Consider the following 57,671-nt stretch of genomic DNA (forward strand, 5'->3'; position numbering starts at 1 on the left):
TAATTTGAAAGTATCTGGTGATATTAAGCCACCAACATGTTCTATCAATAATCAGAATGAAGTAGATATTGTATATAATTACACGATATCGCCAGAAATGCTTAACCGTTCAGAAAAAACACCTTTAGATAAACAAAAGAAAAGAATCGAAATAGTGTGTGATGCTACAACTTACTTAAGCTTTGAAGCCAAAGATAACCGTATTGATAGCGTTTCTTCAGAACAAGGTCATATTTTATTTGGATTAGGTACATATGGTACTGATAATAAAGAAAATATTGGTGCTTATACCATTACAATGTCAAATGCGACTGTTAAAGCGAATAGTGAAGAAGCCGACAAAAACGTTTTAATATCGACAGGAAATACCGTTAAGTCAGAAATTTCGGTAGAGCAATCGAAAAAAATAGCTTGGGCTGAAACATCGAAAAAATTAGCAGCAGGAAAAATTTTTGCTGCTGATTTTGAGGTTTATGCGGTATTAAATATAATCAGAACAAATAATATTGAGGATATATCTCTAGATGGCAGTGCGACATTATCATTTGGTTTTGGTATTTAATTTTATTTTAAATAGGTTAGGTAATTGACCTATTTAACTTATTGAGATTGTTAATTCATGATGAAAAACACAATAACATGTTTGGGCTTATTGCCGTTATTGGTAGCAGGTTTAAGTTATGCAGATATCAGTGCTAATTTGAAAGTATCTGGCGATATTAAACCACCAACCTGCTCTATCAATAATCAGAATGAAGTAGATATTGTATATAATTACACGATATCGCCAGAAATGCTTAATCGTTCAGGAAGAACATCTTTAGATAAACAAAAGAAAAGAATCGAAATCGTATGTGATGCAACGACTTACTTAAGTTTTGTGGCTCATGATAATCGCATTAGTCCTAGCGACGCAGCATTATTATTTGGATTAGGTACATATGGTGCTGATAATAATGAAATTGGTGTTTATAGCATTACAATGTCAAATGCGACTGTTAAAGCGAATAGTGAAGAGGATGCTAAACGTGTTTTAGTGTTACCAGAAGGAAGCAAAGCCGTAGCAGAAACCTCGATAGCGAAAATGGAAAAAACAGCTTGGGCTGAAACATCGACAAAATTAGCTCCGGGGAAAATTTTTGCGGCTGATTTTGAAATCTATGCGGTATTAAATAAAATAAAAGAAGATGATATTGAGAATCTATCCCTAGATGGCAGTGCGACATTATCATTTGGTTTTGGTATTTAATTTTATTTTAAATAGGTTAGATAATTGACCTATTTAACCTATTGAGATTGTTAATTTACGATGAAAAGCACAATAACATGTTTGGGCTTATTGCCGTTATTGGTAGCAGGTTTAAGTTATGCAGATATCAGTGCTAATTTGAAAGTATCTGGCGATATTAAACCACCAACATGCTCTATCAATAATCAGAATGAAGTGGATATTGAATATCGATTTGATATCGCTCCAGAAATGTTTCCTAGTTCAGATATCTTATATTTAGATGGTGAAACGAAAAGAATTGAAATAGTGTGTGATGCTGCCACTTATTTAAATTTTATAGCCAAAGATAATCGTAGTGATAGTGTCATAAATCCAGGCGATATCTTCTTTGGTTTAGGTAAATATGGTGCTGATAATAGCCAAAATATTGGTGTTTACACTATTACAATGTCAAATGCGACTGTTAAAGGAAATAGTGATGAAGGCGCTAAAAAAGTCTCTGTGTTGGCTGCGGGAGGGAGCGCTGTGCCAGAACTTTTAATAAGCCAATCGAAAAAAACAGCTTGGGCTGAACATCGACAAAGTTAGCATCAGGACAAATTTTCGCGGCTGATTTTGAAGTTAAGCCAATGTTTTATGGTGAGGTAAAAGAGAGTGCTGGTGATGTATCCCTAGATGGCAGTGCGACATTATCATTTGGTTTTGGTATTTAATTTTATTTTATTCTAATCGGGTTAGGTTGTTGACCTATTTAAATTATTAGGGGCGTTAATTTAATATGAAAAATACAGTAAAATGTTTAGGTGTATTACCATTATTAGCCGCTGGTTTAAGCTATGCAGATACAAATGCTAATTTAAAAATATCTGGTGATATTAAGCCACCAACCTGTATGGTTAATGGAGAAGAGCAAACCAATATCATATATGACATGGGAAAACTCTCTGTTGATGTTATACCTATGTCGAATAGATATATTTTCCCAGAAAACTCAAAAATAAAAAATACGGTTACAGTGACATGTGACGCAGAGACTTATTTACTATTCATGGCGACGGATCTTTATGAAAGCTTAAATTTACCTTCGACGCCAGTAAGTCCTGATATTGCACATAAATATTTTCATATTAATGGGGGTAAACCGGCCGCACTTGGTGGTGTCTCATTTTTAGTAAAAGATGCTAAGGTCGATAATAATTCTGGATATGTTCGCCGTTTATATAACTCAATACATTCAACAGCGGGTCTTGGGCAATATGTGTTAACTAAGGGGGAATATTATGGATGGTCTAAGGCAAATGGTGAATCAATAAGTAAGAATGAATTTATGAGGTCATTAATACCAGGGAAAGTATTTTCAGCAAATTTTGAACAAGAGAGTATGTTTATTAACTCACGAAATGATTTGGCTAAAGCAAATATTGAGCTTAATGATGAAGTTAATTATAATGCAGAAGCTATAATTACTTTTAATTTTAGTATTTAATAATAAAAAATGGGATTTGTATTTTATGCGGGGAATCTAATGTTAACTTATGCCTGTATAAATTTTTGATTATCTAAATGATTTTGTACAGATAAAATATAATTAAAATATTGTGAAATCATTTTTCCAAGCAGTATAATTTATCAAAATTCACAGTTACATATCCATTGTTATTAAGTAATATAAATAAAAATCAGGCACTCGATATCTCATGGCATAGTGTATTGGGGACAGCTTAATTTTTGATTAGGTAGCCAGTCTGTACGACTCGTGCTACCTTTGTACGAATTTAGCAGTAGTATATGGCTATATATAATTTGCTATCTCAATAAGATTTAAATCAGGATCTCGAATATAAATAGATAATATCTCTCCCATTGCGCCTGTACGTTTGACAGGGCCTTCTATAATCTCGACACCTTGCTGTTGAATAAACGTCATAATTTGGTTTATTGGTGTATTACTGATAAAACATAAATCGAGTGAGCCAGGTACGGGTAAATGAGCTTTTGGCTCAAATTCTTTACCATATTGGTGGATATTTATTTTTTGCTCCCCAAATTGCAACGCATAGCGCTGCTCACCGAAGGTTATCAACTTCATTTTGAGTACATGGGTGTAGAAATCAATGCACGCGTTTTGATCGGTTGTGGTTAACACCAGATGGTCTAAATGGTTAATCATCAGACACTCCTATCCTTCTTCTTTATGTCGTGTTATGCGATGACGCTTACTTTGTTCTGCTATTAGCCGTTTGTCGTTTTTGCAGAACAAAAGTTCATCAATGCTCCCCATATCATAGTGAGCTTTCTTTTTATCTCATGTTTTAGCGAACAATAATACTGAACTAGAGGTATAATTATAACGAATGACGTCTGGTGTGAGGTGGATTATGGAATACCAATTTTTTCAGGATATAACTGGAGAGATATCGGCAAAATTTTCGATGGATCATGAAGCGGTTGGTTATTGGCTTAATGAGGAAATTAAAGGCGATTTTAGTCTGTTAGATGAAATAGAAGCCGGATACGAATCGATTAAAGGTAGCGAGAAGCAATGGGAATTAATCGGTCATGAATACACATTGGTATTAGACGATGAAGAAGTGATGATCCGAGCGAATCAACTTGCTTTCGAGACGGAGGGTTTAGAAGAGGGAATGAGTTACTATGATAATGAAAGTGTCGCATTTTGCGGCATTGATGATTTTATGAGTATGCTTAACGATTACAGACAATTCGTTTTAGAAAATAAAGTAAAATAAATTTTTGTTTTAAAATGTTGTCAGATTTTAGATATTGTAGTTATTATTTAATTGCAATATCACATGGTTAGTTTGAATAAGAACTAAATTGTTGGGAGCATGTGATAATTTCATTTACCGAGTAATTCCATTTAAAAATTAGAGGACTGTATGAATACTGATGATGTTACCGGAGCGTTGAATGACGCAACGAATTGGTTTGCGGCAAATCAGGATCTGTTAGTTCAGTATGCGGTGAATATCGTTTCTGCTATCGTCATTCTTATTGTCGGTATGATGATTGCTAAGTGGGTTGGACGTGGCTTACATCGTGTGATGACAGCACGCGGCATCGACCCTACCGTGAGTGAATTTTTATCCGCGATTGTCCGTTATACTGTTGTTGCGTTTACGTTTATTGCTGTACTTGGCAAAATTGGTGTTCAAACAGCATCTGTGATTGCTGTATTGGGTGCTGCGGGCTTAGCTGTTGGTTTAGCATTACAAAACTCATTAGGCAACTTTGCCGCTGGTGTATTATTAGTCGTGTTTAGACCTCTGCGAGCTGGTGAGTATGTCCAAATTGGGGCTGTAGAAGGAACGGTTCAAAACGTTCAAATTTTCTCTACCACACTTAGAACAGCAGATGATCGCATTATCGTCATTCCGAATGGTAAAATTATTGCAGATAACATTATCAATATCACTCGTGAACCTGATCGCCGAACTGATATTATTGTTGGAGTGGCGTATGATTCAGATATTGATTTAGTCAAAAAAGTATTAGGTGACATTGTTGCTGCTGATGAGCGTATTTTACACGATAAAGGTGTGACTATCCGTTTACACGAAATGGCGCCATCTTCATTAAATTATTTAGTCCGTTTTTGGGCTAAAAATGGTGACACATGGCCTGTATATTGGGATTTAATGGAAAATTTCAAACGTGCACTCGATAAGCACGATATTGGTATACCATTCCCTCAAATGGATGTCCATTTACATCAACAGGCTGCTGTTGCAGTGAAAAAAGATATGACAGAATAAGCGTATTTATTGAATGATAAAACTGGGTCAGTTTATTGTACTGTACCCAGTTTTTTTATTTGCTGATTTTCCTTTCCTATCGTTTAGATAGCGAATGTCACAATAAGTTATTCTAATCTTCTATAAGAAATAATAATTTTCCCTAATAATTTTTTCTAATTAGAATCTCATTGAATAAAATGAATAATTATTAGGAATTTATGCATGTTTACGATTTATATTCAGGGTGCTTTACTTGGTGCTGCAATGATACTTCCATTAGGCCCGCAAAATGCATTTATTTTGCAGCAGGGAAGTCGAAAGCAATATCATGTGATGAGTGCATTTTTATGCTCCTTAAGTGATACCGTATTAATTATTGCTGGTGTTTTTGGAGGAAGTGCATTACTAAGCCAGTCTGAAATTCTGTTGCAATTGATTACATGGGCTGGGGTAGCGTTTCTAGCTTGGTATGGTTACGGCGCATGTCGTAGCGCTTTTCGTCGCGATGAAGTTAGGGTGCAAGCAGAGAATAAGGTTGCCAATCGTTGGCGAGTGATCGTGACTCTATTTGCGGTAACGTGGCTAAACCCTCATGTGTATTTAGATACTTTTGTGGTATTAGGCAGTGTGGGAGGGCAGTTAGAAAGCTCATTACGGCCGTGGTTTACGGCAGGGGCACTGACCGCATCTTTTGCTTGGTTTTTTGCTTTAGCGATATTAGCGGCTTGGTTTTCCCCCATACTAAATAAGCCACGTTCACAACGCGTAATTAATCTCTTTGTTGGAATGGTGATGTGGTTTATTGCCTTTCAATTAGCGAAGCAAGGGTTAGGGTATTGATAATTTCTTATTAATCCGAAACGAATTTCACATAGGATGTGTTAATGTTTAAGTAAGGTTGTGGGATAAATAAGTTATGTCACCACAACTTTCTTATTATTGATTATTAGGAGGTCCTGTGAAGTTAAAGTCTCTTGTTCTTGCTGCCATGATGGCTGGTGTTGCGGTTCCTGCTATTGCACAAGCTAATCCGCTTCCTGAAGGGCCACATATTACAACGTCAGGTAATGCAATAATTAAAGCATCACCGGATATGGCGACATTAAATATCAATGTTGAAGTGACTGAAAAAGATGCAGCAGCGGCTAAAACAGGCGTTGATAAACGTGTTGCTGAATATTTTGAGTTCTTGAAACAAAATGGTATCGAAAAGAAAGATATCAATGCTGCTAATGTGCGTACTCAACCAAAATATGAGTATGATAAAGAATCTCAGAAATCATCCATTGTAGGTTATACAGCAATTCGTTCTGTTGAAGTTAAAGTCACTAAATTAGATCAACTCAATACCTTGCTTGATGGTGCATTAAAAGCAGGGCTTAATGAAATTAATTCAGTTCAGTTCGGTGTGAATAACCCTCAACAATATCGCGATGAGGCTCGAGAAAAAGCGATTAAAAATGCGATTGAACAAGCGAATGCCTTGGCAAAAGGGTTTAATGTTCAGTTAGGGCCTGTGTACAGTGTAAATTATCGTGCACCAGATGCGACCCCATACCCTGCGCCAGTCATGAATTACAGAGCGAAAATGGCACTCTCTGCTGCCCCTGAGCGCGATGTCAACGAAACTTATGAGCAGCAGAGTATTGATTTTAACGACCAAGTTGATGTGGTTTTTGAATTAAAACGTTAAGTTTCATCTTCTTGTTTTAACATCTGGCGCCCTGTTTTGAGTAGGGCGTCAGTGACTTTCTTCATCGTACGGCTTTCCGGGGCAAAACGGTGCCAATATAGCATCCGACGTTGGCATAGCCCTGGCGTCAAATCAATTAATTCACCTGTACTAAGCTCATTAGCGATTTGTAAATGTGGGATCATACAGCAAGTTGACCCCTGTTTTGCCAATTGTACAAATGCCTCTGATGAATTAACGATGTGACATGGCACACTACCGGGCGATAGACCAAAATTCTGTTGTACAAAAGCTTGGTGCATATCATCAAGGTGGTCAAAGGCTACTGCTGGCGCTTTAAGAAGCGATGAACGTGTGACGCCCTCGGGGAAATATTTTGCTGCAAAATCGGGTGATGCAACAAAAATATAATCCAATGCTCCGAGTTTATCGACTAAACACCCCGGCAATGCTTGAGGTTGAATACTGATTGCGCCAACCACTTCGCCACGTCTTAACTGTTCTTGCGTTCGTGTTTCATCTTCCACTTGGATATTCAAACGAATTGGGCTATTGCCTAAAACAGGATTAAGTGCAGGTAATAACCAAGTTGCTAGACTGTCGGCGTTGACTGCAAGTGAAAGTAGTAATGGCGTTGACCCCCCGTTTTCATCACCGAGCCATTGTTCTTCGAGTAATTCTACTTGATGAAGAAGTGCTAATAGCTTCTGCCCTTGCTCTGTGGGGTGTGGCGGTACTGTCCGAACGAGTAGCGGCTGACCAAATAGGTTCTCTAATTGTTTGATCCGCTGTGAGACGGCAGATTGTGTAATACATAATTTTTGAGCTGCCCGCTCAAATCCTCTTTCACGAATGACAGCATCCAGTGCTTGCAACGCGCGGTAATCAGGGCGCTTCATTGGGGGTATTCTCCTTGTTGTTATTCTACGACTCACTATGCCATATTTTGCCTCAGAACACCTGCAATATTGATGACAATGTGTGAATCACAGAATATTACGAACAAAGCTGAACTTGTTAGGTGTCCGTTATATAATATTATTAGCAGATAAAAACCTCATTCACTCTTAAAAATAGTAGAAGGCATCGCATGACTCAGGATGAATTAAAAAAAGCAGTAGGTTGGGCAGCATTAGATTACGTGAAACCGGGCACGATTGTTGGTGTCGGCACTGGCTCTACCGCCTCTCATTTTATTGATGCTTTGGCAACAATGAAGGGGCAGATAGAGGGGGCAGTTTCAAGTTCAGAAGCATCGACAGCGAAACTTAAATCACTGGGCATTCCTGTGTTAGATTGTAATGATGTTGATTCGCTGGATGTTTATGTTGATGGTGCAGATGAAATTGATCACCATAAAAACATGATCAAAGGTGGCGGGGCAGCCTTAACACGTGAAAAAATTGTGGCAGCGATTGCCAAAACATTTGTTTGCATCGTAGATGAGTCTAAACAAGTGGATGTATTGGGTAAATTCCCTCTCCCTGTTGAAGTGATCCCAATGGCACGCAGCTATGTCGCGCGTGAACTTGTTAAATTAGGTGGTGTACCAGAGTACCGCCAAAATGTCGTTACTGATAACGGTAATGTGATTCTTGATGTGCATAATTTAAGCATTGTGGATCCTGTTGCTCTCGAAAACAAAATTAACGCCATTGCAGGCGTTGTTACGGTTGGTTTGTTTGCAAATCGTGGCGCTGACATTGTTTTAATGGGGACTTCTGAAGGCGTAAAAACGATTAAATAGTTTGTTCTGAATATCGATTTAATACTGCTGTTTGTTAGAAATCGGTTATTATTTGAATATCCCCCTTAGCCAGTTAGATTGACTTAGCTATGCTGATAACAGCATAGCTAGGAACGACTGACTTTAGCCTTTCTCAAATGATCATTTCATGATACTAGGGATGTATTGACATGGTAGATCACATCAAAGTCAAACTCGAACGCAACGAATATGTCCGTTTCAATAATTACTGTTATAAAAATGACTATTTTTCCGAGAATAGTGCATGGGATAAATCGTTGATTGCGATGGCGGTTGTTTTTTTCATCGCATTTATTGTGGCCTTTCAGCTTTTAAATATCACCCTTTTTCAGTTAACCATTGCGTTTATTATCGCCTCATTTTTATTTTTGTTTATTGCCGTTCGATTATTGAAAACGTTTAATCGAGCAATTCCTGATGAAGGCGGCTACCTGTTTTGTGAAAAGGAATATCGTTTTGATGAGATTGGGCTTCATGAGGTAAGTAAATATGGCAACGCATTGATTAAATGGGAGTCATTTAAATTTGTACGGACGGATGGTGATTTATTGTATCTTTTTATAGACCGTGTTTTCGCCATTATCATTCCAGCACGCTGTTTTGCGTCGACAGAAGAGAGCCAACAATTTGTGCGAATGGTAAAAGAAAAAGCGATTAATTTAGTTAAGTAAATTTTTGCTGTAAAAACAATTGGTCTATTGGTTTGGAAGATAGATGCCTGTCTAAGTCATCTATTTTACTAATATCATCTAGCAATAAAAAAAATAGCAATTTTTATTTCCCCCTTATTTTGGTGATATATCTCACACTAATGCTTATTGCACAGGCAAAATCCTTATTTTGTGTTACCGCCCCTGATTTTCTGCCACATAACTTCTTTTTCTTCGCACTTAACCAGATAAATGAGGCAAACGATTGTATTGATACTGCGCCGTTTTTTGCTATGTTGGTACACGGAAAGTTCATCTGTTATGAATCTTAAGCTGATAGGGTAGGGTAAATGGTTAAGGTATCTTTGGAAAAAGACAAAATTAAATTTTTACTATTGGAAGGAGTTCACCAAAGCGCGGTTGATAATTTAAAAGCAGCAGGCTATACCAACATTGAATATCACAAAAGTGCGTTGTCGGACGAAGAGTTAAAAGAAGCAATTAAAGATGCGCGTTTTGTCGGTATTCGCTCCCGTACTCATCTGACTGAAGAGATCTTTGCGGCAGCAGAAAAATTAGTGGCTGTCGGCTGTTTCTGTATTGGTACAAACCAAGTGGATTTAGATGCTGCGGCGAAACGCGGTATCCCTGTTTTTAATGCGCCTTTCTCAAATACCCGTTCCGTTGCTGAGATGGTTTTAGGTCAATTGTTACTGCTGTTACGTCGTATTCCGGAAGCGAATATGAAAGCGCATCGCGGCATCTGGGAAAAACAGGCGAAAGGTTGCTTTGAAGCTCGCGGTAAACGCTTAGGGATTGTTGGTTACGGTCATATCGGTACTCAGCTAGGTATTTTGGCTGAAGGGATTGGTATGGATGTTTATTTTTATGATATTGAAAATAAATTACCGCTGGGTAATGCGACACAAGTTCGCTCAATGGCTGAACTATTAAACATGAGCGACGTTGTGAGCTTGCATGTGCCAGAAACAGCAAGCACCAAAAATATGTTTGCAAAAGAGCAGTTTGAACTGATGAAACCGGGGGCCATTTTCATCAATGCGTCACGCGGTACAGTTGTTGATATCCCTGCTTTGGCTGATGCACTGGAAAGCAAACATCTGTCAGGTGCGGCAGTTGACGTATTTCCGACAGAGCCTGCGGCGAACAATGACCCTAATGACCCATTCATTAGTGAGCTAATCAAGTTCGACAACGTGATTTTGACGCCTCATATTGGTGGCTCAACAGAAGAAGCACAAGAAAATATCGGGTTAGAGGTTGCAAGTAAATTAGCGAAATATTCAGATAATGGTTCGACGCTTTCCGCGGTTAATTTCCCTGAAGTTTCTCTGCCAGTACATACTGAAGATACTAACCGTCTATTGCATATTCATGAAAACCGCCCTGGAATGATGAATAGCATTAACCAAGTGTTTACTGAAAACAATATCAACGTTGTTGGCCAGTATTTACGTACTGCTGGAAATGTTGGTTACGTTGTAATTGATATTATCACGCAACAGCCCGATCACGCTGATGATATTCTGGTTAAATTGAAACAATTGCCGGGCACTATCCGCGCTCGACTACTGTATTAATCATTTAACCAAGCGTATCGAATGGATATTATGGCACTGGGTTACCAGTGCCATATTTTTTGTGGGGTAATAATTTCAGGAAGAGGAATATCCCAATGTGCCACGGGGAGAGCAGTGACCCGTTGGCAATCATGGGCAAGCCCTATTGGGTAAAATCCTTTCTGCTGCCAATTAGCTAAAGTCCTATCATAAAAACCGCCTCCCATACCCAAACGTTGACCCTGTTCATCAAAGGCAACCAGTGGGATCATCATGACATCTAACTGATTTATGGGTCGCACTTCGGTTACGTCTAATGGGGGTTCATCGATGTTAAATCGATTTTTAACTAACTGAGTTGTCGGCGCATAGTTTAAAAACAGCAGATGATGAGGGCTAAAGGGATGTAATACGGGCAGGTAAACTTTTTTCCCTTGCTGCCATAGTGCATCAATTAATGGTTGAGTGTGGATCTCGCCATCAAAAGAAAGAAACAACGCAATGTGTTGTGCTTGAGCAATCTTAGGGTGAGATAAGGTATGTTGTACGATTTTTTTTGCAGCCAGTTGTTGTTGCTCTGGACTCAGCTGCTGGCGTAACTGACGAACCGATTGGCGAATTTGCTGACGCATGACTGATAAGTTATCTTCCATAAGATCCGCAACCTTAGAGGCTATTATTAACTCTATTATTATTAGTGGTTTGATAAATATGTAAGTAATGGTTGGAAGTATAGCCTAATGAGCGTGAGATAATAGTATTAGAAGCAAGCTTATGGGAAAAATTGAGGGTCTCCAAGATGCCGTTGTAGGCTGTAACCCTTGAACCCTTGGTTCAAGGTGAACGTAGTTTAGCAACCTTTAGGCTTCCTGAGCGAATCAGGCGTGCTCACCAGCGCAATAACCACATTCTGTTTTTTTGAAATATCGGCTCAGGGGACTGACCCACTCACGAGCATCTCAGAGAAATTTGGTTTGAGTGCGTAACGTCACTCTATGTACTTCATTGTATGAAATTGGATTTAAAAAGCAACCCTATTTTCGTTTATTTTTTTATACTAGTGTATGATTATTAAGCAAATTTAGCCGATAGGCATAACCTGCCTCTCAGTGATTTTTACCTGATCGTGTAATGCTTGCTCGATTGTTTGTTGCAGCATTTTTATCTTCTCTTCCATATTATATGCATAATCGCGTGTTTTTGTCTTTTCTTGTGTTAATTCGTGACACACGTTCAATGCAACGATAAAAATAAGCTGTTCTGTATTAGTAACACCACTTCTATCTTTGAGATCTTGAAGGCGTTGCTCAAGTTCTTGGGCGGATGCCAGTAGGGCTTCTTTTTGTTCGACAGGGCAGTTGACTCTCATTGAGCGCCCGAATATTTGAATGTCAACAGGTTGTGCGGACATGATACCTCCATACGAATAGGACTCGCCGCAAATACAATGTTCGGCGTAAAATAATAGATGGTTTATTCACTAATTTTAGCTGCTTTATTAAAAATACAGATCAAAAGCTTACTGGTATAGCGACCATCCTTGATGGTAGCATATCATGAATCATTAGCTAACATGACGAATTCAGATGTCTATACAAAAATCTTTACCAAATTATGAAACGTTGGACAACCTTCTCCAACAGCATTCTATCGCACTGACTGCCGCAGAAATTCACGGTTTAATTACAGGACTGATTTGTGGAGGAAGTCGCGATAGTGGCTGGCAGACATTAGTCCACGATCTGGCTAATGATGGTTTAGCGTTCCCTCAAGCTATTGCTCAACCACTACGTGAATTATATGACACGACTTTCCAAGTGTTGGACGACAGTGAATTTGCGTTCTCAATGCTATTTCCCGATGAAAATGCGTCCGTCTTTGATCACGCAGATGCACTGGCAGGATGGGTAAACCATTTCTTATTAGGTATTGGCGTGGCTCAACCTAAACTTGCAGATAAAAAAGAAGTCAGTGAAGTGATTAACGACTTACGTAATATTGGCATGCTTGGTTATGATGAAGATGAAGACCAAGAAGAGCTTGAGCAGGCGTTAGAAGAAGTCGTCGAATATGTCAGAGTCGCTGTTCAGCTTTGTTATATTACTTTCACCGAAGGGAAAAAAGAGCAGTCGACAACTGGCAATAATAAACCCATTCTTCATTAAAACAGTTTGTGCCTGTGCACCATCTTTGCTTATTTGAGCTAAATAGCCATTTGTAAAGTGAAACAGGTACAGATTAACTGCTTGCCGTTGTACTCTACCTAATTCGAGTTGCATCTAGGCGGCAAGCAAAGATATCCCCTCGAAAGAGTAAAGAATTGATGTTACTTGGGTGATTGAGCCTGTGCAAATAACAAGGTAATTTGAAGTGTGGTAAGTATATTCGCTTAATAAATAAGCGTAACCCTCTACTCAACAATCTAGATAATAAGGCAGAAACGGTATGAATAAACAGGAATTTATTTCTCGTCGTAACGCATTATTGGCTCAGATGAAGCCAGCAAGCGCCGCTATTATTTTTTCAGCGCCTGTGGCTCAACGCAATGCAGATTGCGAATACCCGTATCGTCAGCACAGCGACTTTCTTTACCTGACAGGGTTTAGTGAGCCTGAAGCCGTTTTACTGCTAATCAAAAGTGATGAAAAACATAGCCATACGGTGCTTTTTAACCGTGTTCGTGATTTAACGGCTGAAATCTGGTTTGGTCGTCGATTAGGGCAAGAAGCAGCGCCTGAAAAACTGGGCGTTAGTAAAGCATTACCATTTGATGAAATTGAAGAACAACTCTATCAACTCCTTAATGGACTTGATGTGATTTATCACGCGCAAGGCGAATTCGAATATGCAGACAAACTAGTTTTCGGTGCGCTAGATATTCTTCGTAAAGGTAGTCGCCGCAATTTGCGCGCACCAAATACTATGATTGATTGGCGTCCTTTAGTGCATGAGATGCGTTTATTTAAATCGGAAGCTGAAATTGCGGTGATGCGCAAAGCAGGTGAGATCTCTGCATTAGCGCATATCAGAGCAATGAAGACCTGTAAACCAGGCATGTATGAATATCAGCTTTGTGGGGAGTTGGAGCACGAATTCACTCGCCATGGGGCACGCTACCCCTCGTATAACTCGATCGTTGGCAGCGGCGAAAATGCCTGCATTCTGCATTACACTGAAAATGAAAGTGAAATGAAAGATGGAGAGTTGGTGTTAATTGATGCGGGGGCTGAATTTGATGGCTATGCTGGTGATATTACACGTACTTTCCCCGTCAATGGTAAATTTACGCAGCCGCAACGCGCTATTTACGATATCGTACTGAAAGCATTGAATACGGCTTTAGAATTATATCGTCCGGGCACCAGCATTCATGAAGTGACGCAAAAAATCATTCGAATCAAAGTTGAAGGACTTGTGGAACTGGGTATTTTGCATGGCGATGTCGATCAATTGATCGAAAACAAAGCACATTTCCCATTCTTTATGCATGGTTTAAGCCATTGGCTGGGGTTAGATGTTCATGATGTCGGATGCTATGGGGTTGAGCGTGATAGGATCTTAGAGCCGGGCATGGTTCTGACCGTAGAGCCGGGGCTGTATATTGCGCCTGATGCAGATGTGCCACCAGAGTATCGCGGGATCGGTATCCGCATAGAAGATGACATTGTGATTACCGAAAATGGTAATGAAAACTTGACCGATTTAGTGGTGAAGGACCCTGATGAAATCGAGGCATTAATGGCTGAAGCTAAAAATGCTTAAAATAAGTAGTAAAAGGTAATTAATACAACATGAACGTGATTATTGTTGGTGGTGGAATGGCAGGGGCAACATTGGCTCTGGCTATTTCATCATTAAGCCAAGGAAAATTGTCAGTATCACTGATAGAAGCTTCCTTACCGGAAGGCACACATCCAGGGTTTGATGCTCGAGCGATAGCGCTTGCCCATGGAACATGTCAGCGATTGTCTAAAATTGGTATTTGGGAAGCACTGGCGGATTGTGTCACACCAATAACTCATGTTCATGTTTCCGATAGAGGGCATGCCGGGTTTGTCAATATCAACGCGCAGGATTATCACATCCCTGAGCTTGGTAATGTGATTGAACTCCATGATGCAGGGGAGCGCTTATTTGCCTTATTGCGTAAAGCTCCCGGCGTTACTCTGTATTGCCCTGCGAAAGTTGAAAATATCCAGCGGCACAGTGAATGTGTGTCAGTCACGCTAGATAACGGCGAAACTCTTTCAGGCTCCTTATTGGTGGCCGCAGATGGTAGCCATTCTGCCGTGGGCCATGCCTGCCATATGCAGTGGCAGCAGGACGATTATGGGCAAGTTGCAATAATTGCCAATGTAAAAACGGCGATAAACCCACACGGGCAAGCATTCGAGCGTTTTACTGAGTTTGGCCCTTTAGCCTTGTTGCCGATGTCGCAAGGGCGCAGCTCATTAGTTTGGTGCCATCATCAAGAGCAAGCCGAAACGATTAAAATGTGGGATGATGAAACATTCATTCAGCAACTTCAGCAAGCTTTTGGCTGGCGGCTTGGTAAAATCACTCAAGTGGGAACACGGTTTTGTTATCCGTTATCCCTTCGAAAAGCGTTAAATCCAATTAGCCATCGAACTGTGTTAGTGGGAAATGCAGCGCAAACGCTACACCCTATTGCAGGGCAAGGTTTTAATCTTGGGATCCGTGATGTCATGCAGTTAGCGGAATTGGTGGTTGCCGCACATCAACAAGGTCAGGATATTGGCGCTTATGCACTGTTAAATACGTATCAGCAAGCGCGTGCTATTGATAGAGAACGAACGGTCACCATGACAGATGGTTTGGTTCGTATTTTTGCAAATCGCTGTTTGCCGTTAGTGGTTGGACGTAATTTAGGTTTAATGGCAATGGAAATGTTACCGTCAGTACGTGATGTATTAGCTCGTCAAACACTTGGCTGGGTGGCGGAACAATAACCACAGAACTAAGAGGAATAAAAATATGCAATCGTTTGATGTGGTTATCGCCGGTGGTGGTATGGTTGGCCTAGCACTTGCCTGTGGTTTAGAAGGCACAGGGCTACGTGTTGCCGTAATTGAAAGTCATCCAGCGAAAAAGCCTTTTTCGGACAGTGACCCTTATGCACTGCGAGTGTCTGCGATTAATGCAGCGAGCGAAAAATTACTAAGCTATTTAGATGTTTGGTCAACAATAAAATCAATGAGGGCTTCAGCCTACAACGGCATGGAAGTTTGGGATAATGACAGCTTTGGTCGTATCCAGTTTTCTGCAAAAGAGCAGAACCTCTCCCATTTAGGGCATATTGTTGAAAATAACGTGATTCGTGATGCGTTATGGCAAAAAGCATCCACCTTGCGAGAGGTGACTATACTGGCACCGGCGACTATTCAAAAAGTCGTTTGGGGGGAAAATGATGTTTTTATTACCCTCACTGATGATTCGATGTTAACCGCAAGGCTTATTGTCGGGGCGGATGGTGCCAATTCTTGGTTACGTGGTCATGCCGATATCCCCCTGACATTTTGGGATTATGAGCACACGGCCTTAGTTGCGACGATCCGCACAGAGCAGCCCCATGAGGCGGTAGCACGCCAATCCTTTGATGGTAAAGGGATATTGGCATTTCTGCCGTTGAGTGACCCTCATCTATGTTCAATTGTTTGGTCTCAACCTGCCACAGAAGCAGCAAGACGTCAGCAAATGGATAAAGCAGATTTTGAAAAAGAGTTAGCGGTCGCATTTGATACGCGTTTAGGGCTATGTCAACTGGAGAGTGAACGACTGACTATCCCTTTAACGGGGCGTTACGCACGACAGTTTGCGGCGCAACGTTTAGCACTTCTTGGCGATGCCGCTCACACTATTCACCCATTGGCAGGGCAGGGAGTTAACTTAGGCTTTATGGATGTTGCCATGCTGTTAGGGGAAATCAAACGTCTACATCGTGAAGGTAAAGATTTCGGGCAATATTTCTACTTGCGTACTTTCGAGCGCCATCGTAAACACAGTGCGGCTTTGATGCTTGCTGGTATGCAAGGGTTCCGTGAATTATTTGATGGCAACAATCCGGCTAAGAAATTATTCCGTGATATAGGATTGGTGCTGGCAGATAGCTTACCCGGCGTGAAACCTCAACTACTTAATCATGCTATGGGCCTGTTTGATATGCCTGAATGGCTAGAAAAAGTTCAGCTAGCCCCCTCTAAATAATATTACCTATCAATTGGCAGTGGTAAACGCTGCCAATCCCTCTCTTTTTGTGTTCATGGAACACTCATTTTTTTCAATGATGGCAAGGCGATTATTGACGTAATTGCCATCGTTATTTTTTGTATTCATGATTGAGAAATTCTAATTATAGCCAAATTTCGCATTAGTTTTACTAATTTTGCTGTGAGATGCTAACATTGGTTTTTCACTAACATCTCTAGAGATACGATGATTAACTCTACGCTTTTAGGTTAAATATAGTGGGATTGAGTGATCATTCTCAATTTTTTAACAAAATTAGCTGGATTATGTCGCTTGTAATCAGTAATACAGAGTGTTGGTAGCCCTATTTTTTTTAATGGTTTCTTACTAAAAACAGTGGTAGTTTTTAATAAGATGTTATCGTTTGCGTAGCGTTATTGGCTGTGGCGTGATAAATCATTTTCCTGCACAGCAACAGTGGCGCTCACCCTATCATATTCAAATGTAAAGAGGGTATTCATGGCAAAGCAAACCCCGCTATATGATGAACATATAGCCTGCGGTGCGAAAATGGTGGATTTTCATGGTTGGATGATGCCATTGCACTACGGGTCACAAATCAATGAACATAATTTAGTGAGAACCGATGCTGGGATGTTTGATGTCTCCCACATGACTATTGTTGATCTACATGGTGAAGGTTGCCGCGATTTCCTTCGCTATCTTCTCGCAAATGATATTGCCAAGCTGACCGACAAAGGGAAGGCACTTTATACGGGGATGTTAAATGCTTCTGGCGGAGTCATTGACGATTTAATTGTTTATTACCTTAATGATGATTTCTACCGCTTGGTTGTCAACTCCGCGACCCGTGATAAGGATATCGCATGGATTGAACAGCATATGAAATCGTATCCTGTCTCTATTGAAGTGCGTGATGATCTTGCCCTATTAGCGGTTCAAGGCCCTACAGCGCAACAAAAAGTCCATTCGCTATTGACGCCATCACAATGTGCCCTGTTGGCAGATATGAAGCCATTCTATGGGGTGCAAGCCGATGAACTCTTTATTGCAACTACGGGCTATACTGGCGAAAAAGGCTATGAAATAGCATTGCCGAAAGCGCAAGTGGTCGAGTTTTGGCATCAATTGCTGAAAGCCGGTGTTCATCCCGCAGGGTTAGGTGCGCGTGATACTTTGCGCCTTGAGGCTGGCATGAATTTATATGGGCAAGACATGGATGAGACTATCTCACCACTGGCTGCCAATATGGGATGGACGATCGCTTGGAAGCCTGAAGACCGCCAATTCATCGGTCGTGAAGCATTAGAGAAATTAAAAGAGCAAGGCACCGAAAAATTAGTCGGTATTGTTATGCGTGAAAAAGGCATATTACGAGCAGGCCAAACGGTACGTTTCACCGACGATTTAGGTAAATTACAAGAAGGGGTTATTACCAGCGGCTCTTTCTCGCCAACACTCGGTTTCAGTATTGCCTTGGCACGTGTGCCAAAAGAAATACAAGATAAAGCCATTGTTGAAATACGTAACCGAGAAATGCCTGTTGAGGTGGTAAAACCTGGGTTTGTGCGGGAAGGAAAAGCCCTCGTTTAAGAGTGGCTAATCCCCCCATAATGAAAAAATTCGTAAATAAGAGTGAGGTTGATGATGAGTAATGTTCCTGCAGAGCTGAAATATACCCGTGAGCATGAGTGGGTCCGTCATGAAGGTGATGGCGTTTACACCGTAGGTATTACCGAGCATGCCCAAGAGTTATTAGGTGATATGGTGTTTGTCGATCTCCCCGAAGTGGGCAGCTCTGTTGATATTGGAAGTGAATGTGCGGTTGTCGAATCTGTTAAAGCTGCATCCGATATTTATGTTCCACTAAGTGGTGAAATCATTGAAGTTAACGAAGCGCTAGTTGATGCGCCTGAACTGGTCAATGAGCAACCTTATCAAGAAGGTTGGATTTTCCGTATTAAAATTACCGACGAATCAGAACTGGCTGATTTGTTAGATGCTGACGCTTACTCAGCATTGCTCGAAGAAGACGAATAATACCGTAAAACGCCCCGTAATGCTGTCATTACGGGGCGTTTTGCTTTGAAGCCTACCCTTTAGCAGCAGATTAGATATAGGAATGGGAACACAGCTATGACGATGCCTCTGAGTCAATTAGAAAACCGTTCGGAATTTATTCAACGCCATATTGGTCCATCAGAACAACAAGTAAAAACGATGTTGGACACTGTGGGTGCCACCTCTCTTGATGCACTGACAGACAATATTGTCCCTAAAGCCATTTTATTGGCAGAGCCACCAAGAGTCGGTGGTGGGGCGACAGAACAAGAAGCGTTAGCAGAATTGAAAGCAATAGCGAGTTTAAATAAGCGCTACAAGAGTTATATTGGGATGGGGTACGCCCCGGCTATTTTACCGCCCGTTATTTTACGTAACTTACTCGAAAACCCAGGTTGGTATACGGCTTATACGCCTTATCAGCCAGAAGTGTCTCAAGGACGCTTGGAATCGTTATTAAACTTTCAGCAATTAACGATTGATTTAACAGGGCTTGAATTAGCTTCCGCTTCCCTTTTAGATGAAGCGACAGCAGCGGCGGAAGCCATGGCGATGGCGAAACGTATTAGTAAATTAAAAAATGCTGAACGTTTTTTTGTTGCTGACGATATTCATCCACAAACATTAGATGTTGTTCGCACCCGTGCAGGCACATTTGGCTTTGAAGTGATAGTCGATAAAGCTGAGAAAGTCCTTGAACACGAAGGTGTGTTTGGGACGTTATTGCAGCAAGTAGGCTCGACTGGTGAAGTCCATGACTACAGTGAACTGTATGCGCAACTCAAAGAGCGTAAAATTATAAGTTGTGTGGCCGCTGAAATGATGGCTCTGGTGATGTTAACCGCACCGGGTAAGCAAGGCGCTGATATTGTCTTTGGCTCAGCACAGCGCTTTGGTGTGCCTATGGGGTATGGTGGTCCACATGCTGCATTTTTTGCTTGCCGAGATGAATACAAGCGCGCAATGCCTGGCCGTATTATTGGTGTATCTCGCGATGCGTCCGGTCATACTGCACTGCGTATGGCGATGCAAACTCGAGAACAACATATTCGCCGTGAAAAAGCAAACTCAAATATCTGTACGTCACAGGTGTTGCTAGCAAATATTGCCGCAATGTATGCCGTTTACCATGGCCCAAAAGGGTTAAAATTGATTGCTGAGCGTATTCATCGCTTGACATCTATTTTCGCTAAGGCGCTACAAGATGCGGGTATCACACTACGTCATAAGAGCTGGTTTGACACACTCTCAATTGAGGTAGCAGATAAAGCTGCCGTTCTGGCGCGGGCGGAAAGTGCGAAGGTCAACTTACGTACTGATATTCATGGTGCAGTTGGTATCACATTCAGTGAAACAACAACACGCCAAGACTTGAATGAGCTATTCACTATCATCACAGGAAATGAGCAAAAATTGGATTTCGAACAACTTGATAAACAAGTTTCGGCCCAAGAGAGTGCTATTTGCCCTTCAATGCAACGTGATGATGCCATTTTGTCGCATCCGAATTTCAACCGTTATCATAGTGAAACGGAAATGATGCGCTATATGCACAGCCTAGAGCGTAAAGATCTCGCATTGAACCAAGCGATGATCCCGCTAGGCTCTTGTACGATGAAGCTAAATGCTGCGGCTGAAATGTTGCCGATCACATGGCCTGAATTTGGCGAAATGCATCCATTCTGCCCACCGGAGCAAGCTCAGGGCTATCATCAAATGATTGAGCAGCTATCACATTGGTTAGTTCAGTTAACAGGGTATGATGCAGTCTGTATGCAGCCTAACTCAGGTGCCCAAGGTGAATATGCAGGGTTATTGGCAATTCGCCGCTACCATGAAAGCCGCCATGAAGGACACCGTAATATTTGCCTTATCCCTGCATCGGCACACGGCACCAACCCTGCATCAGCACATATGGCTGGTATGGAAGTGGTGGTGGTACGCTGTGATGATGAAGGGAATATCGATCTGGTGGATTTACGTCAGCAGGCAGAAAAACATAGCGATAATCTTTCGTGTGTGATGGTGACTTACCCGTCAACTCATGGCGTGTATGAAGAGAGCATCAAAGAGGTTTGTGAGATCATTCATCAGTTTGGTGGGCAAGTGTACCTCGATGGTGCCAATATGAACGCACAAGTAGGCCTAACAACGCCAGGTTATATTGGTGCCGATGTTTCTCACCTCAATTTACACAAAACCTTCTGTATCCCACACGGTGGTGGCGGCCCAGGTATGGGGCCAATTGGCGTGAAAAAACATTTAGCGCCATTTGTTCCGGGGCATTCAGTTGTTGAACAAGAGATGATCACTGAGCAAGGCGCAGTTTCGGCAGCACCTTTTGGTAGTGCGTCCATTCTGCCAATCAGTTGGATGTACATTCGTATGATGGGATCTTATGGTCTGAGAAAAGCAAGTCAGGTAGCGATTTTAAACGCGAACTACATTGCTAAACGTCTACAAGGCCGCTATGACATTCTGTATACAGGTCGTGATGGCTACGTTGCTCACGAATGTATTGTTGACTTGCGCCCAATTAAGAAAGATACAGGGATCAGCGAATTAGATATCGCAAAACGCCTCATCGATTATGGTTTCCATGCACCAACCATGTCATTCCCTGTTGCGGGTACATTGATGATTGAACCAACAGAATCAGAAAGTCTGGTGGAAATTGATCGGTTTGTTGATGCGATGTTAGCCATCCGCAATGAAATTGACAAAGTGGCTAATGGGGAATGGACACTGGAAGATAACCCACTGGTTAATGCTCCACATGTTCAAACAGAGCTAGTGGCGCAGTGGGAGCATGCCTATAGCCGCGAGTTAGCTGTATTCCCAACAGCGGCCACAAAAGCAAACAAATATTGGCCTGCCGTGAAGCGCTTGGATGATGTTTATGGTGATCGCCATTTACATTGTTCCTGTGTGCCGATTGAAGAGTATATGTGATTAGCGTGTTGTAAATAATAGGTAGCCCTCAATAGTTGTATTATCAATTATTGGGGGTTTTTAGTTATAGTGGGGAAAGGATAAAACGCATCTTTTTCATCAATCGATAGCCGTTGGTATTTTCCGCGTGATAACACGATTGAGTTAAATACCCGATATTATTACCGGGTATTTGATTCACTGATTCACACCAAGAGCAAACTCTATTGGTGAATAAATTACAACAACCAACCTTTTTGCTGGGCGAGTTTCAATTGTGGTAAGAGTTGCTCCCAAAATTCAGGAAACACTTCTTCTATAAACTCATTTCGAGCGATCACTTGCTCTAGGCGAATATTATTCTCGACCCAACTTTGCCCTTGATTATGTAAATTTAAGAGCATAGGAATGGTTCTATCGATAACATTGGCAAATTTCGCATCCAATGTTTCTGCCGCATCATACTCTTTCCATAAAGCCAAAAATTGCTCATTTTGTGGGGAAGGGAGTAAGCCAAAAATACGAACAGCAGCTTTGACCTCTTCTTCGCGAATAGCATCACGTGCCGCAACATCGTAAACCAAAACATCACCTGCATCGATTTCGACGATATCATGTACTAAGGCCAACTTAATGGCGTGATCAACATTCACTCCTTTGACATAAGGCGCGAAACTCATTGCAGCCATAGCAAATTGCCAACTATGCTCCGCTGTATTTTCCTGCCTCTCATTGTTGAGTAATTTATTTTTGCGATAAACACTTTTTAGTTTATCCAACTCCATTAAAAATTGGATAACTTCGGTAAAGCCGCCAAAATCTAAAACGTCAACGGACTTATTACCTTTTGCAGATGACATAAAAACCTCAATTATTTTTCTTCTTCCAACGAGTAAGGGAGTGGCTGAATAGTTAGGTGGCTTTGCTCATCCCCTGTAACACGAAATACACTATCCGCTTCCATATCATTATTCATAATGATTTGAATATTCACTTCACCATTTGCTAATTTCACCGCAGCAAGAACAGTACCGGTACGGCGCCATTTATCACCTAATTGCCATTCTACACCTTCACCGACTGCCGGAACGGATGTTGCTGTGCCTTTCAGCCAATACATCGCCCGCTTATTGGCGCCACGGAATTTTGCCCGTGCGACCATTTCTTGTCCGGTATAGCAACCTTTTTTAAAGCTAATACCATAAGGTAAGGCTTGCAGGTTGGTGGCTTGAGGCAAATGTTGCGCGCTGCTGGCTTGTTCGATGACGGCGTATCCCGCTTCTATTTCTAGTGATAACCATTGCTCATCATTAACCACTTCCGCATTAAGCGAGTCGGTAATTTTTTGTGCGGTTGCTTGATCTGTGACGATAAGAAAACGTTCGTTAGGCAATGCGTAATGTAAAATTGTTGAGACGCCATCAACGGTGACTTGGTTTTCTGCATCAGGTAGCGTAGTGAATATAGTGGCTAATGCTTCGCGAGCGCCTTTCCCCGCGACACCGAGTAATTTTAGCTCTTGCTTATGTTCAAAGGTGACTTTCGAGAACACCGCGTATTTTTTTAGCTCGGCTAATTGGCTATCAAGTACGCTGGCTCTTTCAATATAAGAGAAACCATCAAGGTGGTGGAATAGACGCAAGTCACTCCACATTTTCCCTTTAGGATCACAGTGAGCGGTTAAGGTGTGTTGTGCTGGTGTCATTGCGCTAACATCAGCCGTAACTTGCCCTTGAAGGTACTTTTCAGCATCAAGGCCATGCAAATGAATTAATCCCCAGTTTTCCAGTGAAATCAATATAAGTGGTAAAGACTGAGAATCGAGAGGGAATTGTTTTGAGTGAGCAACTTCAGTAGTCATGATTTCACCTGTTTTTCTTTCGTATCAGAAGGGGGTTAATGGTAAAAGAGCTGGATTACATTGCAAGTAGTTATTATGATGCGCTATCAATTATTCAATATTTTTAATCGGCATTCTTGGATAAAAGCGCGATAGAGTGATGAAAATTATCGACATTGTACGATAGGTCATGTTTTCCCAATCAATTATCTGTTAGAGTATTGAAAATAATTAATCTTATCAGTTAACTGCAACAAATAAGGTCGTAGTGGAATGGATATAGAGAATAAAGCAAGAATTCATTGGGCTTGCCGTCGTGGTATGCGTGAGTTGGATATTTCCATCATGCCATTCTTTGAATATGAATATGAAGGACTCTCTGACAAGGACAAGCGTACTTTTGTTCGTTTACTTGAGTGTGCAGACCCTGATCTGTTTAACTGGTTAATGAATCATGGGCGCCCAGACGACGATGAGTTGTTTGGTATGGTTAAATTGATTCAGGAAAGAAATAAAAATCGTGGTCCTGTGGAAATCTAATCTCTCCATTTCATGGAAAACTCAGCTTTTTTCAACCTGTGCTCATGGGGTAGTCGGCTTTATTCTATTGGTCGCACCATGGGCGCCAGGGAATTCAATGGTGTGGTTGCCGCTGTTAGTGATTGTGATTGCTAGCTGGGCAAAAAGCCAAAAAAGCATCAGTAAAATCAAAGGGACTGCGGTGCTGGTTAATGGCAATAAAGTCCAATGGAAAAAGAATGAGTGGAGTATCGTTAAGCAACCTTGGTGTAGCCGTGTGGGGGTATTATTGACACTCAGTGCCTTACAAGGTAAGCCACAGAAGATCCGTTTATGGGTTGCAAAAGATGCCTTATCAGAAGAGAGCTGGCGTAATTTAAACCAACTATTACTGCAATATCCTGATATTTAATCATTAGGGGTTATTGCAGTAATGGGGAAAGTCAGCATAGTCAACTTACAGTAATTCTTCAATCTCGGTTAAGATTTGCATACACCACTGTGCGATACGCTCATCGGTCTCTTCAAATTGATTCACATCATCTAAAGCCAAACCAACGAACTGTGTACCATCTTCTGTCAGTGCTTTCGGGCTTTCGAATTGGTAACCATCGAGTGGCCAAAAGCCTACAAATTGCACCCCTGTTGGCTTTAGTTGATGATATAGCATGCCTAGTGCATCAAGAAACCATTCACTATAATCAATCTGATCGCCCATCCCATACATAGCAACAATTTTGTTGTTAAGCTTAAGATTGGGAAGCGCATCCCAAATTGCCAGCCAGTCTTCTTGTATTTCACCAAAATCCCACGTAGGGATACCCAAAATGAGAACGTCATACTGCTCCATCAGTTCAGGCGGTGTATCGTTGACATTATGTAATGTAACCAAATCTTCACCGAGGATATCGCGTATTTTTTCCGCGACAATTTCGGTATAACAAGTACTAGAACCGTAAAAGAGACCTATTTTCATGTTAATGTAACTAGTTTTCATTGCAGTAGAGAGGTATTGTAACAGAATGAACGGTATCGGGCACACACTCTCAATATTTTAGGGGGATGAGAAGACGAACCGAACATCACCAATAGCGCTGTAACTTGAGATAGGATAGGTATAATAGCTTACGTGGCGGTTATGAAGAGGGATATAAGCAGCGTGGAAACCAAACAGCTTAATCCATTAATTGAGCAATTTCTTGATACCATTTGGTTAGAGCAAGATCTCGCTGAAAATACATTGGCATCTTATCGTTTAGATTTGCAATTATTAGATAAGTGGCTGGAAGCGAATCAATTGGATTTGGAAAGTGTTCAATCAATCGATTTACAATCGTTTTTGGCAGAACGGATTGAAGGGGGATACAAAGCGGCTAGCTCTGCGCGTCTATTAAGCGCTATGCGGCGTTTATTCCAATATTTTTATCGTGAAAAAATACGGCTTGATGATCCTTCAGCGGTGATTGCCGCACCTAAAATACCACAACGGCTACCAAAAGATTTGAGTGAACAGCAGGTTGAAGACCTACTGAATGCCCCTGCAACCGAGGATCCTCTTGAGCTTCGCGATAAAGCAATGTTGGAAGTCCTGTATGCTTGTGGGTTACGAGTCTCAGAGCTGGTGGGGTTAACTTTCTCTGATATTAGCCTACGGCAAGGTGTCATACGTGTTGTGGGGAAAGGGAATAAAGAAAGATTGATTCCTCTGGGAGAAGAGGCTATTTATTGGGTAGAAAAATACCTTGAAGAAGGTAGGCCTGACTTACTCAATGGTAAAGCCAGTGATGTTTTATTTCCTAGCAAACGTGGCACAAAAATGACGCGCCAAACATTTTGGCATCGTATTAAACATTATGCGGTGATTGCGAATATCGATTCTGAAGCGTTATCACCACACGTTCTACGCCATGCATTTGCGACACATTTACTGAATCACGGCGCCGACTTACGAGTTGTGCAAATGCTATTAGGGCATAGTGATCTCTCTACGACACAGATTTATACACATGTCGCAACCGAGCGTTTGCGCATGTTACATGAGCAGCATCATCCAAGGGGGTGATGTGCGTTAAAGGATAATTATGAAACATAAACTACTCTTATGGGCGGCTTGCATTGCAACATTTTCCGCCTCAGTGTCTGCGGCAACAGATGATAAAGTGATTGAAGAGAAGCTTGCCAGATATAATATCTCTGTAGAATCAATCAAACCATCGCCTATTGTAGGGCTTAATACTATTGATACTTCAGATGGTATTATTTATGTAACTGATGATGGGAAATATTTATTACAAGGCCCTATTTATGATTTAAGCGGCAAAATGCCAGTCAACATTTCTAATCAACCACTCATGAAAAAGGTTGAAGCGCTAAAAGATGAAATGATCGTCTTTAAAGCGCCGAAAGAGAAGTATGTGGTTACAGTATTTACCGATATTACCTGTAGCTACTGCAAAAAATTCCATGAATCGGTTGGTGAATTAAATAGCAAAGGTATCACAGTACGTTACCTCGCTTACCCACGCCAAGGCTTGGAGCATGAGTCTGCAAAACAAATGGCATCTATATGGTGTAATGCGCTCCCTCAAAGTGCATTAACTAAAGCATTTAAAGGTGACGAAGTTGCCATGATTGATGAATGTAAAATTGATCTCAGTAAACACGTTAAGTTAGGTAGCCAATTTAAAATGACAGGAACGCCAGCGATCGTGTTACCTGATGGGCAATTATTGTCGGGTTATTTATCCCCCGATAAACTGTTAAAGATACTCGAACAAAATAGTTAACCATTGTGAATGTAGAAACTTTTTTACGCCAGCGTACACTCGCTGAGGATATTAAAACACTGGATGGTTTTCCTGAAATCCTTCAGCGAGTTTATGCCCATCGAGGCGTGACGGATATTTCACAGCTAGAGCGTAAAGCCGCTAACTTATTAGATTACCGCACGTTATCAGGGATAGATAACGCATTAACGCTACTTTATAGTGCATTGGAGAACCATAGCGTAATTACCATCGTAGGGGATTTCGATGCTGATGGCGCTACGAGTACGGCTTTAGCTATTCGCGCATTAAAATCAATGGGATATGTGAACTTAAATTACATTGTTCCAAATCGGTTTGAAAATGGTTATGGGCTGACGCCTCTTGTCGTTGAGGAAGCCTACAAACGCGGCGCGGATCTTATCATCACCGTTGATAATGGTATTTCGTCACACGAAGGTGTCGAAGCGGCTAGGCAGCATGATATTAAGGTCATTGTGACGGATCATCATCTTCCGGGAGATGTATTACCGAAGGCCGATGCCATTATTAACCCTAATCTAGAAGGGTGCCAATTTGCTTCTAAATCATTAGCAGGCGTTGGCGTGACTTTCTACTTAATGTCCGCGTTACGCGCCAAATTGCGCCAAGAAGGCTGGTTTGTTAAGCAGGGAATGAGCGAACCTAATTTAGCCGAATTCTTAGATTTAGTTGCGCTCGGAACAGTGGCAGATGTTGTTCCACTTGATACTAATAATCGTATTTTAGTGCATCAAGGTCTGCATCGTGTCAGGGCGGGGCGTTGTTGTGCGGGGATCAAAGCATTAATCGAGGTCTCAAAGCGGGAATGCTCTCGTTTGGTCGCCAACGACTTTGGTTTTGCTTTAGGGCCTCGTTTGAATGCCGCAGGGCGTTTAGATGATATGTCTGTGAGTATTGAATTACTCCTGACCGATGATATGGCTTATGCGCGAGAACTGGCTAACGAGCTGGATGGATTAAACCAAGCACGGCGGGAAATTGAAGCGGGGATGCAACAAGAAGCTTCCGTGTTATTTAATAAAATTGAGTATAGTGATAGCCAATTACCCAATGGGCTAGCTATCTATCATCCTGAGTGGCACCAAGGGGTTGTGGGAATATTGGCGTCAAGGATTAAAGAACAATATCACCGCCCTGTGATTGCTTTTGCACCCGCGGGTGACGGCACATTAAAAGGCTCAGGGCGCTCAGTACCAGGGGTGCATATGCGCGATGCATTAGAGCGCCTAAATACCCTACAACCGGGGCTAATGCAAAAATTTGGTGGTCATGCCATGGCGGCTGGCTTGAGCCTAGAAGAGAGTAAATTTGGCTTATTTAAGCAGCATTTTGAATCATTGATGGGGGAACTTATTCAACCCGATCAACTATCAGGTGTTGTTTGGAGTGATGGTGAACTCAAACAGGATGAGTTCACATTAGAAATTGCTGAGTTACTACGTGAAAGCGGCCCTTGGGGGCAATCATTCCCTGAGCCTGTTTTTGACGGCTATTTTCGGTTGCTGCAACAGCGCTTAGTGGGTGAACGCCATCTTAAAATGATGTTAGAGCCAGTGAAGGGAGGGCCAATGCTGGATGCGATTATGTTTAATATCGATGTGCGGCGGTGGCCTGATAATAGTGTGAAACGCGCAAAAATTGCGTTTAAACTAGATGTTAACGAGTTTCGAGGTCAAAAGAGTGTTCAACTGATGGTTGAGCACATTTGGCCTGAATAAGGGAACTTTCTCAGTTTACGTCGATGAGAGGTAAGATTCGCTTTTGCAGTGCTATAAATTTTAGTGAAATTCCGTTATCATTGACGGTTTGTGAAGAATTTATTCTATTTATAACGACCAAACATAAGACATTGAAAAATGACGTTTGAAATTAACCCAGTAAAAAGTAAGATTCAGGACCTATCTGAGCGAACAGCGGTCCTTAGGGGGTATCTTTGACTATGATGCCAAGAAAGAACGCTTAGAAGAAGTTAATGCGGAACTTGAGCAACCAGATGTCTGGAACGAACCTGAAAGAGCACAGGCGTTAGGTAAAGAGCGATCTTCTCTTGAGTCGATTGTTGACACCATAGATCAAATGACCCAAGGCCTTGAAGACGTTGAAGGCTTACTCGAACTTGCTATTGAAGCTGATGATGAAGACACCTTTAATGAAGCAGGTGAAGAGTTAACTCAGCTCCAAGCAAAACTAGAGCAGCTTGAGTTTCGCCGGATGTTTTCTGGTGAATATGATAGCGCTGATTGCTACATTGATTTACAAGCCGGTTCTGGCGGTACTGAAGCCCAAGATTGGGCCAGTATGTTAATGCGTATGTACTTACGTTGGGCAGAATCGAAAGGCTTCAAAACAGAAATTATTGAAGAATCAGATGGCGATGTGGCGGGTTTAAAATCGGCAACCATTAAAGTTATCGGTGATTATGCTTACGGTTGGCTAAGAACAGAATCCGGCGTACACCGTCTCGTGCGTAAAAGCCCATTTGATTCAGGGGGGCGCCGCCATACGTCGTTTAGCTCCGCCTTTATTTACCCTGAAGTTGATGACGATATTGATATCGAAATTAACCCAGCAGATTTACGCATTGATGTTTACCGCGCTTCTGGTGCGGGTGGGCAGCACGTAAACAAAACTGAGTCAGCAGTACGTATTACGCACATACCTACAAATATTGTGACTCAATGTCAGAATGACCGTTCGCAACATAAAAACAAAGATCAAGCCATGCGCCAGTTAAAAGCGAAGCTTTATGAACTGGAGATGCAGAAAAAGAATGCTGATAAGCAAGCGATGGAAGAGAATAAATCGGATATTGGCTGGGGTAGCCAAATTCGTTCTTATGTCCTTGATGATGCACGTATTAAAGATTTACGTACTGGTGTGGAAACGCGTAATACGCAAGCCGTACTGGATGGTGATTTGGATAAATTCATTGAAGCTAGCTTGAAAGCTGGCCTGTGAGGAAAAAATGTCTCAGCAGCAACAACAGGGTGCAGAACAAGCACCCGATTTGAATAACGAATTGAAAGCACGTAAAGAAAAACTCGTTGCTTTACGTGAAAAAGGGATCCCATTCCCGAATGATTTCCGTCGTGATATCACATCGGAAAAGATCCACGCACAATATGATGAAAAATCAGCGGAAGAGCTAGAAGACTTAAATATTGAAGTCGCCATTGCTGGTCGTATGATGACTCGTCGTATTATGGGTAAAGCATCATTTGCAACCCTGCAAGATGTGGGTGGTCGTATTCAAATCTATGTTTCTCGCGATGACTTAGCGGAAGGCGTTTATAACGAGCAATTTAAAAAGTGGGATTTAGGCGATATTTTAGGCGCTAAAGGCCGCTTATTTAAAACCAAAACAGGTGAATTGACTGTCCATTGTCACGAAGTGCGTCTACTGACGAAAGCACTGCGCCCATTACCGGACAAATTCCACGGTTTAGCAGACCAAGAAACACGTTATCGTCAACGTTACCTTGATCTGATTGCCAACGATGAATCTCGCCACACCTTTATGGTTCGTTCGAAGATCTTAGCTGAGCTACGTAACTTTATGGTCGGCAAAGGCTTTATGGAAGTGGAAACACCAATGATGCAAGTTATCCCTGGTGGTGCTTCTGCTCGTCCATTTGTGACTCACCACAATGCGCTGGATATCGATATGTATCTGCGTATCGCTCCTGAACTGTACCTAAAACGTTTAGTGGTTGGTGGTTTCGAACGTGTGTTTGAAATTAACCGCAACTTCCGTAACGAAGGCCTGTCTCCACGTCATAACCCTGAGTTCACTATGATGGAACTCTATATGGCGTATGCTGATTACCGTGACCTAATCGATCTGACTGAAGAGTTATTCCGCACGTTAGCGCAGAATGTTTTAGGAAACACTGTCGTTAAATACGGTGAGCAAGAGTTTGATTTTGGTAAACCATTTGCCAAATTGACCATGAAGGAAGCCATTTGTAAATATCGTCCTGAAACTAACGTTGCTGATTTGGATGATATGGATAAAGCGGTTGCAATTGCCCAGTCTATCGGCATCAAGGTAGAAAATAGCTGGGGCTTAGGTCGTGTTCAATGTGAAATTTTTGAAGAGGTTGCAGAAAGCCACCTGATCCAACCAACTTTCATTATTGAATATCCAGCGGAAGTTTCACCATTAGCTCGTCGCAATGATGAAAATCCATTTATCACCGACCGTTTTGAGTTTTTCATCGGTGGACGTGAAATCGGTAACGGTTTCTCTGAGTTAAATGACGCTGAAGACCAAGCAGAGCGTTTCGCTGAGCAAGTTCGTCAGAAAGATGAAGGTGATGACGAAGCGATGTTCTATGACGAAGACTATGTCACCGCATTAGAGCATGGTTTACCGCCAACGGCTGGCCTCGGGATTGGTATTGACCGTATGGTCATGCTATTTACTGACAGTCATACGATCCGTGACGTGATCTTATTCCCTGCATTACGCCCATCTAAAGCTTAGTGCTATCAATAACAATGCCCAGCTGAGTCTGGGCATTGTTTTATCCAATCCTAAATCGTTAAATAATACGTTAGTACAGTTAGCGATTATTAAATTATTACTTAAGTTAAATTATTTTTGTTAATGTATTTCCTTTATCAATAGGGCTTAATTATTTTTTATTGTTGCGCTTAAGTGGAAATACTCAGACATCATTTTTATGTTTATAACATAATAAGTGTAATGTACTTAACAAAATGTTAATAGATAAAAGATTCGAATTTGTTTTTTTGTTAGAAAATATTTCATATATTGAAATATTGTACTTTTCAGAAAAATCAAATAGTCACCGCCGTCCTACAGTGGAATTGTTTATTAACCGGATAAAGGTTTCGCTTGAGATCGTTAGATGATAATTTTTTACAGTTATTATTTATAAAACTCAAAATAAGTGTTCTTAGTAATTTTATTGCATTAAAAATGATGGGGTCGATACCGATTTAGTGCTAAGATTAAAATAATTAACCAAAATTTATGAGATGACTCTATTTCTAGATTAGGGCTTATAGAAAATAGATAAATTTTAGCTTACACTAGGTTTCTTGAATGTCATTATAATAGCGAAGAAAAGTGCTGGTAAGGTAACTATATGTTTTCAAACAATAAAATTTTTGTTGCGTCTTTGCTTTTGGCTGGGACAGCAATTCTCTCTGGCTGTTCTTGGGGCTCTAACACGAATTATTCAGAAAAAACTGATGCCACAGCTTCATCAACGGCTAATTCAGCGACGGGGCAGCAGTACATGGATTATTCCCATGCTGATTCTCAGACTGTTTTAAACACGGCAATTAATCATAAGCCCGCTGGGCAAAATCCTACGATGCTAAATCAATCTGGAAGCGAAGGTGAGTCATTCCAGAGTTTAAGCACCTGTATTAAAGAACTTAATGCACTGAAAACACTGTCACCAGCAGATTACAATCGCTTAGTCGGTTCCTTTAAAGAAGTGAGCGAAATTAATCAGCTTTATAAACAAGTCGCATCGACAGCAAGTCCAGACACGATTGAACTGTTACAAATGGCAATAGAAGCTAAAACAAAAGTTCTTTGCGCGAAAGTTCGTTATAACTCAGTCCTGTCTACCGAATCAACATTGGAAAAAATTAGTGGATTATGAGAATTAACCTAAGACTTTGTATATCTTTGGCCATTTTTTCGGCTGCTTTTAGTCAATTTGCAAAATCGGATAGCTTCAATAATGTCATTGATGACTTTGACACTTACCTGCAATTAGAGCAGGAAGGTAAAGTGCCGGAAAAGCCATTGAATATTCAAGGTCAGGGATATGACTCATTTTCATCTTTACCGCTCGCTCCTGAGCCAAAAGAAAAATCTAAATCTGCTGCGGGTAAAAATGCAGGCCAAAGTAAAACGCCTGCACGTACCCAACCTAAAGCTAAAGGGACGGTCACTCAGCAGACCCAAACTAAAGTTACGACGACAAAAGTAGCTACACAAGCTAAAGGTCAGATGACAGAACAACCTAAAGTTGCTTTGTCTGAATGCCCATTACCAGAAGAAAGCATTGTGGATCAACAAACTGGTTCAGCACACCAGTCTTTGTTATTGTCATCCTACCCTTATTTCTTTAATTCAAACCAATGGCATCCACAGTATTTATCGAAAGATTTTGCTAAATACCAAATTGTTCTAGATCCATTAGGGCTTTACTCTGCTAAGTACTCAATGGGGGTATTGCGTGATAATACGGCTTACCTAGAACAGCTTGCCGATCTGCTCGCGCAACAACAATCGACTCACCTATTTAGATTTGGTGCTGCTCAAGGCGCTGGTCAGTTAATTGCTTATCATCAACTTTTAACCGATAGGCAATTAGTCGAAAAATTAATTGCACATAATAAAAGTGTAGCGGAACTCAGTCATGATATCGCCGAGAAACAATTTGAAATAGAGCGTATCAATAACGAACTTGCCGAAAATAAAAATCAAGTTGCTTTGTTACGTGAAAAACTAAGTGCAACAGATGATAAAGAAACCATTGTATTACTGACGGATGAATTGAACTCCGTTAAAAATATACTGGCAGATAAAGAAAATAATTTAGAACAACTCACTGCACAGAATCAACAAGCGCAGAAATCAATTGCGGCACTTGAGAAAAAACTTAGCGAAAGTATTCAAGCTCAAGCATTAGCAGAAAAACAACTTGCTGAGAAAGATAAACAAATAGAGCAAGCAAAATTACAATTTGAAAATGCTCAGAAGCAAGTTGAACAATTAACCGCCCAGCTAACTCAATTAGAAACGGATGCAAAAGAGCAGGCGGAACGATTAAATAAAAATAGTGACGAGCAAGTTAAGCTCGTGACTGCTTCACTTGAAAAACAGAAGGAATTACTGAAGCAAAAAGAGTCAGAACTTCAGTTAACTCAAAAACAAAATAGCGATATTCAAGCTGAACTGTTGAAACAGCAAGCAGCTTCTAAAGCTTTTGAGGCTGAGCTAAAAGCGGCACAACAACTGTTAAAAACGAATAAAACAGAGCAAGATTCGCTGACGAAACAGTATGCAGAAAGTCTGAAAATTCAGCAGCAGCTACAAGAAAAATTAGCGAAACAAGAGCAAGAGTTTGCAACAGCACAAACTCAGCTGAAAAAAGCCAATACGGATGTTGTTGAGTTGCAAAAAGAGATTGAGAAGCAGAAGCAGCTAATGACGCAAGCGTCCGATCAGCAAGTAAAAGCATTGACGGCTGATCTTAACCAACAAATTGCGTTATTGAAGAAACAAGAAGCGGTGTTGCAAAAAGCGGAGTCAGATAGCCAAGCGACACGCGAAGCGTTGGCGAAGCAACAGGCCACAGCGCAACAGTTAGTAGAGCAGAAAAAAGCGTTAGAAGCTGAGTTGAAGACAGCTCAAGCACAGTTACAAGCACAGAAAACGGAGCAAGCGACATTAGCGAAGCAATATGAAGCAGGTCAGAAAGCCCAGCAGCAGCTACAAGAAAAATTAGCGAAACAAGAGCAGGAGTTTGCAACAGCGCAAACTCAGCTGAAAAAAGCCAATACGGATGTTGTTGAGCTGCAAAAAGAGATAGAGAAGCAGAAGCAGCTAATGACGCAAGCGTCGGATCAGCAAGTAAAAGCATTAACGGCTGATCTTAACCAACAAATCGCGTTATTGAAGAAACAAGAAGCAGTGTTGCAAAAAGCGGAATCGGATAGCCAAGCGACACGCGAAGCGCTGACGAAGCAACAGGCTGCAGCGAAACAGTTAGCCGAGCAGAATAAGCAGCTCCAAGCGCAGTTAAAAGATAACGAGCAGCAGGCCGCGAAACTGCAAGCCTCGTTAACGGCTCAAACGGCACAAGCGGAGCAGAAAAAAGCGTTAGAAGCTGAATTGAAGGCGGCTCAAGCACAGTTACAAGCACAGAAAACGGAGCAAACGGCATTAGCGAAGCAATATGAAGCAAGTCAGAAAGCCCAGCAGCAGCTACAAGCGAAATTAACGCAGCAAGAAGAAGGCTTCACTACCGCTCAGGCTCAACTGAAAAAAGCGAATACTGATATCGCTCAGTTACAAAAAGAGATTGAGAAGCAGAAGCAGCTAATGACGCAAGCGTCGGATCAGCAAGTGAAATCATTAACGGTTGAGCTTACTCAGCAAGTATCGCTATTAAAATTGCAAGAAGCGGTACTGAAGAAAGCGGAAGAAGATAGCCGAGCGACACGCGAAGCGCTGGCGAAGCAACAGGCCGTAGCGAAACAGTTAGCCGAGCAGAATAAGCAGCTACAAGCGCAGTTAAAAGATAACGAGCAGCAGGCCGCGAAACTGCAAACCGTGTTGACGGCACAAACCGCGCAGACTGAGCAACATAAAGCATTAGAAGCTGAATTGAAAGCTGCTCAAAAACAGTTACAAGCACAAAAAGCGGAAGTTGAAAAACAAGCTAAAGAGCGTGAGCAACAAATTAAACGCCTTGAAACTGATATTACGACTAAAGAGAAAAAAGCGGCTGAGATTGATAAACAGTTAGTCGAGGCGAACAAACAAATCAGTGCATTAAAACTGGATGCTGAGAAGCTAAAAGGAATTGATAATAAATATCAATCTCAGAATACTGAGTTAGAAAAACTGAAAAAACAGTTAGCTGACAGTGCTAATTTGCAAAAAGAGTTAGCAACAGCTAAAGATCAATTGAAGAAACTAGAAGCTGAATTGAAACAGCAAATGTCATTAACTTCGAATGAAGCGCTTAAAGCTCAGATCATGGAGTTAAATAAAAAAGTCATGCAGCTTCAAGATGAAAATGACAAGTTAAAAGCGAAAATAGCGCCGAGTGGCTCTACATCGATTATGGGAGCACCTAAAAAGCAACTGTCTCAAAAAGAGCTAAAGGCAATTGCTCAAGCGAATGCAAAGCGTAATCAACGTATAATTGAGGAAATCACTAAGCAGAAATACAGTAAGCTTGATAGCTTTACGTATTATAAAATCCTGCAAAAAGGTAAGCCAATTACCAATGTGCAGAAGAAAAATATCACATTTATTATGCGAGAACAGCTTACTGATGGAACTCTGACGGTACTGTATAAGGATCAAGAGCCTGTCACATTGCCTTATAGTGAACTACCCGCACCGTTGAACTCCTTTGTTGAGAAAGCGGGAGAAGGGGGTATGGTTAAGGTTTATATTAAGCCAGAAGGTGGTTATGGTGTCGATGGAATACCTGGGGTCATTCCGCCAAACTCAATGTCGATTATTGATTTGAAAATTATCAGCGCTAAATAACCATAATCAAAAAGTTAAAAAAGGCCGTTTTACTAATTTAGTAAACGGCCTTTTTTGTTATCGTCCCTGCATAAGTACTGAAATTTTTTCCGTTATCCATTATTGAAAAACCACTGAAATAGAGATTAGAACCATCGAATTGAGAGCAATTCAGTTAGGGAAGGGCAGGCGTTTAGCTAATTATTATCTGCCTTTCTGTCAGTATATAGGGCAATGCACACATATCTATAACTGACAGGGCAAATGTATTTTTTAGAAATAATCTAAATCATCACATCAGTGAGTCGGTGATCTTGATTTACTTGGCGTATACCCAAAACGCTTACGATAGCTTTGTGTAAAATAAGATTGACTTGAAAAGCCTACTTCCATTGATATTTCAACGATACTCATTTGAGTATTTACAAGCAATTGATGTGCATACATAATTCTTTTTTCGCTGATCCATGAACGTGGTGAGGTTGAATAAACCGCATTAAATAGTTCTTTAAAAGTTGTTAAGCCCATACCGAATGTTTTCGCAAAATCAGCCAGCTTCCACTCTTTTAAAAAGTTATTTTCCATGAAATTCTGTAATCGTTCTGCTTGTCGATTACTCAGTTGTCTTAAATTAGCCAGCAGCTTTGAGCCTTGTTCACTATAAGAAAGCAATAAAAGAAACTCAGATATACGTAATGTCACCAGTAATCTAGGGTATTGTTGGTCAACGATGGCTTTAAAGCTATTTTTTAATTCATCAATGAGTGTTGATGTAGTAAACCTAATCACATCATAGCTATTGGTTTCTGTACGTTCAATTTCACTCAATTGGCTGCCATAAAGATTAATGAACTCTCGTAAAAATTGATCTTCTAAGGATATCCAAAGAAATTCACAATCTGACTCATCATCCGTGCTTTTTAAAGCATATGAACCTTGTTTGTGATAAAGAATATCACCACAGTGTAGTGTTTCTATTGATGTAGGGCTTTCCCATATCAAGCTGCCCTTTTCAATAATAATTAATCCTTTTGTAGGTTGGTCGATGATAGAATACGGGTTCTCTTTATTAACCAAGACTCTTTTTATACGACGGTTAGTTACATTGCTATCATTTTGCATAACGCATCCTGAGTGTTAATTTTTTAATTAAATGTTGAATTTGTTAATGTAAAGTTAAGGCTGAATTCCTTTATCTATTTATTAGATGAACAATAAATTCATCTTTATCTGATTGATCAAAATTATATAAATCAGCCTTTTTTGTGTCACAGATTAATTCTAAATATTAATAAATGTTTCCAAATGCTGATTTTCCGAATTAATATCTTTTTTTGCTCGAAAAAAGTATTGTTAAAGATGTTTTTTAGTTATTTATAACTAGTTAGTTGTTTTTGTGTAGTGATTAATACTGATAAATGGTTTTTAGTAGCATAAAAAGTAATCTAATGGTTTTATTCAATTCTGGTGTTTTTTGATCTAGATGGGGTAAGCCACCTTTTTCTGCATATTAGGAGGAAAATATAGTGATAGCTTTTATTGTTATTAATATCGGAAAATATAGTACTGATAAATAAATTTTATGTTTTTATCTGTTAGCCATGTTATCAATTAATTTTATTACATGTAACGATAATAAATATTTGTCGTAATAACATAAATCACACAATATTTGAGATAGAAATCTCATTTATTAAACATATTTTCTAAAAGTATGGTTTTTGATAGTTCTATAAACATAGATTTTGATTATTAGTTATCATGGGGTACTAATTTTTAGAGAAACGTCACTCAAACGAAATGGATATAAGCTCTGTCGAGGAAGCAACCTATTGACGAGTTAAAAAAGATTTACAAGTGTTTAGGGGGCTAAGCGATAAATGACAATTAGCATGCCATAAATTGATAGGGCAACAGTTGGCGTTAAGAAAGGGGGCTTTTAAGATTATTTAATGATTGTTTCTTTTATTATCATCACACTCATTATCAATATATTTTAGCAAACTAATAAACCCAGCGAATATCACAATGTAAATAAAAAGTTATCTAGCGGTTAATTATCTGTGGATGAATTTCTATTACGTTTTCTTTCAGGGAGTTCAGGAACTGGCTTTCGGTCATCAAGTAAATGTCTGATGGCTAAGATGGGGTGATGGAGTAACATTTTTGGCCCAGCCCAGCGCATTACTATTTTCATTTGTTCTCGCATTTTTGGCTGGTAACAATGTATTGGGCATTGTTTACAAGCAGGCTTTTGCTCTCCATAACGGCATTTTTCGAGCCGATTAATTGCATAGGCATAGAGCTTTTTATATTGTTCTGGCGAATCAGCCGGTGCAGGATGTGCCTTTTCGTAGAGTTGGATCATTTTTTCGATAGTTTTTATTTCCCGCTGGATACGTTTCCCAACCATCTGTGCACCTCAATCTATCTACAATAAATTGCATTTAATATACATGTTATTGAAGGGAATAGAAAGTCGGCATGATAAGAAGATAAACCGAAAATGGCATAAGTAACGACTTATGCCATAATAAACAATAAGATAAAATTAACTAGAAAATGAGTAATATAAATTGTTAATTAAGGTTTAACTAAACCAAAAACAAGATAAAAACTTACTTATTTAGCCTAGTAAATTGAATATTAACCTTTATTTGCCGATTGCATTATTTTTTGCATTTCGTCTTTTATATGCAATTTTTCTTTTTTAAGCTTAGCAACATGCTCATTATAACCAGCACCGGAAGGGCCTTCTAATTTGCTGATCTCTTTATCGAGCTGATGATGTTTTTCATAAAGATTTTGGAAGCGGGGATGAGTAGATATTAACTTTGAAACTAAATCTTGCTCTGTAGATAACATAGTACCTCCTCAGAATGTATTTAAGCCTCATCTCCAGTATAAGCACTGTCTATTATTTATGCATTAAAACAGAGAAGAATTTACATAGTTTTTATCAAATTTATGATCATTCTACTAAAATTAGCTATGATGGGATTGAATTAGATAGTTATATTTTCTTATTTTTGAAATTAAGAATTATCCATAGTGTAAATTGTAGTATTTTTCACTTACTCTAGGTAAAAAGATTTCTATTTTTTATTAATATGATTGCATTTGATAGGATTTTATCATGAAAAAAGCGATTTTATCTGTAATGGCAGTAGCCTTAGTATCGTCTTGCGCAATGGCGACAGGGGAGTTAGAAAAGATCGCACCTTATCCTAAAGCAGAAAATGGCATGACACGTCATGTGATCCAGTTGGCAGCAAAACCGAATGAAGATAATTATCAGGTTGAGCTTGTGATCGGTAAAACCATTAAAGCAGATTGTAACCGTCAATGGTTTATGGGCGATCTAGAAGAAAAAACACTGGAAGGTTGGGGCTATAGCTATTATCAGTTAGAAGATGTTAAAGGGCCCGCTTCAACGATGATGGCATGTTCAGAGCCTGCAAAAGAACGTTTTGTGACTACGCAACTTGGTGATGATGCTTTTGTTCGTTATAACAGCAAATTGCCTATTGTAGTTTACGCTCCGAAAGATATGGATGTGAAATATCGTATTTGGTCAACGGATGATCAACTGCTCGATTCGGTCAAGAAATAACATATCCTATAAGTGCCACGGTTAATGCTGTGGCACTTTCCTTTATGGCTATCTAATAACTAAGACAGATGTTTTTGCATGGCGTACGATAGTTGATGCCGTAGAGCCTAATAAATAGGTGGAGGCACTTGGACGATGAGAGCCGAGTACAATTAAGCTCGCACCGATATCATCGGCATAACTGAGTATTTCGTCTTTGGCGGAGCCAATGCCAATTTTGCAGGTAATTCTTTCACCGGCGATATTAATATCTTTGATCACGTCTTCTAATGCTTTCAGAGCAAGCACGGAGCGTTCTGCCGAGTTTTTATGACTTTCAGGTAAGATAGTCACTTCAATACCAAAAAATAGCTCAGCGCTTGGGATCACAGATAAAAAATGAATTTCTGGTGAGCCTAATTTTGCTAGTTCTTCGATATGTTTAATGATCTGTGGATTAAGTGAGTCTTCTAATAGGTCGATAGGAACTAAAATTTTATTATACATAACCACCTCATTCATATGTTTATTCAAGCCATTATAGCAGTTAAGATTTAATATAGTATAAAGGATTTAACTTTTGTTAAATCAATGTAATTTAAACAAAAAAACTATCATTTTCTGCTATTCAATTTAATACAAAAATAATAAAAATAACGATTATCATTCAATTCGATAGACTACAATTAAATAACAAGACTTTTCTTTAATTATATGTCAGTATTTACAGTGGATTTCATAACTAATTGATTTAAAAAGTTTAATTAAATGATAATTATTTTGCTTTTCATTAAGAATATATTATGGACAAAGAGAAAATATTAAATACGACAGGTGATGAGCTTACTCTTCAGCAGAAAAAGTTTCATGCAGCTAAAAAAAGCACCTTAGTCAGTGTCATTGTGAATATGGTGCTTTCTATATGGCAGATTATCATTGGTTTTATTTCTCATTCTCAAGGGTTAATTGCCGACGGTATTCATACATTATCAGATCTCGTTGCTGACTTTGTGGTATTAATTGCCAATAAAAAGAGTCATAAAAAGCCTGATGAAGACCATCCTTATGGCCATTTTCGATATGAAAATGGTGCTTCATTGATCTTAGGGATTATTTTATTGATTGTTGGCGTTGGCATGATTTGGTCGGCAGTACAAAAAATGCTTGACCCTGATTTAATCCAAGAAGTTCACACGATTGCTCTCGTCGCAGCATTGGTCTCGTTGGTGGCGAAAGAAGGGCTTTTCCGCTATATGTTAAAAGTTGCCAATCAGGTCAACTCCAGCATGTTGGTTGCGAATGCTTGGCACGCTCGTTCAGATGCGGCATCTTCACTGGTTGTCGCTATTGGGATTATTGGTAGCTTATGTGGTTTGAAAATTTTTGACCCTATCGCGGCATTAATTGTGGGTACTTTTGTTTTCCGCATGGGCTATAAATTTACTTATCAATCAATGCAAGATCTGATGGATAAAGGTGCGGATGAAGAAACATTGCAAGAAATTCGTACTGTGCTTGAAAACATTGAGGGGATCAAAGGGTTTCACGATTTGAAAACACGTAAATCGGGCGATTTCTATTTAGTTGATGTTCATTTAGAGGTCGATGGTGATATGTCGATTGTGGCAGGCCATGAAATTGCGGTAAATGTACGTGATAAATTAATGGAAAACCCGCAAATCCTCAATGTCATGACTCACTTAGATCCATACGATAAAGAATGTATTCATTAGTTGAAAACCGCCAATAGAAAAATAACCGAAAGGACCTCGCTTTCGGTTTTTTCTTCAAACTATCTTCCTGATTAAACCTCTTTATATCTCAATCGTGCTTTATTTCACAAACTGTTTCACTATGTGGCCGGTGTTGAACATATTGAAAATGCATCGCTCTTCGCCTCTGAAAAGCCCCTTATTGTGGTTATTTGTGTAAACGTTTACACTATCGCGAGATAGATCACAGAATAAGGTATTAGCCCGTTGCTATACTTTGCAAAGTGAATTTTCATATCCTTAATAGAATCAAGGGGTAAACGATGCAGCCAACAAAAGTGCTTGTCACAGGGGGGATGGGGTATATTGGTAGCCATACGTGTGTGCAGATGATCCAAGCTGGGTTTGCTCCAATCATTATTGATAATTTGTGCAATGCGAAAGAGGAAGTGCTCAATCGTATTGAAAAGCTAACCGCAGTGCGCCCGCTTTTTTATCAAGGTGATATTCGTGACGAATCTCTGTTAAACCGTCTTTTCTCTGAACATAAAATCAGCGCAGTGATCCATTTTGCGGGGTTAAAAGCCGTTGGTGAGTCGGTAGAAAAACCACTCGAATATTATGATGTGAATGTTAATGGCACCTTGGTGCTAGCCAAATGTATGCAGCGTGCTGGCGTACATCGTATCATCTTTAGCTCCTCCGCGACTGTTTACGGTGAACCGGATACGGTGCCTATTACAGAAAACTTTCCAACTGGCAATACACAAAGCCCGTATGGCACAAGTAAATACATGGTTGAACGCTGTTTATCCGATTTGGTGATCGCCGAACCAAATTGGTCTGTGACCTTATTACGCTATTTCAATCCAGTTGGTGCCCATCCTTCAGGTTTGATGGGGGAAGATCCGCAAGGTATACCGAATAATCTAACGCCTTATATTGCTCAAGTCGCCGTTGGCAGACGAGAAAAATTGTCTATTTATGGAAACGATTACCCTACTGTTGATGGAACAGGTGTGCGTGATTATATCCATGTTATGGATTTAGCGGATGGGCATGTGGCTGCACTGAAAGTGGTTAGTCAGCAGGCAGGATTACATATTTACAACCTCGGTACGGGGAGAGGAACGAGTGTATTGGAAGTCCTACACGCATTTGAAAAAGCTGTCGGCAGGGAAATCCCATACGTTGTTGTGCCAAGAAGGGCCGGTGATATCGCCGAGTATTGGTCGACATCAGAAAAAGCACAGCGCGAACTTGGTTGGAAGGCAACTCGTACCATTGATGACATGGCTATGGATTCATGGCGCTGGCAGTCTCAAAACCCTAATGGCTATGAATCGTAATAGATACAGGAGAAATAGAACATCATGGATAAAATAGCGTTCAACCCATCAGATTGCCCGCATCGGCGTTATAACCCATTAACAGGACAATGGGTTTTGGTCTCACCTCATCGTGCTAAACGACCTTGGAGTGGGCAAGATGAGAAGGTGGAAGTGAAACAACTGCCTAAATACGATGGAAACTGTTTTTTATGCCCAACCAACCATCGCGTTTCTGGTGATATCAATCCTGATTATCAAGATACATATGTGTTTCAAAACGATTATTCTGCACTATTACCTAGGTCTTGTGCGCAGCCAAAAGAACAATCGCCTTTATTTAAAACACAAGCGGTCAGTGGCTTGAGCCGAGTGATCTGCTTTTCACCTGATCACAGTAAGACTTTACCTGAACTATCGACAGCTCAAATCGGCCGTGTAATTGAAACTTGGCAGCAGCAAATTGATGAACTCAGCCAACGGTTTTTATGGGTACAAGTTTTTGAAAATAAAGGTGAGGTGATGGGGTGCTCTCAGCCACACCCTCATGGGCAGATTTGGGCGAGTGATTTCTTGCCTAATGAAATTGCTCGTAAAGATGAGCAATTAAAACAGTATTACCAGCAGCAAGGAAGCAATTTACTGTTGGATTATGCACAGGCAGAGCTGAAAGATGGCTCTAGAACGGTAGTGGAAACAGCACATTGGCTTGCTGTTGTGCCTTATTGGGCGGCTTGGCCGTTTGAAACCATGCTAATGCCTAAAATACATATTCGGCGTATGAATGAAATGAGTGTAGAGATACGCGATGACCTTAGTGTTGCACTGAAAAAGCTCACCTGTCGTTATGACAATCTCTTTCATTGTGCATTCCCTTACTCGATGGGATGGCATTTCGCTCCATTTTTTAGTGATAACCGAGAGATTGAACACTGGCAGCTTCATGCTCTTTTTTATCCACCTTTGTTGCGCTCAGCGACAATCAAAAAATTTATGGTTGGCTATGAAATGTTAGCTGAAACTCAACGTGATTTAACCCCTGAACAAGCAGCGGAAAGGTTACGAGGTGTCAGTGATATTCACTACAAGCAGCAGTAAATATTTAGAGCATACAACCAGCATGGCCGAGCCATTCCATTATTACCCAGATATTATCGAGAGGTTGCTATGAATAGCATCGAAATACTCCAACAAAAAGTGACAGAAGCCTTTATTAAGGGCTTTGATGCTCAGCCCGAGGTCTATGCGCAAGCGCCAGGACGTGTGAATATTATTGGTGAACACACTGATTATAATGATGGGTTTGTTTTACCTTGTGCAATTGATTATCAAACAATGACGGCAGCCAGAAAGCACCCTGACCGTTTAATTCGCGTGATTGCAGCCGATTATGGCTATGATATTGATGAGTTTAGCCTTGATGAAGAGATCCTATTTTTGCCTGAAAAAATGTGGGCAAACTATATTCGGGGCGTCGTTAAATTTCTATTAGCCAGAGGGTATCAATTTGGCGGATGTGAAATCGCGGTAAGTGGCAATGTACCTCAAGGAGCAGGACTTAGCTCGTCGGCTTCACTGGAAGTGGTGATTGGACAGACATTAAAGATATTGTATCAATTGGAGATTAGCCAACAAGACATCGCTTTGAATGGTCAGCAAGCTGAAAACCAATTTGTCGGTTGTAATTGTGGCATTATGGATCAGTTAATTTCTGCTTGCGGTGATGAGGGGCATGCACTGTTAATCGATTGCCGTAGCCTAGAGTTAGCACCGATTCCAATTCCTGATGATCTTGTCGTCATGATCATCAATTCAAATAAAAAACGCGGATTAGTGGATAGCGAGTATAATATTCGGCGTCAGCAATGTGAAACTGCGGCGAAACAATTCGGCGTGAAAGCTTTGCGGGATGTTACATTGGCACAATTCGCCCAAAAGCAGGGGGAATTGACACCTCTAGTGGCTAAACGCGCTAAGCATGTTATTAGCGAAAACGACAGAACACTTGCCGCCGCAAAAGCCTTAACTGAAAATAATCTTCCCCTATTGAGTATGCTGATGGAGCAGTCACATATTTCTATGCGGGATGATTTTGAAATTACCGTAAAAGAGATTGATACCTTAGTAGAGATTGTGAAAGCGGTTCTGGGGGATCAAGGCGGCGTGAGAATGACAGGCGGCGGTTTTGGTGGCTGCGTGGTGGCATTGATGAAACAGCAACTCGTTACTCCTGTCATTGATGCGGTTGAGCAAAAGTATCAAGCGCTGACAGGGCTGAAGGCCGATATTTATGTTTGCCAGCCTAGTGATGGTGCTGGGATCATGGCGAATGCATGAAAATTGTAGGGAGAAAAGAATGCAGTTATCGAAAGACCAAGGGTATGTGGCACGTGCATCTAAAGTGATTGCATTGACCAACAGACATGGCATGAAAATTTTATTGTCAACCTTGGGAGCAAGTTGGATAAGCTGCATATTACCCATGTCGGCAGGTAAACGTGATGTTTTACTCGGTTCACCGAATATGGCGGCCCAAATGGATCAAGGCGTTTATCTAGGTGCAACCGTTGGGCGAGTTGCGAACCGGATTGCACATGGCCGTTTTAATTTAGCAGGTCGTGAGTATCAGGTGACAAGTAATCAAGGTGAACACTGTTTACATGGCGGTCGGGATAATTTTAGTTATCGTGTTTGGAAGGTGACTCAAATTAACCCATATGAGGCAATTTTTTCGTTGGTTTCAGAAGATGGCGATCAGGGATTTCCTGGGGAATTACAAGCTGAAGTCCGCTATATATTAACGGATGAAAATAAAGTCATTATCGACTATCGTACACAAGTGAGTGAGTTGTGCCCTGTAAATTTAACCAATCATGCTTATTTTAATTTAGCAGGGGAAGATTCGGCGAGAACGGCCTTAGAGCACGATTTACAACTAGCGGCCACCCATTATCTGCCTACCGATAAGGGGGGGATCCCAACAGGCGAATGGCGTGATGTTTCTGAGACGTTTTTCGATTTTCGTCGTAAAAAGCGTATAGGCTATGATTTTTTGCAAGACGATGATCAAAAAGCAGTTGGTGGTTATGATCATGCGATGATCTTGGCTCCAGAGCTTACGGATGGTGAGCAAACGGTCGCTTCACTCTTTTCACCAGAAGGTGATGTTCGAATGGATATCGCAACAACTTTGCCAGCAATGCAAGTTTATACAGGGAATTATTTGATTTCGGTTCCGGGAAAATCACGTCATTATACCCCGTTTTCAGGTGTGGCCTTTGAAACTCAGTTTCCACCGGATGCCGTTAACCACCCTGAATGGGGGGAGCAATACAGCGGTATTTCACAGCCAAATCAAATATATCACCAGAAAACGAGCTATCACTTTATTTTCTGAGAGTAACGCCGCCTCATGCGGCGTTTTTCATATTACTATATTAAAAGTAGGGTCATCGTATCTATAATATACCCCATTGTTTTTTATACTAATGCATTGTTTAATGGCATCGACTGAACTTAGAGGTAAAAAATGGCAACGATCAAAGATGTAGCAAGAGAAGCGGGAGTGTCGGTGGCGACAGTTTCTCGAGTGATTAATCAATCACCGAAGGCAAGCAAAATGTCGATTGCTGCGGTTAAAAGTGCCATGAATAAACTCGGTTATCGTCCAAATGCAGCCGCTCGCGCATTGGTAAATCAAAGTTCTAACACCATTGGGGTATTGGTGAATGATGTCTCAGACCCTTTTTTTGGTACGATGGTCAAAGCGGTTGATGCGGTTGCCCACAAAAATGGTAAACACATTTTAATTTGTAATGGTTATCACACGGCGCAGGAAGAGCGCCAATCTATCGAATTGCTGATCAATAATCGCTGTGATGCCCTCGTTATTCACTCTAAAGCGTTGTCAGACGAAGAGCTGATAGAATTTGCCGAAGAAGTTCCTAGCATGGTATTGATTAATCGACGTATTGAGGCGATTGCTGATCGCTGTATTTCGTTGAATAACTACAAGGGTGCCTATCTTGCCACTGAGCACTTGATCCGCCAAGGCCATACTAAAATTGCTTATATTTCATCGGATCATAAAATAGAAGACGCTGAACAGCGGTTACTTGGCTATCGTGATGCATTGAAAAAACATGCAATTTCATTACCTGAAAGCTATATCGAATATGGCAAGCCTTATGGTGAGGGTGGTGAGCAGGCGATGACTAATCTATTGACTAAGTCCTTAGAGATCACCGCGGTTGTCGGGTATAACGATTTTATGGCCGCGGGGGCAATTGCAGTACTTGATGAAAATGACATTCATTCCCCAGAGCAGGTATCCGTGATTGGTTTTGATGATGTACTGATTGCCCGTTATATTCACCCACGTTTAACAACCATTCGTTATCCTATCCAAATGATGGCTGAACGTGCCACTGAATTAGCGCTTGCTTTAGCACGTAATGAAAATATAGAGGCTGGTGGTTTAATCTATTCCCCTACACTGGTACAGCGTAACTCTGTACGTCCATTGAAAACCTCATGACCTCAACAATGTAAACGTTATCATACCTTTTGATGGCGTTAACCCACCAGAGACATTTTTTCTCAAAAAATCCAAAATCGGACATTTTATGTACGTAAAATCGCCTTTAATGTGTTAAATAACATACAATTATTTGACATTTCGTTGATAAAATTAATCTATTATAAAAATCTGTGATTAATCTAACAGTGATATGCAATGGTAACGTTTACACTAATGGTGAATCATTTGGTGAAGGTGAAGGAACTTGATCATGCATACAGAAGGCGTTGGATTGAGCACATTAGACTACGGGATATTTATCCTGTATGTGCTTATTATCATATCAGTCGGTTTATGGGTTTCTCGTAATAAAAAAGGCGAGAAAAAAGGCACTAAAGACTATTTCTTAGCAGGAAAAACATTACCGTGGTGGGCTATTGGCTCTTCATTAATAGCTGCAAACATCTCTGCCGAGCAGTTTATCGGTATGTCAGGTTCAGGGTTTTCTATCGGATTAGCGATTGCCTCTTATGAGTGGATGGCTGCGTTAACACTAATTATTGTTGCTAAATATTTCATGCCTATTTTTATCGATAAGGGTATTTTTACTATCCCTGAATTCGTTGAAAAACGGTTTAATCGTACGTTAAAAACGATTTTAGCAGTATTTTGGCTAGCTTTATTTGTCTTTGTTAACTTAACATCTGTTCTTTATTTAGGTGCGTTGGCTCTACAGACTATCCTTGGCATTCCAATGTCTTATGCAATATTGGGTTTGGCGCTGTTTGCTATTGCCTACTCTCTTTATGGTGGTCTATCGGCAGTGGCGTGGACCGATGTTGTTCAAGTCTTCTTCCTTATTTTGGGTGGCTTACTGACGGCTATCATGGCGGTGAGTTACATCGGTGGTGATGCAGGGATCATGGCAGGTATGAGCCGTATGGTTAGTGAAGCTCCCCAGCATTTTGAAATGATTTTAAGCCAAGATAACCCTCAGTTTAGCAATTTACCGGGTATTGCGGTGTTGATTGGTGGTTTGTGGATCGCTAACTTGTATTATTGGGGTTTCAACCAATATATTATCCAACGCGCTTTAGCGGCTAAATCTATCAATGAAGCACAAAAAGGTCTGGTTTTTGCTGCCTTCTTGAAATTAATTGTTCCTATCCTTGTTGTTGTTCCAGGGATTGCAGCGTATGTGATTGTCACTGATCCACAATTACTTGCGGGACTTGGTACAATGGCCCAAGAGCATATTCCAACGCTCGCACAGGCCGATAAAGCCTATCCATGGTTAACGCAATTCTTACCTGTCGGAGCGAAAGGGGTTGTATTTGCGGCATTGGCTGCTGCAATTGTTTCATCATTAGCGTCAATGTTGAACTCGGTCGCAACCATTTTCACGATGGATATCTATAAAGAGTATATTGCGCCTTCGACCAGCGATCATAAATTAGTTAATGTAGGTCGAGTCAGTGCGGTCGTGGCATTAATTATTGCCTGCTTTATTGCTCCATTACTGGGGAATATTGGCCAAGCTTTCCAATATATCCAGGAATATACAGGTTTAGTTAGCCCAGGTATTTTAGCCGTCTTCTTGTTAGGGTTGTTCTGGAAAAAAACGAATGCAAAAGGGGCAATTATTGGTGTGCTTCTTTCTATTCCGTTTGCATTATTCTTGAAGTTAATGCCTTTAGGTATGCCATTCCTTGACCAGATGATGTATACCTTCTTCTTTACTGCGGTAGTGATTGGGCTGATCAGCTTAACAACATCAAAAGAAGATGATAGCCGAGGTGCAATTATCCTGACATCAGAAACTTTTAAAACATCAACAGGCTTCAACGTTGCTTCTTATGCAATCATGATTATCTTGTGTGTACTGTATGCGCTGTTTTGGTAAGACATGGGCTTGATCAATAACGGGGACAGATGTCCCCGTTTTAGATCGAATAAATAAAGTTTTAGGTGTTGATTTCTTATTTTATTGGGAAAGTAAAAGAATAATACACCAATAATTTGTCAATCATCGGAGGGTATTTCTGAATATTTTGTTTTAATATGTCATGAGTAAACGCGTTATATTGGCCAGTTTAATGAACATGTTATTACTCAGGGTAACAAGGAATGTATATGCGCCATTTATTAAAAATTGCAGTTTTGCTGACTACAACTCTACATTCGATATCAGTCAGTGCAAATGAATATGCCCAAGATGATGAAAGTTACCTTCAATTTCTGAATGAAGAGGTGTCATATTATTGTTATTCCGAGCTAGAAAATCTTATTCTTAGTTCAAATTATCCACCCGCCGTAAAATATAAAAAGTCTTCCGATAGAGTCTCTATGGATGCCAGTTATCAAGACGAAAATATATTAGAAATAGGCATAATCGACAGTTGTAGCGATTATCTTCCGGGAGAGCAATTACAAAGGCCAATAGGCACTTTAAGTTATTTACTGAGATCAAATACGTTATGGATGACAGATAGTGATGGTCGGAAATTAAAGCAATTGGCGTTTGATAAAAAGTTAGGGGAGCAATATCAAAACTGCATTAAAAGAGAACAGTTTTGCTCTCAACGGCGCGAGCAGATCGGCTCTGAATTTTTTTCACCTAAATCAGATACATGGGTGGTCGTTGGCGAAAAAAAAGCATATTTCCACTCCGCTCCAACACCAGAATGCAAGAGTAATATTAATTTTGTAATACCTAATGATAAGGTGAAGGTTTTTAATCAACTAGCTAACTCTATGATTGATGATGAGGAAAATGAATATGTCTTTGTAAGTTATGGTAGAGCGAGAGGTTGGTTAAATGTGGAATCCGTATCCAAGCCTGAGGATATCTATTATAAGCTTGAGGAGCCATCAAAAGGGAATTATAGAGTTAAAGAAAAACGCCTCTACTTTTATGAAGACCCAGCCTTAGCTTGCGAAAAACCTGGACAGCCTTATGTCATTGAAGGGGATTCAGTATGGCTATTTAGTGCGCAAGAGTTTCCCGGTTTTGCTTACGCAAGTTACACTAACCCTAATACTGGAACGTTTACAACAGGGTGGCTACGGATTAATGGGCTAGAGAAAGAATAGAGTCACCCTATAGAAATTGAAATAATAAATGAATAGAGCCGTGGTAAATAGCGTTATATCTATTTAGCCACGGGTTAATATCTTAATGGGCATTTACTTTTTATCAGTATAAATCTGGCAGGGATAGTATTGGTAGAAAGAGTATTCACAACTTTTGTGAGTTTGACTTGTGCTAAATAATAATTCGCTTTTTCTTTATCCATAACAACGTCATATCCGTGATCATACATATAGGCTATATTTTTAAAGGCGGTGTTTTCGAGAGTATTTTACCAATGAAATAACGTATGGCTCCTTTTTGACTGTTGGATGAGCTTTATGCCGATGTAGTGAGTCACTTGAAAACGGTATTCGAAAATTTGCAGTGCCAGAGATGACGAGTAGAAACCGCAAAGCAGATGCAAATAACGACCATGGAAAGACTTTTAAGAGTATTGTCTGTAAGAGGAAAAATTGACATTCTGCCATGGTCGTTTAATTTCAATCGGTTTAGCGTTGAATTAACTTAACTTCCTGTAAACCAAATAAAGCCACCCATTGTAATAACTGATAAAATGGTACTCCAAAATAGTGTTGATGCCATTTCTTGCTCCCCTGTTTTATATTCCACCGCAAAAATAACCGCTATTGATGCTGTAGGGATAGCCAGTGTTACAGACACTAAGCCTCGCTCGACATGAGGTATATGTAACGCCATCATAATTACCAGTATAATTAAAGGTAATAGAATATTTTTACTCAGAACGTTTATGATAACAGATAGAGAAAAACTCACTTTTTGTGCATAGAGAACAGCGCCTACAGCAAATAATGCCACTCCACCAGTTGCTTGACCTAATAAAATAAATGAACCTTTTAAAAACTTAGGCATATCCAATCCAATCAGTAATAAAATAAAAGCTAGGATAGGTGCCCATACGACAGGTTGCATTAACGCATTTTTTATACTGTTAGCAACAATTGAAAATACACTTTTCTTATTTGTTGATGTGTTGTCAGAATCGCCACCAACTAAAAAGACTAATGCTAATGGAACCTGAATTAAATTCATTAATAAGCTACCGACGGCAATTGCAATATCAGCATCTGTAGTAAACAGAACGCCTAATACAGGGGTTCCAACAAAAGGTACAGCAGGACCGGCAATAGCAATGGAACGTAATGCGGCTAAACGAGCGCTAGATTTGAAGATGAAGCGGGAAATAAGGAAAACAGCAAGAAACCCCACCACCATGCCCACGAATATCCACAAGAAAACATCAACGTTATTGATTACTTCTGTTAATGGAGTACTTAATATTCCTGCAAATAGCAATAATGGTAAGGCATACAACATAACCATTTTATTTAATATAGTGGCTTGATCCTTATTGAAGTCATGTCGATACCCTGCAAAATATCCGAGTAAAAGAGTAACCACAATAGGCAGTAACGCTGTAATAATAGTATCTAACATTAGATAACCTCTTTTATACGCAAAAAAGGCGCAATAACACGCATTGCGCCTCAAGTTTATTTAATTACAACAAAGGAGGTGTCGTAGGAATAATAGGAACTTCAATCACGGTAGGAACTGAACGTGAAAATGCCACCTTACATATTTGGCTTATCTCATCTATTGTTTCAGCACGTACGCCAACACAACCATAACCTTTAGCTAAAGAAGTGATATCTATATCAGGCAAGTCAAGGCCCGGAACGCCTGGGGAATCTTCTAATTCAGCAAAGGATTTCAAGATCGCATATTCATAGTTTCGTGGTACAACAAACAATATAGGTAGCTTAAGTTGAGCAGCTGTCCATAGGCCTTGAATTGAATATTGCAAAGAACCATCACCGATAATGGCTAGAACAGGACGATTTCTACCGCTATCTCTTTCTGCTAATGCGATACCAATACTTGCGGGTAAATTCCAGCCAAGGCTTCCGCTTGCAAAAGTGTAGAAAGAGTCTGGCTTATCAATAGGCCATGCGGTATGCAATTCACCAAGATTAGAGGGTGATTCTTCGATTAACACAGTATTTTCGGGAGTAAACTCACGTAACCCTTGAAATAATTCTAATGCAGAAAGCTGTTGACCTTTATGTGGTAATGGCGGTGCTGCTGGGTGAGGTGACATTCTGTGATGTTGTTGCGGAACTTTAGGCGGTGTTATTGAGCGTTTTGGCACTAGATTGAGTAATGCTTCCAGTGCTAACACCGGGCTAGATAACAAACTATCACCAACAGGAGCTCTTCCAGATTCATTAGGGTCATCAGTAATATGCAGTAATTTTAACCCCTCGGGAATATATTCGCCTTCCACATAAGGATAATAGCGAAATATCGGTGCGCCAATAACAATAGCGACATCATAGCCTTTCAATTTTTCTGATAACGGTTGAATAGCAAAAGGCAATCCGCCAGCATAAAGAGGATGGTTCTCAGGGAATGAGGGCACCTCTGACGCGGGGGCACTGAATACATGGCAATTCAATTTTTCTGCTAATTGGATCCCAATATCCCAGCCTTTCCCTCGAGCAATACCAGAACCATATATAAGTGCTGGATTTTTAGCCGTTGATAGCTTATCGGCAAATTGAGAAATCCGGATAGGGTCTGGCGCAAATTGTGATGCAACAGTGCGTACTACAGCATCACCTAATGCAGGTTTATCCCAATCATCTAGCGGAATGGATAAAAAAACAGGACCAGCAGGTGGTTGTAATGCCATTGCATAAGCGCGCATATAAATGCAGCGGGTACATCTTCTGCTCTGACAGGTTCATAGCTCCATTTTATCCAAGGTTTAGGCAGTTCTGTTGGTGAAACGTTGGTTAACCAAGGTTCCATTAACAACATTTCACGAGTTTGATTACCCGCAGTAATAATTAATGGTGTTTTATTCTGTGCCGCAGTCATAATATTACTCATTGAGTTACTTAGGCCTGCGGAGGTATGGACGTTGACGATAGCTGGTTTTCGAGTCGCCTGAGCATAGCCGTCGGCAGCACCAACCGCTGATGATTCGTGTAATGTTTGAATGTAACGAAAATCTTTAGGGAAATTTTTTAAAAAAGTCTCCTCTGTTGAGCCTGGGTTACCAAATAAAGTCGTTAGTTCAAGCTGACGTAATAAATCAAAGGTGACGTCACGGATAGTTTTTGTCTTCATATCGTACTAATTCCTTAAATCAATAAAAGTTAATATTGGTCATGCAGGTTCTAGCTAAATGAAAAACAACAATGGCATTTTGAAGAGTGTTAACTATCTAATTTCGTTTAGTTGCTTGATTATTTATCATAACACCAGTTATTTAAGATGTAATGAAGTTATAATATTTTAATATTAACTCTATTGATATTTATAAACATTAACGCAATCATTAATAGATTTGTTTTAGATTTAATAACTATTTACTTTTGATTATTATTTATTGAGTGGTTTTGTTTGATATGGTGTAAAGATTAATTCAAATAAACATAATGTTGCGTTTATTTTGTCTATTTATGATTGCTTTTCTTATAGGCTAAGTTTATTTTTTTTATATCTTATAAGGTATTTTATCAGTTGGTTTTTTATTTAAGTAAACATTGTCCATAAAATCAATAAATTGAATTTTAAGGTTTATTTCCATTGTCTGTTCTAATTTTTATTTAGATGAGTTTGTTAATAAAATCAATCACATTCGTTTAACTGTGCTATTTATGAATTTTAACTGTTTTTATCGGTGCTGCATCACTGATTGCTGTATATTGGGAATAATTAATTCTTTTTCCATCTAACGCATTAAGATAACGTAAATTAACATTAACTTTTAACAGATGAACCGATAATTGCTTTTGATGGATTAAAATAAAAATGGAGGTCGGCTTCGCTGATTTTGAAAAGTAATATTGGACTCACTGTTAAATGTGTACATATTGAATCAAAGGTAATTCATATGATAAAACCAGTATCAACCACAAAATTATCACAAGTATCTGCATAGGCAGTTGCAGAAGCTACGAGTATTAAAGTAACCATAGGAAATCGGTGCATAATATCCTTTTAGGTTTATTCAATAGAATTAAAACTAAAATCTATCGCTATTAAAGGGATATTTCATTTAAGAAAATTGGGAATGAGTCGATTATGGGGACAGGGGTCCCCATATTTGATCATAATGATTAAATAACAAACAAGTCCATAAACGCATTGACCGGCATCGCTTCAAGCAATGGCTTATCAAGTGATGCAGCAAGAATTCGTCTTTGTTGCGTTTCAGGGAACTGACGCGCTAGATTGGTCCTGTATTTCTTTAATAGTAGAGGGATCCCTTCTTTACGGCGACGTTTGTGGCCAACTGGGTATTCGATTAATACTTCATCAAGGCATTGACCATCTTTAAGCTTAATCGTTAACCCATTGGCGATAGAGCGCTTCTCAGGATCATGGTAATCCTGTGTGAAGCTAGGCTCTTCACGGCAAACTATTTTGCTACGTAAGTTATCAATACGTGGGTCATTAGCAATATTATCTTCATAGTCAGCAGCGGTTAAACGCCCAAAAATCAATGGGATCGCAACCATATATTGAATACAGTGGTCTCGGTCAGCTGGGTTATTAAGTGGCCCTTGTTTATCAATAATCCGTACACAAGCTTCATGGGTGCGTATCGATACGCTCTCAATATCATCAGCACTTTTACCAAGTGATTTTAATTGCTCATGCAGTTGTAATGCAGCTTCCACCGCAGTTTGTGCATGGAATTCAGCAGGGAACGAAATTTTAAACAGCACATTCTCCATAACATAAGAGCCATAGGGGCGTTGGAAACGGAAAGCTTGCCCATTAAACAGCGCATCATAGAAGCCCCATGTTTTTGCGGTTAGTGCGCTGGGATAGCCCATTTCACCTTTTTGTGCCATAAGAGCTAGCCGAACTGCTCGAGAGGTTGCATCCCCCGCAGCCCATGATTTACGCGAACCTGTATTTGGTGCATGTCGATAAGTACGTAAACTGTGGCCGTCAATCCAAGCGAGGGATACCGCATTTAATATCTCTTCGCGATTGAGTCCTAACATCTGTGCTACGACGGCGGTAGAGGCTACTTTGACTAAAATAACATGGTCAAGCCCTACCTTATTAAAGGCATTTTCTAAGGCGATACATCCTTGAATTTCATGTGCTTTGATCATAGCGGTGAGCACATGCCGAATTGTTAAAGGTGGTTTACCTTTTGCGAGCGCTTCTCGCGATAACCAATCCGCGACCGCGAGAATACCGCCTAAGTTATCAGAGGGATGGCCCCACTCAGCTGCAAGCCAAGTATCATTAAAATCTAACCAGCGGATCATGGTGCCAATATTGAAAGCGGCCTGTACAGGGTCGAGTTGAAATTGCGTGCCAGGTACTTTTGCGCCATTAGGCACGACCGTACCTGGAACGATAGGACCGAGCAATTTTTTACATGCAGGATACTCGAGCGACTCCATACCGCAACCAAGCGTGTCTAGAAAGCAATAATAGGCGGTGTCATAAGCTAAGTCAGAGACGATGGGATATTCGGTGACATAATCGACGATATCACTGATCACTTTATCGAATTCTTGCTGATTTAAGGTAGCTGTTGTCATTGATATGATCCTTATTAACGCTGTTCCATGCGAGTAAATAGTTTGTTTTCTGGGCCAATATAGTTAGCAGAAGGGCGAATAATTTTATTATCTTGGCGCTGCTCGATGATGTGTGCGGACCAACCTGCGGTTCGTGCCATAACAAACAGTGGGGTAAACATGGCGGTCGGAATTCCCATCAAATGATAAGTGACTGCGGAGAACCAATCTAAATTCGGGAACATATTTTTTTCACGCTTCATCACCGACTCTAAATGGTGTGCGATATCATAAAGTTGACGGTTTAAATTTTGCTCAGACAGTTGCAGTGCTACCGATTTAATAATGGGGTGACGGGGATCTGCAAGGGTATAAACGGGATGACCGAAGCCGATGATCACCTCTGATTTAGCGAGACGCGCCATAATATCGCGTTCCGCTTCCTCAATAGAGGCATAGCGTTGTTGTATCTCTAAAGAAACCTCATTTGCTCCACCATGCTTAGGCCCACGTAATGCTGCGATTGCTCCTGTTATTGCAGAGTAAAAATCGGTGCCTGTTCCGGCAATGACACGAGCAGCAAAAGTGGAGGCATTAAATTCATGTTCAGCGTAGAGAATAGAGGCTATGTGCATGAAACGTTCCCACTGCGCTGGTGGCTTCTTACCGTGTAAAAGATGCAGAAAATGTGCGCCAATCGACTCATCATCGGTTTCTGTTTCAATTCGGCGTCCATGATGGCTAAAGTGATACCAATACAGCAGCATGGAGCCGAGAGAGGCAAGTAACCTGTCAGCAATCTCTTTGGCTCCGGCTAATGTGTGCGCCTCTTTTTCAGGTAAAACACAACCCATGACAGAAACGCCTGTACGCATCACATCCATGGGATGGGCATTTGCAGGGATTGATTCTAAGGTTTGTTTTACACTGGCGGGTAAGCCCCTTAATGCCTTTAATTTTTCTTTATAAGCCGTTAATTCAGAGCTTGTGGGGAGCTTTTCATGAATGAGGAGGTAAGCAACCTCTTCAAATTCACACTGAGTAGCGAGATCGTGTATATCATAGCCTCGGTAGTGCAAATCATTGCCATTTTTACCGACAGTACAAAGTGCGGTATTCCCCGCCGCGATACCTGAAAGTGCAACGGATTTTTTGGGTTTAAATTGCGATGTGTTAGAAGTGTTCAGTTGTTCAGTCATCGGATCATCCTTTGTAGGGTTTACACAACGTGTTTTATTGAATTAATTATTTCTGTTGTGAAAATAAGGCATCTAATTTTTGTTCATAATCGTAATAGTTAATACTTTGGTACAACTCGTCACGGGTCTGCATGATTGGCACAACACTTTTTTGCGTACCCTCTTGACGTAAAGTGGTATAAACCTGCTCTGCGGCTTTATTCATTGCACGGAAAGCAGAAAGGGGATACAGCGCAATCGCAATGCCAACACTGCGTAACTCATCAAGGGTAAAGAGTGGGGTTTTCCCAAACTCAGTCAGATTGGCAAGGACAGGTACTTGAGTATGA

At 40.5% G+C, this 57,671-nt stretch carries 53 protein-coding genes and 1 other RNA gene (1 of these 54 running past the window's edge); 36 read left to right on the top strand and 18 right to left on the bottom strand.

Annotation, left to right across the window (positions count from 1 at the left end):
- From PSF11_RS17025 to PSF11_RS17040, 4 genes are all read left to right on the top strand, one after another.
- Positions 1-562: fimbrial protein (locus PSF11_RS17025; RefSeq protein WP_196712916.1), on the top strand; the 562-nt coding region annotated here is incomplete at its 5' end.
- Between the two features lie 57 nt (positions 563-619).
- Entirely contained in the window at positions 620-1,249 is a 630-nt protein-coding gene (locus PSF11_RS17030) for a fimbrial protein (RefSeq protein ID WP_072502438.1), read from the top strand.
- A gap of 60 nt (positions 1,250-1,309) precedes the next feature.
- The gene (locus PSF11_RS17035) at positions 1,310-1,819 is read left to right on the top strand and encodes a fimbrial protein (protein WP_225829650.1); all 510 of its coding nucleotides are present in this window, start codon (positions 1,310-1,312) and stop codon (positions 1,817-1,819) included.
- A 190-nt stretch (positions 1,820-2,009) separates the two neighbouring features.
- Positions 2,010-2,717: a type 1 fimbrial protein gene (locus PSF11_RS17040; protein ID WP_040133342.1), complete on the top strand. Its 708-nt coding sequence runs from the start codon at positions 2,010-2,012 to the stop codon at positions 2,715-2,717.
- Positions 2,718-3,023: 306 nt separating this feature from the next.
- On the opposite strand, the gene PSF11_RS17045 is transcribed toward PSF11_RS17040, so the two are convergent.
- Positions 3,024-3,401, bottom strand: a complete 378-nt coding sequence (locus PSF11_RS17045; RefSeq protein WP_004921781.1) for a VOC family protein — start codon at positions 3,399-3,401, stop codon at positions 3,024-3,026.
- Between the two features lie 208 nt (positions 3,402-3,609).
- Between PSF11_RS17045 and PSF11_RS17050 the strand changes: the two genes are divergently transcribed.
- The 4 genes from PSF11_RS17050 to PSF11_RS17065 all read left to right on the top strand — a co-directional run bounded on the left by PSF11_RS17050 (position 3,610) and on the right by PSF11_RS17065 (position 6,682).
- A complete protein-coding gene (locus tag PSF11_RS17050; protein ID WP_014656392.1) occupies positions 3,610-3,981 on the top strand; it encodes a YacL family protein in 372 nt (123 codons plus the stop codon).
- Between the two features lie 150 nt (positions 3,982-4,131).
- Positions 4,132-5,007, top strand: coding sequence for a small-conductance mechanosensitive channel MscS (gene mscS, locus PSF11_RS17055; protein WP_004921773.1), 876 nt, complete (start codon positions 4,132-4,134; stop codon positions 5,005-5,007).
- A gap of 204 nt (positions 5,008-5,211) precedes the next feature.
- Positions 5,212-5,829 (top strand): arginine exporter ArgO, encoded by a 618-nt coding sequence (argO, locus tag PSF11_RS17060; protein WP_036941162.1) that lies wholly within the window; start codon positions 5,212-5,214, stop codon positions 5,827-5,829.
- Positions 5,830-5,947: 118 nt separating this feature from the next.
- Positions 5,948-6,682 carry an oxidative stress defense protein gene (locus tag PSF11_RS17065; protein WP_004921765.1) on the top strand — a complete coding sequence of 245 codons (735 nt, stop codon included), beginning with the start codon at positions 5,948-5,950 and terminating at the stop codon, positions 6,680-6,682.
- On the opposite strand, the gene PSF11_RS17070 is transcribed toward PSF11_RS17065, so the two are convergent.
- Positions 6,679-7,581: a LysR family transcriptional regulator ArgP gene (locus PSF11_RS17070; protein ID WP_072502437.1), complete on the bottom strand. Its 903-nt coding sequence runs from the start codon at positions 7,579-7,581 to the stop codon at positions 6,679-6,681. The genes PSF11_RS17065 and PSF11_RS17070 overlap by 4 nt on opposite strands.
- 191 nt (positions 7,582-7,772) lie before the next feature.
- Here PSF11_RS17070 and rpiA point away from each other — a divergent pair, with 191 nt between their 5' ends.
- The 3 genes from rpiA (at position 7,773) to serA (ending at position 10,701) form a co-directional block, all read left to right on the top strand.
- The gene (gene rpiA / locus PSF11_RS17075) at positions 7,773-8,429 is read left to right on the top strand and encodes a ribose-5-phosphate isomerase RpiA (RefSeq protein WP_004921758.1); all 657 of its coding nucleotides are present in this window, start codon (positions 7,773-7,775) and stop codon (positions 8,427-8,429) included.
- 170 nt (positions 8,430-8,599) lie between these two features.
- Positions 8,600-9,121 carry a YcxB family protein gene (locus PSF11_RS17080; protein WP_072502436.1) on the top strand — a complete coding sequence of 174 codons (522 nt, stop codon included), beginning with the start codon at positions 8,600-8,602 and terminating at the stop codon, positions 9,119-9,121.
- 329 nt (positions 9,122-9,450) lie between these two features.
- Positions 9,451-10,701 carry a phosphoglycerate dehydrogenase gene (gene serA / locus PSF11_RS17085; protein WP_004921747.1) on the top strand — a complete coding sequence of 417 codons (1,251 nt, stop codon included), beginning with the start codon at positions 9,451-9,453 and terminating at the stop codon, positions 10,699-10,701.
- Between the two features lie 41 nt (positions 10,702-10,742).
- On the opposite strand, the gene PSF11_RS17090 is transcribed toward serA, so the two are convergent.
- The 3 genes from PSF11_RS17090 to zapA form a co-directional block, all read right to left on the bottom strand.
- The gene (locus tag PSF11_RS17090) at positions 10,743-11,333 is read right to left on the bottom strand and encodes a 5-formyltetrahydrofolate cyclo-ligase (RefSeq protein WP_061063823.1); all 591 of its coding nucleotides are present in this window, start codon (positions 11,331-11,333) and stop codon (positions 10,743-10,745) included.
- Positions 11,334-11,467: 134 nt separating this feature from the next.
- A non-coding RNA gene (ssrS, locus tag PSF11_RS17095) (6S RNA) lies at positions 11,468-11,649 on the bottom strand.
- 112 nt (positions 11,650-11,761) lie between these two features.
- Positions 11,762-12,091 (bottom strand): cell division protein ZapA, encoded by a 330-nt coding sequence (gene zapA / locus PSF11_RS17100; protein WP_004921740.1) that lies wholly within the window; start codon positions 12,089-12,091, stop codon positions 11,762-11,764.
- A 175-nt stretch (positions 12,092-12,266) separates the two neighbouring features.
- On the opposite strand from zapA, the gene PSF11_RS17105 reads away from it, so the two are divergent.
- The 7 genes from PSF11_RS17105 (at position 12,267) to gcvP (ending at position 21,921) form a co-directional block, all read left to right on the top strand.
- The gene (locus PSF11_RS17105; RefSeq protein ID WP_004921737.1) at positions 12,267-12,845 is read left to right on the top strand and encodes a YecA/YgfB family protein; all 579 of its coding nucleotides are present in this window, start codon (positions 12,267-12,269) and stop codon (positions 12,843-12,845) included.
- A 280-nt stretch (positions 12,846-13,125) separates the two neighbouring features.
- On the top strand, positions 13,126-14,442 hold the full coding sequence (gene pepP, locus PSF11_RS17110) for a Xaa-Pro aminopeptidase (RefSeq protein WP_004921736.1): 1,317 nt from the start codon (positions 13,126-13,128) through the stop codon (positions 14,440-14,442).
- Positions 14,443-14,471: 29 nt separating this feature from the next.
- Positions 14,472-15,650 (top strand): 2-octaprenyl-6-methoxyphenyl hydroxylase, encoded by a 1,179-nt coding sequence (ubiH, locus tag PSF11_RS17115; RefSeq protein WP_072502435.1) that lies wholly within the window; start codon positions 14,472-14,474, stop codon positions 15,648-15,650.
- Between the two features lie 25 nt (positions 15,651-15,675).
- On the top strand, positions 15,676-16,905 hold the full coding sequence (ubiI, locus tag PSF11_RS17120) for an FAD-dependent 2-octaprenylphenol hydroxylase (protein ID WP_036941151.1): 1,230 nt from the start codon (positions 15,676-15,678) through the stop codon (positions 16,903-16,905).
- 501 nt (positions 16,906-17,406) lie between these two features.
- Complete coding sequence (gene gcvT / locus PSF11_RS17125) at positions 17,407-18,501, top strand: glycine cleavage system aminomethyltransferase GcvT (protein WP_004921724.1); 1,095 nt, start codon at positions 17,407-17,409, stop codon at positions 18,499-18,501.
- Between the two features lie 54 nt (positions 18,502-18,555).
- Positions 18,556-18,948 carry a glycine cleavage system protein GcvH gene (gene gcvH, locus PSF11_RS17130; RefSeq protein WP_014656389.1) on the top strand — a complete coding sequence of 131 codons (393 nt, stop codon included), beginning with the start codon at positions 18,556-18,558 and terminating at the stop codon, positions 18,946-18,948.
- 96 nt (positions 18,949-19,044) lie between these two features.
- Positions 19,045-21,921 (top strand): aminomethyl-transferring glycine dehydrogenase, encoded by a 2,877-nt coding sequence (gcvP, locus tag PSF11_RS17135; protein ID WP_072502434.1) that lies wholly within the window; start codon positions 19,045-19,047, stop codon positions 21,919-21,921.
- 218 nt (positions 21,922-22,139) lie between these two features.
- Here gcvP and PSF11_RS17140 read toward each other — a convergent pair whose 3' ends face one another.
- Both PSF11_RS17140 and ygfZ read right to left on the bottom strand, forming a co-directional pair.
- Entirely contained in the window at positions 22,140-22,760 is a 621-nt protein-coding gene (locus PSF11_RS17140) for an HD domain-containing protein (protein WP_004921714.1), read from the bottom strand.
- A gap of 11 nt (positions 22,761-22,771) precedes the next feature.
- Positions 22,772-23,761 (bottom strand): tRNA-modifying protein YgfZ, encoded by a 990-nt coding sequence (gene ygfZ / locus PSF11_RS17145; protein WP_004921711.1) that lies wholly within the window; start codon positions 23,759-23,761, stop codon positions 22,772-22,774.
- A gap of 252 nt (positions 23,762-24,013) precedes the next feature.
- Here ygfZ and sdhE point away from each other — a divergent pair, with 252 nt between their 5' ends.
- Complete coding sequence (gene sdhE / locus PSF11_RS17150; protein WP_004921708.1) at positions 24,014-24,280, top strand: FAD assembly factor SdhE; 267 nt, start codon at positions 24,014-24,016, stop codon at positions 24,278-24,280.
- Positions 24,261-24,671 (top strand): protein YgfX, encoded by a 411-nt coding sequence (locus PSF11_RS17155; RefSeq protein WP_036941148.1) that lies wholly within the window; start codon positions 24,261-24,263, stop codon positions 24,669-24,671. Before sdhE ends, PSF11_RS17155 begins: the two co-directional genes overlap by 20 nt.
- Before the next feature lie 45 nt (positions 24,672-24,716).
- On the opposite strand, the gene fldB is transcribed toward PSF11_RS17155, so the two are convergent.
- Entirely contained in the window at positions 24,717-25,235 is a 519-nt protein-coding gene (gene fldB, locus PSF11_RS17160; RefSeq protein ID WP_014656387.1) for a flavodoxin FldB, read from the bottom strand.
- 162 nt (positions 25,236-25,397) lie between these two features.
- Between fldB and xerD the strand changes: the two genes are divergently transcribed.
- From xerD to PSF11_RS17195, 7 genes are all read left to right on the top strand, one after another.
- Complete coding sequence (xerD, locus tag PSF11_RS17165; RefSeq protein ID WP_072502433.1) at positions 25,398-26,321, top strand: site-specific tyrosine recombinase XerD; 924 nt, start codon at positions 25,398-25,400, stop codon at positions 26,319-26,321.
- Positions 26,322-26,340: 19 nt separating this feature from the next.
- Entirely contained in the window at positions 26,341-27,045 is a 705-nt protein-coding gene (gene dsbC / locus PSF11_RS17170; protein WP_004921696.1) for a bifunctional protein-disulfide isomerase/oxidoreductase DsbC, read from the top strand.
- 5 nt (positions 27,046-27,050) lie between these two features.
- Complete coding sequence (gene recJ / locus PSF11_RS17175) at positions 27,051-28,784, top strand: single-stranded-DNA-specific exonuclease RecJ (protein WP_004921693.1); 1,734 nt, start codon at positions 27,051-27,053, stop codon at positions 28,782-28,784.
- Between the two features lie 138 nt (positions 28,785-28,922).
- Positions 28,923-30,024, top strand: a protein-coding gene (gene prfB, locus PSF11_RS17180) for a peptide chain release factor 2 (protein WP_105874234.1) whose coding sequence is annotated in 2 segments (ribosomal slippage) — positions 28,923-29,000 and positions 29,002-30,024 — 1,101 coding nt in all. Because the reading frame shifts where the segments join, the coding sequence is not laid out codon by codon here.
- Positions 30,025-30,031: 7 nt separating this feature from the next.
- The gene (lysS, locus tag PSF11_RS17185; RefSeq protein ID WP_004921686.1) at positions 30,032-31,552 is read left to right on the top strand and encodes a lysine--tRNA ligase; all 1,521 of its coding nucleotides are present in this window, start codon (positions 30,032-30,034) and stop codon (positions 31,550-31,552) included.
- Positions 31,553-32,180: 628 nt separating this feature from the next.
- Complete coding sequence (locus tag PSF11_RS17190; RefSeq protein ID WP_004921685.1) at positions 32,181-32,708, top strand: hypothetical protein; 528 nt, start codon at positions 32,181-32,183, stop codon at positions 32,706-32,708.
- Entirely contained in the window at positions 32,705-36,343 is a 3,639-nt protein-coding gene (locus PSF11_RS17195; protein WP_272682839.1) for a hypothetical protein, read from the top strand. Before PSF11_RS17190 ends, PSF11_RS17195 begins: the two co-directional genes overlap by 4 nt.
- A 276-nt stretch (positions 36,344-36,619) precedes the next feature.
- On the opposite strand, the gene PSF11_RS17200 is transcribed toward PSF11_RS17195, so the two are convergent.
- The 3 genes from PSF11_RS17200 to PSF11_RS17210 form a co-directional block, all read right to left on the bottom strand.
- The gene (locus PSF11_RS17200) at positions 36,620-37,444 is read right to left on the bottom strand and encodes a helix-turn-helix transcriptional regulator (protein ID WP_072502431.1); all 825 of its coding nucleotides are present in this window, start codon (positions 37,442-37,444) and stop codon (positions 36,620-36,622) included.
- 931 nt (positions 37,445-38,375) lie between these two features.
- A complete protein-coding gene (locus tag PSF11_RS17205; protein WP_004921676.1) occupies positions 38,376-38,735 on the bottom strand; it encodes a nitrous oxide-stimulated promoter family protein in 360 nt (119 codons plus the stop codon).
- Positions 38,736-38,968: 233 nt separating this feature from the next.
- Entirely contained in the window at positions 38,969-39,187 is a 219-nt protein-coding gene (locus PSF11_RS17210) for a DUF465 domain-containing protein (RefSeq protein WP_004921673.1), read from the bottom strand.
- A gap of 271 nt (positions 39,188-39,458) precedes the next feature.
- On the opposite strand from PSF11_RS17210, the gene eco reads away from it, so the two are divergent.
- Positions 39,459-39,935, top strand: a complete 477-nt coding sequence (gene eco, locus PSF11_RS17215; protein ID WP_004921671.1) for a serine protease inhibitor ecotin — start codon at positions 39,459-39,461, stop codon at positions 39,933-39,935.
- 48 nt (positions 39,936-39,983) lie between these two features.
- Here the strand turns inward: eco and PSF11_RS17220 are convergent, their stop codons facing one another.
- Entirely contained in the window at positions 39,984-40,421 is a 438-nt protein-coding gene (locus PSF11_RS17220) for a universal stress protein (RefSeq protein WP_014656379.1), read from the bottom strand.
- Positions 40,422-40,717: 296 nt separating this feature from the next.
- Here PSF11_RS17220 and PSF11_RS17225 point away from each other — a divergent pair, with 296 nt between their 5' ends.
- The 8 genes from PSF11_RS17225 (at position 40,718) to PSF11_RS17260 (ending at position 50,566) form a co-directional block, all read left to right on the top strand.
- Positions 40,718-41,647, top strand: a complete 930-nt coding sequence (locus tag PSF11_RS17225; protein ID WP_014656378.1) for a cation diffusion facilitator family transporter — start codon at positions 40,718-40,720, stop codon at positions 41,645-41,647.
- Positions 41,648-41,949: 302 nt separating this feature from the next.
- Positions 41,950-42,975: a UDP-glucose 4-epimerase GalE gene (gene galE / locus PSF11_RS17230; RefSeq protein ID WP_004921658.1), complete on the top strand. Its 1,026-nt coding sequence runs from the start codon at positions 41,950-41,952 to the stop codon at positions 42,973-42,975.
- A 24-nt stretch (positions 42,976-42,999) separates the two neighbouring features.
- Entirely contained in the window at positions 43,000-44,052 is a 1,053-nt protein-coding gene (locus tag PSF11_RS17235) for a UDP-glucose--hexose-1-phosphate uridylyltransferase (protein ID WP_072502430.1), read from the top strand.
- 78 nt (positions 44,053-44,130) lie between these two features.
- Positions 44,131-45,291, top strand: a complete 1,161-nt coding sequence (gene galK, locus PSF11_RS17240) for a galactokinase (protein WP_442958773.1) — start codon at positions 44,131-44,133, stop codon at positions 45,289-45,291.
- A gap of 19 nt (positions 45,292-45,310) precedes the next feature.
- A complete protein-coding gene (gene galM, locus PSF11_RS17245) occupies positions 45,311-46,351 on the top strand; it encodes a galactose-1-epimerase (protein WP_036941133.1) in 1,041 nt (346 codons plus the stop codon).
- Positions 46,352-46,483: 132 nt separating this feature from the next.
- A complete protein-coding gene (locus tag PSF11_RS17250; protein WP_004921645.1) occupies positions 46,484-47,491 on the top strand; it encodes a substrate-binding domain-containing protein in 1,008 nt (335 codons plus the stop codon).
- Between the two features lie 253 nt (positions 47,492-47,744).
- Positions 47,745-49,376 (top strand): sodium/sugar symporter, encoded by a 1,632-nt coding sequence (locus PSF11_RS17255; protein ID WP_014656376.1) that lies wholly within the window; start codon positions 47,745-47,747, stop codon positions 49,374-49,376.
- A gap of 230 nt (positions 49,377-49,606) precedes the next feature.
- Positions 49,607-50,566 carry a hypothetical protein gene (locus PSF11_RS17260; protein WP_225829651.1) on the top strand — a complete coding sequence of 320 codons (960 nt, stop codon included), beginning with the start codon at positions 49,607-49,609 and terminating at the stop codon, positions 50,564-50,566.
- Positions 50,567-51,071: 505 nt separating this feature from the next.
- On the opposite strand, the gene PSF11_RS17265 is transcribed toward PSF11_RS17260, so the two are convergent.
- From PSF11_RS17265 to prpB, 6 genes are all read right to left on the bottom strand, one after another.
- A complete protein-coding gene (locus tag PSF11_RS17265; RefSeq protein WP_014656374.1) occupies positions 51,072-52,022 on the bottom strand; it encodes an AEC family transporter in 951 nt (316 codons plus the stop codon).
- Positions 52,023-52,086: 64 nt separating this feature from the next.
- Positions 52,087-53,280 (bottom strand): thiamine pyrophosphate-dependent enzyme, encoded by a 1,194-nt coding sequence (locus PSF11_RS17270; protein WP_225829652.1) that lies wholly within the window; start codon positions 53,278-53,280, stop codon positions 52,087-52,089.
- Entirely contained in the window at positions 53,232-53,720 is a 489-nt protein-coding gene (locus PSF11_RS17275) for a thiamine pyrophosphate-binding protein (protein WP_225829653.1), read from the bottom strand. Before PSF11_RS17275 ends, PSF11_RS17270 begins: the two co-directional genes overlap by 49 nt.
- A gap of 995 nt (positions 53,721-54,715) precedes the next feature.
- The gene (locus PSF11_RS17280) at positions 54,716-56,164 is read right to left on the bottom strand and encodes a bifunctional 2-methylcitrate dehydratase/aconitate hydratase (RefSeq protein ID WP_004921626.1); all 1,449 of its coding nucleotides are present in this window, start codon (positions 56,162-56,164) and stop codon (positions 54,716-54,718) included.
- 14 nt (positions 56,165-56,178) lie between these two features.
- Positions 56,179-57,342, bottom strand: coding sequence for a bifunctional 2-methylcitrate synthase/citrate synthase (gene prpC, locus PSF11_RS17285; protein ID WP_036941124.1), 1,164 nt, complete (start codon positions 57,340-57,342; stop codon positions 56,179-56,181).
- Positions 57,343-57,388: 46 nt separating this feature from the next.
- Positions 57,389-57,671: the end of a methylisocitrate lyase gene (gene prpB, locus PSF11_RS17290; protein ID WP_040133335.1), read on the bottom strand. The gene runs 602 nt beyond the window's last position; the window shows 283 of its 885 coding nt (coding positions 603-885); its start codon lies off the right edge, out of view; its stop codon occupies positions 57,389-57,391.

The sequence above is a fragment of the Providencia sp. PROV119 genome, from assembly GCF_028482435.1.
Classification (GTDB): domain Bacteria; phylum Pseudomonadota; class Gammaproteobacteria; order Enterobacterales; family Enterobacteriaceae; genus Providencia; species Providencia stuartii.

Bases quoted from the DNA above. Each gene is read 5' to 3' on its own strand.
- PSF11_RS17030 (WP_072502438.1), top strand. From the start codon at position 620: ATGATGAAAAACACAATAACATGTTTGGGCTTATTGCCGTTATTGGTA.
- PSF11_RS17035 (WP_225829650.1), top strand. From the start codon at position 1,310: ATGAAAAGCACAATAACATGTTTGGGCTTATTGCCGTTATTGGTAGCA.
- PSF11_RS17040 (WP_040133342.1), top strand. From the start codon at position 2,010: ATGAAAAATACAGTAAAATGTTTAGGTGTATTACCATTATTAGCCGCT.
- PSF11_RS17045 (WP_004921781.1), bottom strand. From the start codon at position 3,401: ATGATTAACCATTTAGACCATCTGGTGTTAACCACAACCGATCAAAAC.
- PSF11_RS17050 (WP_014656392.1), top strand. From the start codon at position 3,610: ATGGAATACCAATTTTTTCAGGATATAACTGGAGAGATATCGGCAAAA.
- mscS (WP_004921773.1), top strand. From the start codon at position 4,132: ATGAATACTGATGATGTTACCGGAGCGTTGAATGACGCAACGAATTGG.
- argO (WP_036941162.1), top strand. From the start codon at position 5,212: ATGTTTACGATTTATATTCAGGGTGCTTTACTTGGTGCTGCAATGATA.
- PSF11_RS17070 (WP_072502437.1), bottom strand. From the start codon at position 7,581: ATGAAGCGCCCTGATTACCGCGCGTTGCAAGCACTGGATGCTGTCATT.
- rpiA (WP_004921758.1), top strand. From the start codon at position 7,773: ATGACTCAGGATGAATTAAAAAAAGCAGTAGGTTGGGCAGCATTAGAT.
- PSF11_RS17080 (WP_072502436.1), top strand. From the start codon at position 8,600: ATGGTAGATCACATCAAAGTCAAACTCGAACGCAACGAATATGTCCGT.
- serA (WP_004921747.1), top strand. From the start codon at position 9,451: ATGGTTAAGGTATCTTTGGAAAAAGACAAAATTAAATTTTTACTATTG.
- PSF11_RS17090 (WP_061063823.1), bottom strand. From the start codon at position 11,333: ATGGAAGATAACTTATCAGTCATGCGTCAGCAAATTCGCCAATCGGTT.
- zapA (WP_004921740.1), bottom strand. From the start codon at position 12,091: ATGTCCGCACAACCTGTTGACATTCAAATATTCGGGCGCTCAATGAGA.
- PSF11_RS17105 (WP_004921737.1), top strand. From the start codon at position 12,267: ATGTCTATACAAAAATCTTTACCAAATTATGAAACGTTGGACAACCTT.
- pepP (WP_004921736.1), top strand. From the start codon at position 13,126: ATGAATAAACAGGAATTTATTTCTCGTCGTAACGCATTATTGGCTCAG.
- ubiH (WP_072502435.1), top strand. From the start codon at position 14,472: ATGAACGTGATTATTGTTGGTGGTGGAATGGCAGGGGCAACATTGGCT.
- ubiI (WP_036941151.1), top strand. From the start codon at position 15,676: ATGCAATCGTTTGATGTGGTTATCGCCGGTGGTGGTATGGTTGGCCTA.
- gcvT (WP_004921724.1), top strand. From the start codon at position 17,407: ATGGCAAAGCAAACCCCGCTATATGATGAACATATAGCCTGCGGTGCG.
- gcvH (WP_014656389.1), top strand. From the start codon at position 18,556: ATGAGTAATGTTCCTGCAGAGCTGAAATATACCCGTGAGCATGAGTGG.
- gcvP (WP_072502434.1), top strand. From the start codon at position 19,045: ATGACGATGCCTCTGAGTCAATTAGAAAACCGTTCGGAATTTATTCAA.
- PSF11_RS17140 (WP_004921714.1), bottom strand. From the start codon at position 22,760: ATGTCATCTGCAAAAGGTAATAAGTCCGTTGACGTTTTAGATTTTGGC.
- ygfZ (WP_004921711.1), bottom strand. From the start codon at position 23,761: ATGACTACTGAAGTTGCTCACTCAAAACAATTCCCTCTCGATTCTCAG.
- sdhE (WP_004921708.1), top strand. From the start codon at position 24,014: ATGGATATAGAGAATAAAGCAAGAATTCATTGGGCTTGCCGTCGTGGT.
- fldB (WP_014656387.1), bottom strand. From the start codon at position 25,235: ATGAAAATAGGTCTCTTTTACGGTTCTAGTACTTGTTATACCGAAATT.
- xerD (WP_072502433.1), top strand. From the start codon at position 25,398: ATGAAGAGGGATATAAGCAGCGTGGAAACCAAACAGCTTAATCCATTA.
- dsbC (WP_004921696.1), top strand. From the start codon at position 26,341: ATGAAACATAAACTACTCTTATGGGCGGCTTGCATTGCAACATTTTCC.
- lysS (WP_004921686.1), top strand. From the start codon at position 30,032: ATGTCTCAGCAGCAACAACAGGGTGCAGAACAAGCACCCGATTTGAAT.
- PSF11_RS17190 (WP_004921685.1), top strand. From the start codon at position 32,181: ATGTTTTCAAACAATAAAATTTTTGTTGCGTCTTTGCTTTTGGCTGGG.
- PSF11_RS17195 (WP_272682839.1), top strand. From the start codon at position 32,705: ATGAGAATTAACCTAAGACTTTGTATATCTTTGGCCATTTTTTCGGCT.
- PSF11_RS17200 (WP_072502431.1), bottom strand. From the start codon at position 37,444: ATGCAAAATGATAGCAATGTAACTAACCGTCGTATAAAAAGAGTCTTG.
- PSF11_RS17205 (WP_004921676.1), bottom strand. From the start codon at position 38,735: ATGGTTGGGAAACGTATCCAGCGGGAAATAAAAACTATCGAAAAAATG.
- PSF11_RS17210 (WP_004921673.1), bottom strand. From the start codon at position 39,187: ATGTTATCTACAGAGCAAGATTTAGTTTCAAAGTTAATATCTACTCAT.
- eco (WP_004921671.1), top strand. From the start codon at position 39,459: ATGAAAAAAGCGATTTTATCTGTAATGGCAGTAGCCTTAGTATCGTCT.
- PSF11_RS17220 (WP_014656379.1), bottom strand. From the start codon at position 40,421: ATGTATAATAAAATTTTAGTTCCTATCGACCTATTAGAAGACTCACTT.
- PSF11_RS17225 (WP_014656378.1), top strand. From the start codon at position 40,718: ATGGACAAAGAGAAAATATTAAATACGACAGGTGATGAGCTTACTCTT.
- galE (WP_004921658.1), top strand. From the start codon at position 41,950: ATGCAGCCAACAAAAGTGCTTGTCACAGGGGGGATGGGGTATATTGGT.
- PSF11_RS17235 (WP_072502430.1), top strand. From the start codon at position 43,000: ATGGATAAAATAGCGTTCAACCCATCAGATTGCCCGCATCGGCGTTAT.
- galM (WP_036941133.1), top strand. From the start codon at position 45,311: ATGCAGTTATCGAAAGACCAAGGGTATGTGGCACGTGCATCTAAAGTG.
- PSF11_RS17250 (WP_004921645.1), top strand. From the start codon at position 46,484: ATGGCAACGATCAAAGATGTAGCAAGAGAAGCGGGAGTGTCGGTGGCG.
- PSF11_RS17255 (WP_014656376.1), top strand. From the start codon at position 47,745: ATGCATACAGAAGGCGTTGGATTGAGCACATTAGACTACGGGATATTT.
- PSF11_RS17260 (WP_225829651.1), top strand. From the start codon at position 49,607: ATGCGCCATTTATTAAAAATTGCAGTTTTGCTGACTACAACTCTACAT.
- PSF11_RS17265 (WP_014656374.1), bottom strand. From the start codon at position 52,022: ATGTTAGATACTATTATTACAGCGTTACTGCCTATTGTGGTTACTCTT.
- PSF11_RS17270 (WP_225829652.1), bottom strand. From the start codon at position 53,280: ATGGCATTACAACCACCTGCTGGTCCTGTTTTTTTATCCATTCCGCTA.
- PSF11_RS17275 (WP_225829653.1), bottom strand. From the start codon at position 53,720: ATGAAGACAAAAACTATCCGTGACGTCACCTTTGATTTATTACGTCAG.
- PSF11_RS17280 (WP_004921626.1), bottom strand. From the start codon at position 56,164: ATGACAACAGCTACCTTAAATCAGCAAGAATTCGATAAAGTGATCAGT.
- prpC (WP_036941124.1), bottom strand. From the start codon at position 57,342: ATGACTGAACAACTGAACACTTCTAACACATCGCAATTTAAACCCAAA.